The organism is Exiguobacterium sp. s149, from assembly GCF_018618395.1.
GTDB lineage: Bacteria > Bacillota > Bacilli > Exiguobacteriales > Exiguobacteriaceae > Exiguobacterium > Exiguobacterium chiriqhucha.
Map to the genome: position 1 here is coordinate 1 of NZ_JACSLZ010000014.1, position 47,655 is coordinate 47,655.

Below are 47,655 nucleotides of genomic sequence, written 5' to 3' on the forward strand. Positions count from 1 at the left end.
GCAAAAACACCTCCGATGCTAGCACTTTTTTTAAGTGTACCACTGCGAAGGTGTTTTTATATTGTCTCAAAAATTTAGGTTAGCCCAGTCCATTCTTCGGAATGGGCCCTTTTTTTGTCGTTGCATTCACTGGTCTGACCAGTTATAGTAGAGTAGAGATTAGTACCAGGTATAAACAGGGGGTTATTTCATGCAAATCGAACACATTAAAGAGCTGATCACATTACTCGATCAGACGTCCGTTCACGAGATGGAACTCGAGACGCCGGAGTTTAAACTTTCATTGAAAAAAGAAGCGGCTCCACAATTCGCCGCCACTCATACACCGATCGTGCACGCGGCCCCGGTCGCAGCACCTGCGCCAGTCGTCGAGACAGAACAAGAAGCGGCACCAACACCTGCGCCGAGCAACTTGCGCACGATCACGTCACCGATGGTCGGGACGTTCTATTCGCGTCCGGCACCGGACAAAGACGCTTACGTTCAAGTCGGCGACCGCGTCGAAGCCGGACAGGTCGTCTGTATTTTAGAAGCGATGAAACTGTTCAATGATGTCGAGACGGAAATCGGCGGGGAGATTGTCGAGATCCTCGTCGCGGATGGCGATTTAGTCGAATACGGCCAAGCGCTCTTCAGCGTGAAGTGAGGTATGTATGAAACTACTCATTGCTAACCGTGGAGAGATTGCGGTCCGTATCATCCGGGCCGCGAAAGAGTTAAATATCCCGACGGTCGCCGTATTCTCGGAAGCGGACCGCGAGGCGTTGCACGTCCGTCTTGCTGATGAGGCATACTGCATCGGACCGAACCCGTCGAAAGACTCATACTTGAATATCCCGAACATCTTGTCGGTCGCGTGCGCGGTCGATGCGACGATGATTCATCCAGGTTATGGCTTCTTAGCCGAGAACGCCGAGTTCGCCGAGATGAGCGAGGCGTGCGGCATTCAGTTCGTCGGACCGAGTAGCTATGCGATTCGGAAGATGGGCATCAAGGACGAGGCGAAACGAACGATGATTGAATCGGGCGTTCCGGTCGTCCCGGGGTCGAGCGGTGTCGTCACCGACGAGGAAGCGATCGAACTCGCCCGCGAGATTGGATATCCGGTCATCATCAAGGCGACGGCCGGGGGCGGAGGGCGTGGAATCCGTGTCGCCTTTGACGAGTCTGAGCTTTTGAAAGGGCTCACCGACACACGTAAAGAAGCGAAGCAGGCGTTCGGCAACGGCGACGTCTATTTGGAGAAATACATTGAGTCGTTCCGCCACGTCGAGGTGCAAGTGCTCGCCGATCAATACGGCAACGTCATCCACCTCGGGGAGCGGGACTGTACGATTCAGCGCCGGATGCAGAAGTTGGTCGAGGAAGCGCCATCCCCGGCAATCGATGAGACGACCCGTCAAGCGATGGGCGACGCAGCCGTGAAAGCGGCCAAAGCGATTCAGTATTCGGGTGCGGGTACGATCGAGTTCATTTACGTACCGGAATCGAACGAGTTTTATTTCATGGAGATGAACACGCGAATCCAAGTCGAACACCCGGTCACCGAAATGATTACCGGCTTCGACCTCGTCCAAGCACAACTCGAAGTCGCACTTGGCCATCCGCTTGCGATTAGCCAGGCGGACATCAAATTTAGTGGTCACTCGATCGAATGCCGCATCAATGCGGAAGACCCGTTTGCAGATTTCCGTCCGATGGCCGGGAAAATCGATCAGTATATCGTTCCTGGCGGCATGGGCGTCCGAGTCGACAGCGGTCTCTATGCCGGTGCTGTCATCCCGCCGTTCTATGATTCGATGGTGGCGAAGCTGATCGTCCATGCCCCGACTCGGGAAGAGGCAATCGCGAAGATGCTTCGCGCACTCCACGAGTTCACCGTATCGGGCATCCACACGACGATCCCGTTCCATCAACAAGTCATGGCCCATGAACGTTTTCGAACAGGGGCGTTCGACACGAAATTTGTCGAAAAAGAAATGACGCTCACGAAATGACCTTGACCAGGAAGCCCGAACATTATTTGGGCTTCCTGGTTTTTTGTACTGAATTTATGGAGGCTTTATGCTAAACTATCACAATGAAAGCATGCAAAAGGAGAGTATCTGAATGAAACGTCATGAAGCACGGGAAAAAGCGATCCAAACGCTTTTTCAAATCGAAGTATCAAAACTTGAGGTAGACGAGGCCATTGAATTTGCCCTCGATGGCATGGATTCAGATCCATTCTACGAACAACTCGTCGTTGAGACGTTAGAAAAGAAAGATGAGATTGACGAATTGCTCATCGAAAACTTGAAAAACTGGAGACTCGATCGTCTCGGAAATGTCGAGCGGACGATTCTCCGCATGGCGACGTACGAGTTGCTCTACGTCGAGACGATTCCGGACAAAGTGACGATCAACGAGGCGGTCGAACTCGCCAAATCGTTCGCCGATGAGGAAGCGGCCAAGCTCGTCAACGGCGTGCTCGGTAACATCATCAAAGCGTAAGCGAAGACAAGAATACGGTCTGTTAAACAAATAGAGAAGACACCACACCAACTACAGAGAAACCTAAGACAACGGGGGATGAGAGAGATGGCAGTAGTGATCGACGGGAAACAAATCGCAGCATCATATCGGGAGACGTTGAAAGAACGGGTCAGTGCGCTCCGTGCGCGCGGCATCGTACCGAAACTGAAAGTCATTTTAATCGGGGATGATCCGGCGAGCCACAGCTACGTCCGGGGGAAAGAGCGGGCAGCGGCTGACATCGGCATCGATTCGCAAGTAATTCGCTTCGATGACACGATTTCAGAACGTGAAGTGCTCGAACTGATTGATTCGATGAACGCGGACGACGAGTTGCACGGTATTCTCGTGCAGTTGCCGTTGCCGAAGCATATCGATGAGAATCGCGTCATCATGCGCATCTCACCGGACAAAGACGTGGATGGGTTCCATCCGACGAACGTCGGGAAGATGATGCTCGGTCTCGAGACGCTATTGCCATGTACACCGCACGGGATTCTACACCTCGTCAAGACGCAGACCGACTTGGTCGGCAAGCACGTCGTCGTCGTCGGTCGCAGCCAAATCGTCGGGAAACCGGTCGGGATGCTGTTCTTGAACGAATCCGCGACGGTGACCTACTGCCATTCGAAGACGAATGATCTCGGGGCGATGACACGGCAGGCCGATATTTTGATTGTCGCCGTCGGTCGGGCCGGTCTCGTCACAGCTGACATGGTCAAACCCGGGGCGATTGTCATCGATGTCGGTGTCAACCGCGTCGACAGCCGTCTCGTCGGGGACGTCGACTTTGCAGGTGTCCGTGATGTCGCGAGCGCAATCACCCCTGTTCCGGGTGGTGTCGGCCCCATGACGATTACGATGCTCATGCACAACACGGTCGAGGTCGCCTCTCGTGGATAATCCGATTCAAGTTTCCGAAGTCGTCCGTTACGTGAAGCGACAGCTCGACGATGACCCGATTTTGCAACAACTTGCCGTCATCGGCGAGATTTCGAACTTCAAACGGTACGCCTCCGGGCACTGTTATTTCACCCTCAAAGACGAATCGTCGCGGATGAAGGCGGTCATGTTCTCTCGTGACGCCCGGACGCTCAACTTCGAACCGAAAGACGGGATGAATGTGATCGTCGTCGCCCGCGTGACGATGTACGAATCGACAGGCGACATCCAGCTTTACGTGGAACTGATGCGACAGGACGGCATCGGGATGTTGTTCGAACGGTATGAGGCACGAAAACGTGAGCTTGAGGCGAAGGGATGGTTCGCAACGGAACGGAAACGTCCACTGCCGGCCTTCCCGGAGCGAATCGGGATTATCACTTCGCCGAAAGGAGCGGCCCTCCACGATATTGCCACGACACTCAGGCGTCGTGCGCCGCACGTGGCCATCACGTTTGCGCCCGTCGCCGTCCAAGGCGATCAATCCGCCCCGCAAGTGGCGAGCGCGATTCGATGGATGAACGAACGCACCGATTGCGACGTGTTAATCGTCGGCCGAGGTGGCGGGTCGATTGAAGAGTTATGGGCGTTCAACGAGGACGTCGTCGTCGAAGCGATTCACGAATCTAGGATTCCTGTCATCTCGGCCGTCGGGCACGAAACCGATTTCACGTTGGCTGACTTTGTCGCCGACGTGCGGGCCGCGACTCCGACGGCGGCGGCAGAGCTCGCGACAGCGACGATCGAGGCGCAACGAAAAGACGTCGAACGGTTGACGGCCCAGTTGACCCGGTCCGTCACGAATCAGATGTCGTCGATTCGGGAACGGCTCGGTCGGGCGACGAACAGTTACGGCTTAAAGTCGCCCCGCTTCACGCTCACACAAAAGCGGGAGCGGTTCGAACAAGCCGAGATTCGGCTCGAACAAGGTGTCACGAAACAAGTGACACATGCCAAACATCGCCTTGCCCAGTCCCGACAACAGCTCGATGTCCGAAAGCTGGCGCAGACGCTTCGTCGCAACGAGGAGACACACCGACAATTCGACGGTCGCCTCAAGCGCATCCGGCCACTCGAACGACCGACGGACCGCTTTGCAGCCCAAGTCGGTCGCTTGAACGCGGTCAGTCCTCTCGCCGTGCTCGCTCGAGGATATACGTTGATTGAGCAGGATGGGACGTACGTGAAAGATGTCAAACAACTACATGACGGCCTGGTGACAATCCGGTTTCGGGATGGCCAAGCCGTTGCGGAAGTGAAGGAGAGACATGATGGCGAAACAACAAGCAGAACAGACGTTTGAAGCGGCACTCGCCCGCCTCGAGGAAATCGTGACGCAACTCGAGACAGGAGAAGTCGCCCTTGAAGAAGCGATGACCCTCTATGAGGAAGGTGTCCGCTTGTCGGCACTCTGCCAGGCCAAACTGACGGCCGCGGAACAGAAGATGGACGAGATTCTCGAACTCGATGGGACGCTCCGTGAAAAGGGTGGCACCGTATGAGCGCGCAAGCCTATCTTCAAGAGTGGAAACAGGAAGTCGAGACGGCGACACGCCGTCTCATTGACGCGTCGTCGATGCCGGAACGTTTATTCCAATCGATGACGTACTCACTCGAGGCAGGGGGGAAGCGGATTCGTCCGGCTCTCCTTTATGCCGTCCTCGATACATATGGACGTCCGCGGGCGCTCGGTCATGAAGCGGCCGTCGCCCTCGAGATGGTTCACACGTACTCCCTCATCCACGACGACCTTCCGGCGATGGATGATGACGACGTAAGGCGTGGGCGTCCGACGAATCATCGTCGGTTCGATGAGGCGACCGCGATTCTCGCAGGCGACGCCCTATTGACGGACGCGTTTCGGATTCTGGCCCATGCGGAGCTCGAACCAGTGAAGAGCGTCGCACTCATCGCCCGCTTCAGTGAAGCGGCAGGTAGCGCCGGCATGGTCGGCGGTCAGCTCGATGACATGCTCGCTGAAAAACGGAGCGGTGTGACACTGTCGACTCTGCAATCAATCCATGAGCGGAAGACTGGGGCGCTTCTCGTGTATGCCCTTGAAGCGGGGGCCATCCTTTCGGACGCTTCCGAGACGGATCGTCAGGCGCTCGCACGGTTCGGAAAACATCTCGGGGTCGCCTTCCAAATCCAAGACGATATTTTAGACGTCGAAGGAGACGAGGCGCTCATCGGGAAACGAGTCGGTTCGGACGAAGGAAACGATAAAGCGACGTATCCGAAACTGCTCGGTCTCGATGGAGCGAAAAAAGCGCTGGAACAAGAAGTCACGGAAAGTGAGGCCGCACTGGCCGAACTTTCGGTCGAGGCCCCGCTTTTACGGGAGCTTCTCGACTTCGTCGTACGACGCAATCATTAATCTCGGTGACACGATGAGCACATCGTGTCACCTTTGTTTTTGTGAATGTATAGCATCTATGGACACATTCTTGTAAAATGTAAGGTACGAATCAGTAATAAGACAGGAGAAAGGATGGTCATCATGGACTTGACATCCATTCAAGACCCGTCATTCTTAAAAAAGATGTCGGTACCCGAGTTAGAAGCGCTCGGCGCAGACATCAGACGGTTTTTGATTGAAAAATTGGCTGAAACGGGAGGGCACTTGGGACCAAACCTAGGGGTTGTCGAATTGACGCTTGCCTTGCACCGTGTATTTGACAGTCCGAAAGACCAACTCGTATGGGACGTGGGGCATCAAGCGTACGTCCACAAAATCTTGACAGGACGAACGAGTCAGTTCGATACGCTGCGTCAATACAACGGCTTATGCGGATTCCCGAAGCGTTGTGAGAGCGATCATGACGTCTGGGAGACGGGGCACAGCTCGACGTCCTTATCGGCCGCGATGGGAATCGCCATCGCGAACGAGTTGAAAGGACGCTCGAACGACCGGGCCATCGCCATCATCGGGGACGGGGCGCTCACTGGGGGAATGGCGCTCGAAGCGCTCAACCATATCGGCGCCGAGAAACAAAATGTCATCGTCATCTTGAACGATAACGAGATGTCAATCGCGCCGAACGTCGGCGCGATGCACAACATGCTCGGCCGGATGCGGTCGTCACGTAAACTGAAACACGCCCGTGAGGAAGTCGAGACGCTCATCAAACATATCCCGATCGTCGGCAACTCGCTCGAACGGAGCGGCGAACGCGTGAAGGATATGCTGAAATCAGCGCTCATCCCAGGGACGTTCTTCGAAGAGCTCGGATTCACGTACTTCGGACCGACGGACGGTCACGATTTACGCGACCTGCTCGAGACGCTCGAGTACGCCAAGAAAATCGATGGACCGGTCATCGTTCACGTCATCACGAAAAAAGGCAAGGGCTATCGTCCGGCCGAACTCGATGGTGTCGGCACGTGGCACGGTCTCGGACCGTATAAAATCGAGTCGGGAGAAGTCATCAAAGGCAAGGTCAAAGGACCGAGCTATTCGAAGGTCGTCGCTGAGACGATCACGAAAGTCGCCGAGACGGACGAGCGCGTGACACTCATCACACCAGCGATGAGCGTCGGCTCGAAACTCGATTGCTTCAACAAGCAATTCCCGGAGCGGATGTTTGACGTCGGCATCGCCGAGCAACATGCGGTCACATTGGCCGGAGGACAGGCGACACAAGGCTTGAAGCCGGTCGTCTCGATTTATTCGACGTTCTTCCAACGCGCCTATGATCAGCTCGTGCACGACATTTGCCGTCAAAACTTGAACGTCGTCTTCACGATCGATCGTTCTGGTCTCGTCGGAGCGGACGGGGAGACGCACCAAGGCGTGTTCGATATCGCCTTTATGCGCCACGTGCCGAACATTCGCATCTTGATGGCGAAAGACGAAGAGGAATTGCAACATCTCGTCTATTCGGCGCTGAAGTATGATGACGGTCCAATCGCCGTCCGTTTCCCGCGCGGCGAAGGAATCGGGACACCGATGAGCGAGACGCTCCGCGAATTGCCGCTCGACGTCTGGGAGACGGTCGCGGACGGAACGGATGTCGCCATCTTGACGTTCGGTCCACAAGTGCAAGACGCGCTTGAAGTGCGTGCACTGCTTGAAGGGCAAGTGAGCGTCCGTGTCATCAACGCTCGGACAATCAAACCGCTCGACGACGTCATGCTCTCCGCTTTATACGCGGAAGGCATCCCGCTCGTCACGTTAGAGGAAGCGGCGCTCGCCGGAGGTTTCGGCAGCAGTGTGCTCGAACATGCGAGCGATGCCGGGCAGTTCCCGCGTGTGCTCCGACTTGGCATTCCGGACCGCTATATCGAACACGGCGGCGTCAATCAATTGCTCGAAGAAATCGGGCTCCGTCCGACGCAAATCGCTGACTCGGTTCAGCAGTTCGTTCAAGTGACAAATCGACAGAATGTGTGAGGAACTATGGAAAAACGAAAGAAAACTAGATTAGATGTACTCCTCGTCGACCGCGGCTTAGCGGAGACGAGAGAGAAAGCGAAACGGGCCGTCATGGCCGGTCTCGTCTATAGTGGGACCGAACGGCTTGATAAGGCGGGGGACAAAGTGTTTGACGACATCCCGCTCGAAGTGAAAGGCCAAGTGTTGCCATACGTCGGACGGGGGGGACTGAAGCTTGAAAAAGCGCTCCAAGTCTTCCCGTTCGATGTAGCTGGTAACATCGGCATCGATATCGGTTCATCGACAGGCGGGTTTACTGATTGCGCGCTCCAAAACGGCGCTGCGCAGATGTATGCCGTCGACGTCGGTTATAACCAATTGGCATGGAAGCTGCGGAGCGATGACCGTGTCGTCGTCATGGAGCGGATGAACTTCCGCCATGCGACCGCGGACCAGTTTCCGGTGGCGCCGGACTTTGCGACGATTGACGTCTCATTTATCTCGCTTCGGCTCATGATTCCGCCGTTGAAGACGATCTTGAAGCCTAACGGCATCGTCATGGCGCTCGTCAAACCGCAATTTGAGGCCGGGAAGGCCGATGTCGGCAAGAAAGGCATCGTCCGGGACCGTGCCATCCATGAACGGGTCGTCGACGACATGGTCCGTTACTTCGCCTCGGAAGGGTTCGAAGTTGCGGGACTCGACTTCTCGCCGATCACCGGTGGGGATGGGAATATCGAGTTCTTATTGTTCGCCCGTTTCATCGGCGTCGGCAGTGTCGACCCAGCCATCGACGTGGACGCGGTCATCGACGCCGCCCACGCGCAATTGAAGAAGAACGCTTGAGCTGCAGACGTCTTGTCTGCAGTTTTTTTGTGTCCGCTCGCCGATCCAGGGAATTCATCCCGCGAAAGCTAGACCTTTTTTCGACAATACTTTAGAATGATACTGAGTATGCGAAACATAAAATGAGGTGTCAGCGAGTATGAACAAAGGACAGCGCTTGATTAAAATTCGAGAAATCGTGACCAATCGTGAAATCGAGACACAAGACGAGCTCGTCGATGAGCTACATCGCTCTGGATATCCAGTGACGCAGGCAACTGTGTCACGAGACATTAAAGAGCTTCATCTCGTGAAAGTGCCGCTCAATGACGGCCGCTATAAGTATAGTCTGCCGGCCGATCAACGCTTCAATCCGTACGGCAAGATGAAACGAATCCTCGGAGACAGTTTCGTCTCGGTCGACTCGGCCCAAAACTTGGTCGTCATGAAAGTATTACCGGGCAATGCGGATGCGATTGGTGTCTTGATTGACCATTTGTCATGGGATGAATTGATTGGAACGGTGTGCGGGGACGACACAATCTTGATGATTGCCCGCGACGAAGACCAGGCGAAGCGAATCATCGAACGACTACTCGGAATGTTATGAGGTGAACTATCGTATGTTAGCAGAACTATCGATCAAACAATTTGCGATCATCGATGAACTGAATATCACGTTCAACCGTGGGATGACCGTATTGACGGGTGAGACCGGAGCCGGAAAATCAATCTTGCTCGATGCGATCGGCCTGCTCGTCGGGGGCCGAGGTTCGAGCGAGTTCGTCCGCTATGGCCAAGACAAGGCGGAGATCGAAGGGCTGTTCAACGTCGAACCAGACCATCCGATCATCGAGGCGGCGACCCAATACGGCATCGAGATTGAAGAAGGGACCGTCATTTTGCGCCGCGACCTACATAGCAGCGGAAAGAGCGTTTGCCGTGTCAACGGCAAGATGATGCCGCTGTCGACGCTTCGTGAGCTCGGACGGCTGCTCGTCGATATTCACGGCCAGCATGAACACCAGCACTTGATGGATGCCGAATACCATCTCGGCATTTTAGATAGTTTTGCCGAAACCGAGCTTGCCCCGCTCCTCGAACGTTATCGAGAGGCTTACGTCGATTGGAAGAACGTCGCCGACGAGTTGAAACGATTGAGTCAAAGCGAACAAGAGCTGGCCCAGCGCATGGACCTGCTCGCGTTCCAGACGAATGAGATTGAGGCGGCCGAACTGAAGGTCGGGGAAGAACAGGCGCTCACCGAGGAACGGAACGAGCTCGCCAACTTCGAGCGGATTCATCAGCACGTCCGGTTATCGTATGAGGCCGTCGCGGATGAGGCGAAAGGTCTCGATCAAATCGGAATCGCCATGCGCGAGATGGAGGAAGCTTCCTCATTGTCGACTTCGCTCGCGCCGATGTCCGAGACGATCTCGAACGCTTACTTCTTGCTCGAGGACGCCAAATTCCAGTTGCGTGACCAGCTCGATTCACTCGAATTTGACCCGATTCGACTTGATGAGATTGAGACGAGGCTCGCCTTGTTTCAACAGTTGAAACGGAAATACGGGGCCACGATCGACGAGGTCATCACGTATGGGGAGAAAATCGCCGACGAGTTAAAATCGATGACGAATCGGGAAGAACATTTGCAAGAACTATCGGACCGGCTCGCCCGGCTCGAACAAAAAGTGCGTACGACCGGACTGGCGTTATCGGCGGCACGCAAACAAGCGGCAACAGAGCTCGAGAAAGCGATTCAGCGTGAATTGAAGGAATTGTATATGGAGAAGACCCAGTTCGAAGTCCGGTTCAAAGAAGGGTCGTTCAAAGCGGACGGACTCGACCAAGTCGAGTTCTATATGATGACGAACGTCGGCGAACCGTTCAAGCCGCTCGCCAAAGTCGCTTCAGGCGGAGAACTGTCCCGTGTTATGCTCGCGTTGAAGTCGATTTTCTTGCGCACTGTCGGTGTCGCATCCATCATTTTCGACGAAGTCGACACTGGTGTGTCGGGACGTGTTGCCCAAGCGATGGGCGAGAAGATTTTCCGGTTATCGGTCGGATCGCAAGTGCTCTGCATCACCCATTTGGCCCAAGTGGCCGCCATGGCGGACCAGCATTTGTATATCACGAAGACGGAGACGGATGAGCGCACGAAGACGAACGTCTCGCCGCTCGGGCATGCCGAACGGATCGATGAGCTCGGACGGATGATTGCCGGGGCGCAGATGACGGAATTGACGAAACAACACGTGGAGGAACTGCTCACTATGTCTCTCCAATTAAAACGGAAGTTTATCGAAGGGGTGTCTTAATTGATCACATTATGCATCGCGGACGACAATCGAGAAATCGTCGATTTGTTGACCCGCCAACTCGAGTCCGAAGACGACTTAAAAGTCGTTGGGACCGCCTACGACGGCGAGGCATGCTTAGACGTCGTCAAGACACACCAGCCGGACGTGCTGCTGCTCGACATCATCATGCCTCACTTAGACGGCATCGGCGTCCTCGAACGGTTACAGACGGAATTGGCGCACGCTAAACCAGAAGTGATTATGCTCAGTGCGTTCGGGAAAGATGAAGTCACGAAGCAGGCAGTTCAACTCGGCGCTTCTTATTTTTTGGTCAAGCCGTTCAACATTCAACAATTGATCACGAAAATCCGCGAACTCGCCGCCGGATCGAGCCGTGAGTTCGAAGCGATGTCGCCGGAAGAACTCGACATCTCGCTCTTGCTGCAACAACTCGGCATCTCGCCGCGCATCAAAGGGTTCAAATATATCCGCCAAGCCGTCGTCTACGTCCGAGAGCGTCAGGAGCTGCTCGGATTGATCACGAAGGAGCTCTATCCGATGATTGCGAAAGAGCATGAGACGACCTCGTCCCGCGTCGAGCGGGCGATGCGCCACGCCATCAAGACGGCGTGGGAGAACGGGATGCGGGACCACGAGATGTTTAACGGTCGCCCTGAGCGCGAGCGCAGTCCGAAAAACTCGGAATTCATCTCGTATTTCGTCACGTATCAATCGTTTAAACAGCAATAATCGATCAGGAGGCCCTCCTCCTGATTTTCTTTTACTCTGTGAAAGAAAGCGCTTGCAAATCATGCGGAACTTGTTATAATAAAGGTGTACCAAGTTACTTGGACGAGCGTCAGATGAACGCTTTCTAACGCGTTCCGGAACGTGTTAGAGCAAGAAATCATCTCGGACCGCTATCCGTCAATAGCTCAGAGGTGGGAACGACATCTCAAATCGTCATCGTCCCGACGAGAGGTCGCGACGTACGCTCATTCGCGAGGCGATTCCGGCATCGAGTTCGAAGCTAGGGACCGTGTCCGGGGAAAACGAATCGTTCAGTTGACCAAAAGGAGTGTTGTCAACCGTTGAACAGTTTATGGCAAGCGTTCGACTTCACGATGGATGGTTCGACATGACCCGATGAATAATCGTTAGTAACTCGAATGGGTACGTTTCCGTTCACGCAAGACGGCAGTTACTACTTTCTTTCAAACTTCTTCATTAAGAAGACCATTGGAGCCTCATGTCACAAGATTGTAGCAAGTAGGAGAGGAGATCATCCGTAGTGATCACAATTCAATACGAATAAAAAGGTTCCGCACTTGAAATGAAGTCAAGTTAGGGAACCTTTTTTTGTGTTCAAGAATCTATTCGTGGGACTTTGCCTGTTTTCTTGTCACGATTGAAGATATAACCTGCCACGAAACCGATCCCGCCCATCGCGATCAACAGTCCAAACGTTCCTTGTAACATCGAGGCGGCTGCCACCGACTCGATCCAAGAGAACGGGACGCTCGTCTTGAGGAAGAAACTGTCGCGAAGTAACTTGATGCCATAGACACCGAAGAGGCCAGGGATGATTAAGATCAACAGTGCGATGATACGCATAAGATCTCCTCCTTAACACTCATAAGTTTACCAGAAAATATATAGCTCGACACGGCCTTTTTTGTGAGGTTGCGAAATCAGTTCAGGTTCAGTAGCATGAATGCAGAACGGTAAAAATGGGGGATGTCTGAATGAATAAACGATTGATGATTGTCGGTGCGGGGAAAGGCGGGACCGAGGTGCTGAAAATGTTGCTCGACTCGCCGCTCGTCACCGTCGTCGCCGTCATCGACCCGGAGCCGACGGCCGAAGGGATGCAACTCGCGCGGAACCAGGGGATTATGACGGCGGAGGATTGGCGGGCATGTGCCGACAAGCGTCTCGATTTCGTGATTGAGACGACGGGCCGCTCCGAGACGTTCGATGAGTTGAAAGGACATTTCGCCGACGCGGTCGTCTTGCCCGGCGAGTTCATCCGCATCGTCGTCGAACGGCTGAAGCAAAATCAACAGATGCTCGAGGCGATTATCGATTGTACGAGCGAGGCCATCTCGGTCGCCGATTACAACGGGAACACGATTTTAATCAATCCGTCCTATACGCGACTGACGGGATTCAAGAAAGAAGACGTCGTCGACAAGCCGGCGACGGCCGACATCGGCATGCAGGAGAGTGTCCACTTGAAAGTGCTGTCGACCGGGCAAGGAGTCCGCGATATCCGGATGCAAATCGGGGCGACTCGGCGCGACATTCTCGTCAATGCCGAACCGATTATCGTCGAAGGGAAGTTGCGCGGGTCGGTCGGTGTCATCCGGGACGTGTCTCAAATCCGAGCGCTCCGTGACGAGCTGCAAGAAGCGAAGACACGCATCCGCAACCTCGAGGCGAAATACCAGTTCGCCGACATCATCGCGTCGAGCGACGCGATGCGCTTCGTCATCGAACAGGCCCGCCTCGCCGCGGTCACGCCAGTCACCGTCCTTATTCGCGGGGAGTCGGGGACGGGCAAGGAACTGTTCGCCCACGCCATCCACGGTGAGTCCCCGCGCAAATACAAGAAATTCGTTCGCGTCAATTGCGCGGCCATCTCCCCGACGCTCCTCGAGAGTGAGTTGTTCGGCTACGAGGACGGCGCCTTCAGTGGGGCGAAACGTGGTGGGAAGGTCGGCTATTTCGAAGAGGCCGATGGCGGCTCACTCTTCTTAGACGAAATCGGCGAACTGCCGGTCGATGTCCAAGTCAAACTACTCCGTGTCCTGCAGGAGCATGAAATCGTGCGGGTCGGGGGTACGAATGCGATTCCGGTCGACGTCCGCATCATCGCGGCGACGAACGCCGACCTTGAACAAAAAGTGGCGGACGGCACGTTCCGTGAAGACTTATATTATCGAATCAACCGGATGCCGATCCACATCCCGCCGCTCCGGGATCGGCTCGAAGAAATCGAGCCTCTCTGCGAACGCATCGTCCGCAAGCTGAACCAAGAGTACGGCCGCAGCGTGCGCGGGGTGAACCGCGAGGCGACCGAGCTGTTGAAGAATCAATATTGGAAAGGCAACGTCCGAGAGCTCGAGAATGTCCTCGGGCGGGCGATCATCTATATGGCGAGTTCCGAGCAGTGGATCGCGCCGCACCACCTACAGCTGTCACCGCGCGTTGCATCGGCCCGACCGACCGACGCGCTGTCGTTACAGGATGCCGTGTCGCGTTATGAGCGTGATTTGATTGAACGGGCCATCGAAGAGGCGGACGGCAACAAATCAGAGGCCGCCCGGCGATTACACATTTCGATTCGGACACTGTATAATAAACTTGAACGTATGCAATAAATTGCCTGCACTTTTTTTCGTGCCATGCAAAAAAGTGCAGATTATACGACCTATTAAAGCGCTTTCAAAAGTGGAAACAAAATTGCTTGTTAGTAGATGAAGACAGGCAAGGGGGGACATGCATGAATTTTGAACGGATGCTCGAAAAGGCGAAGCAGTTAGACGGGCGAACCGTCTCGATTGCCGGGGCCGCCGATGTGGAGGTCATTCGCGCCGTCAAACTCGCGACCGATCACGGTCTATCTCGATTTAAATTGATTGGAGATGCCCGGGAGATTAAACGATTATGCGACGAGCACGGCATCGAAGATCACGCGGTCGATATCATCCACGTCAAAGGCGATAAAGAGATTGCCAAACGGGCGACGCTCGCGGTCAAGACAGGGGAAGCGGATGTGCTCATGAAAGGAATGGTCGCGACGTCGACGTTCATGAAAGCCGTGCTCAGCCGCGAGGCAGGACTCCGGACGAATCGGACGCTCAGCCATATCGCCTTATTTCAAATCCCGAACCGGGAACGATTAATCGGCGTGACCGACGCGGCCATCCATATCGCGCCGACGCTCGAAGAGAAAGTGGACATCATCGCCAACGCGGTCGATGCGATGACAGACATCGGGTACGAGCTACCGCGTGTCGCTGCCATCGCCGCCGTCGAAGTGGTCAATCCACAGATGGCCGCCACGACAGACGCGGCGCTGCTCGCCCAAATGAACCGTCGCGGCCAAATCAAAGGATGTGTCGTCGACGGACCGCTTGCGCTCGATAACGCCGTCGACATGGTCGCGGCCAAACAAAAAGGCATCGAGAGTGAGGTCGCCGGACAAGCCGACCTATTGCTCGTCCCATACATAGAGGTCGGCAACGTCCTTTATAAGTCGATGATGTACTTTGCCGGAGCGAGCGTGGCGGCGATCGTCGTCGGCGCAGCCGCACCGGTCGTTTTGACGAGCCGGGCCGATACGGCCGAGGCCAAACTGTACTCACTCGCATTCGCGCTCTTGCACGCTAAAAAATAAATTTTATGGAGGAATCATCAATGATGGAAACAAACATGGAACCACGCTTTCGAATTTTCGACGTCTTGCAGGCCGAGGACTATGAGCAAATCGTCTTTTGCCAAGACCAGGCGTCAGGACTGAAGGCGATTATCGCCATTCATGACACGACACTCGGACCGGCTCTCGGGGGGCTGCGGATGTGGAACTATGCATCGGAAGAAGAAGCGCTCACGGACGTCCTTCGTCTCGCAAAAGGGATGACGTACAAAAACGCGGCGGCGGGACTGAACCTTGGTGGCGGGAAGGCGGTCATCATCGGCAATGCGAAGACGGACAAATCAGAGGCGTTGTTCCGTGCATTCGGTCGTTACGTGCAATCGCTCAGCGGACGCTATATCACGGCCGAGGATGTCAATACGTCTGTCGCCGATATGGACTTCATCCACATGGAAACAGATTACGTGACCGGCGTCAGCCCGGCGTTCGGATCGAGCGGCAACCCATCGCCGGTGACGGCGTATGGCGTGTATCGCGGCATGAAGGCGGCAGCGAAATGGAAGTTCGGTTCGGATTCGCTCGCCGGCAAGACAGTCGCTGTCCAAGGGGTCGGCAACGTCGCCTACAACTTGTGCCGTCACTTACATGAAGAAGGGGCGCACTTGGTCGTCACCGACATCAACGAAGAGGCGCTCAAACGCGCTGAGACGGACTTCGGAGCGACGGTCGTCAAACCGGACGAGATTTATGCGGTCGATTGTGACATCTTCGCCCCGTGTGCGCTCGGTGCGATCATCAATGACAAGACGATTCCGATGCTCAAGGCTCAAATCGTCGCCGGTGCGGCCAACAACCAGCTCGCCGAGGATCGTCACGGGGATGTGCTCGAAGAGCGCGGCATTCTGTATGCGCCGGACTTCGTCATCAACGCGGGCGGTGTCATCAACGTGGCCGACGAGCTCGAAGGCTATAACCGTGAGCGGGCGATGAAGAAAGTCGAACTCATCTATGACAACATGCAGCGCGTCTTCGAGATCGCCGAGCGCGACGGGGTGCCGACACATGTCGCCGCCGAGAAGATGGCAGAGGAGCGGATTCAGATGATGTCGCGTTCGCGCAGCCAGTTCTTGAAAGTCGAAAAGAGCTTACTCGGTGGGCGCTGAGATGACACGACAGCTCATTCTCGCCATCAACCCGGGTTCGACTTCGACGAAGGTCGGCTTGTTTGACGGAGCGGACGAGATTTTATCTCGTACCGTCCGTCACGAGGCCGACGTCACAGGATTGTCACTTCCGGAGCAACTCCCGCATCGAGAACGTGAAGTGCGGGACTTATTGGCCGAAACGGGCATTGCGGGCGAGGACTTGTCCGCAATCGTCGGTCGCGGGGGATTGCTGGCCCCGATGACGTCGGGGACGTACGCCGTCAATCCGCTCATGCGTGAGGATTTGGCGAGCGGACGTTTCGGCATGCACGCCTCGAACTTGGGCGGTTTGCTCGCCCACAAGCTCGGTGAATTATTTCAGGTACCGAATTTCATCGTCGATCCAGTCGTCGTCGATGAGCTCAGCCCGCTCGCGCGTGCGACGGGAATGCCAGAGATCAATCGTCGCAGCATTTTTCACGCCTTGAATCAAAAGGCGGTCGCAAAACGTTTCGCAGCCGAAAATGGAAGCGATTACAAAAAACTCAACTTGATTATTGCCCACCTCGGAGGAGGTATCACAGTCGGTGCCCACGCCAAAGGGGCCGTCATCGATGTGAACAACGGACTCGACGGCGACGGGCCGCTCGCACCGGAACGGGCAGGCTCGATTCCTGTTGGACAGGTAGTAGAACTATGTTATAGTACCAGGTATAAAGAGCCGGAAATGAAACAAAAAATCGTCGGACGCGGCGGGCTGTTTGCCCACCTCGGAACGTTCGACGCGATCGAGATCGAACAGCGCATGGCAGATGGTGATGAACAGGCCGCTCTTCTTTATGAGACGATGGCATACCGCGTCGCCCAGGAAATCGCCAAACATGGCGCCACGCTACGCGGCGACGTCGACGCGATTCTGTTGACGGGTGGCATCGCCTATTCGACTTGGCTGACCGAGCAAATCAGTGCGCGCGTCGGCTATTTGGCGCCGGTCCACATCTATCCCGGCGAAGATGAGCTGAAGGCACTCGCCGAAGGCGCACTCCGGGCCATCCGACATGAAGAAGCAGTTCGAGAATATGAGGGGGATACACATGGCACGAGAATTTGAGATCGTCGTCATCGGCGGCGGTCCTGGCGGATATGTCGCAGCCATCAAGGCGGCCCAAGCCGGGAAAACTGTCGCAATCGTGGAGGCCGAGAAACTCGGCGGGACATGTCTACATAAAGGCTGCATCCCGACGAAGGCGTTGTTGAAAGCGGCCCACGTCTATCAGACGGCAAAACACGGGAGCACGTACGGTGTTGAGACGGGATCCGTTTCGTTCAACATGGAGCGGGCCCAGTCGTTCAAACGCAACTTGGTCGCGGGACTAGAAAAAGGTATTGAGCACTTGATGAAGCAAGGTAAAATCGAGGTGTTTCGCGGAAAGGCATCGATTTTGGGACCGAGCATCTTCTCGCCGCAGCCGGGAACGGTCGCGGTCGAAGACGAATCCGGGGAGTCCGAGCTCATCTTGCCGAACCAGCTCATCATCGCGACAGGATCGATTCCGCGCGAACTGCCAGGCCTGCCGTTTGACCATACACGCATCTTGAACTCGGACGACCTGCTCCAGTTCGAACAGTTGCCAGAATCCATCGCCATCGTCGGCGGTGGAGTCATCGGTGTCGAATGGGCCTCGATGCTCATCGACCTTGATGTCGCGGTCACGCTGATTGAAGTCGGGGAGCGTCTGTTGCCGCTCGAAGACAAGGCGGTGTCACGGGAAGTCGAGCGACTCCTGAAAAAACGGGGCGTCCGTGTGTTGAAGAACGTCACCGTCGACCCGGAGCGTACAGAAGTAGCAACCGATGCCGTCTCGCTCGCGGTCGGCGAAGAGATGATCTCGGTCGAGTGTGTGCTCGTCTCGGTCGGACGGGTCGCCAATACGGAGCATCTCGGGTTACAGAACACATCGATTGTCGTCGAGAACGGTGTCATCCAAGTCGATGAGCAGTATCGGACGAAAGAACGTCACATCTTCGCCATCGGAGACTGCATCGGCAAACTTCAACTCGCCCATGTCGCTTCGGCAGAAGGTGTGAAGGCGGTCGAGACGATTCTCGGTCACGAGCCGACTCCGCTCGATTACGCCTTGATCCCGCGTTGTGTCTATGGGGTCCCAGAAGTCGCATCGGTCGGCATGACCGAAGAAGGTGCCAAAGCAGCCGGGCATGAAGTCAAAACGGGCACGTATCGTTTCAACGGCCTCGGCAAGGCCCGCATCGAAGGACAAGCGGATGGATTCGTCAAACTCGTGTCGGACAAGACGACAGACGACCTGCTCGGTGTACACATCGTCGGGCCGAAAGCGACGGAATTAATCACAGAAGGCGGACTCGCTCTCGTCTTGAACGCCACGGCATGGGAAATGGGCCAACTCGTCCATCCTCACCCGGCGCTGAGCGAAGCGTTCCAAGAAGCGGCACTGGCCGTTGATGGATTACCGATTCACGCCTAAGGAGGAAACAGAATGGAACAGATGACTGTGAATTCATATGAGGAACTAGGATTGACGAAACAAGACCTCGGTGCGATGTACGAGACGATGGTCCGCGCCCGTAAAATCGATGAGCGCATGTGGAAATTGAACCGTGCCGGAAAAATCCCGTTCGTCGTCTCGTGTCAAGGACAAGAGGCGGCCCAAGTCGGGGCGGCGTTCGCGCTTGAAAAAGGAACGGACTACATTCTTCCGTATTACCGCGATGTCGCCGTTGTCCTCCACTTCGGACAGACGGCTCGCGATTTGATGTTGTCGGCGTTCGCCAAGGCGGAAGACCCGAACTCGGGCGGTCGTCAAATGCCGGGCCATTTCGGTTCGAAACAGCACCGCATCGTGACGGGCTCGTCTCCGGTGACGACACAAGTGCCTCATGCGGTCGGTGTGGCGCTCGCCGCCAAACTAAAAAAAGAAGAACTCGTCACGTTCGTCTCGTTCGGAGAAGGCTCATCGAACCAAGGTGACTTCCACGAAGGTGCAAACTTCGCGGGCGTGCATAAGTTGCCTGTGATTTTGTTCTGTGAGAACAACAAATACGCCATCTCGGTACCGCTCTCGAAGCAACTCGCTTGCGAGCGCGTATCGGACCGCGCCAAAGGTTACGGGATGCCAGGCGTCACGGTCGATGGGACAGATCCGATTGCTGTTTATGTCGCCGTGAAAGAAGCCCGTGCCCGCGCCCTTCGCGGCGAAGGCCCGACGCTCATCGAAGCCGAAGTCGAACGTCTCGTACCGCACTCGTCGGATGACGATGACAAAGCGTATCGCTCGGTCGAAGAGTTGGCCGACCTTAAGAATCGTGACGGGAATCAATTGTTCCGGAAGCGTTTGATTGAAGATGGCGTCATGACCGAGGAAGAACTCGCAGAGATCGAGGCGAACGTCGATCGTGAAGTCAATGAGGCGACTGCTTACGCCGATAAGGCACCATATGCGTCTTCTGAATCGACGATGGACCATGTGTACGAGGGGGAAATGTGATGAAAACGTTTATTGAAGCGATCAATGAAGCGATCCATGAAGAAATGGAACGCGATGAGAACGTCTTCGTGCTCGGGGAAGATGTCGGCGTCCGAGGCGGTGTGTTCCGCGCGACGCAAGGCTTGATTGAGAAGTACGGCGAGGACCGCGTCATCGATGCACCGCTCGCCGAGAGCGCAATCGCAGGTGTCGGGATCGGGGCGGCCATGTATGGCATGCGTCCGATCGCCGAAATGCAATTCGCCGACTTCATCATGCCAGCGGTCAACCAAATCGTCTCCGAAGCGGCAAAAATCCGCTACCGTTCAAATAACGATTGGACGTGCCCGATGGTCATCCGTGCACCGTTCGGCGGCGGGATTCATGGCGCACTCTATCACTCCCAATCGGTCGAGGCGATGTTCAACTCGACGCCTGGACTCAAAGTCGTCATCCCATCTGACCCGGTCGATGCGAAAGGGTTGCTCAAAGCAGCCATCCGTTCGAACGACCCGGTCCTCTTCTTCGAACATAAACGGGCGTACCGCCTCTTGAAAGCCGACCTTCCGACCGACGACTATACGGTCGAAATCGGCAAGGCCGCCGTCAAGCGGGAAGGTGACGATATCACAATCATCACGTACGGTCTTTGCGTCCACATGGCCCAGGAAGCGGCGAAGACGCTCGAAGCTGAAGGCATCAGCACGCACATCCTCGATTTGCGCACGATCTATCCGCTCGATCAAGAGGGAATCGTCGAAGCCGTCAAGAAGACCGGGAAAGTGCTCCTCGTCACCGAGGACAATAAGGAAGGCAGCATCATCGGGGAAGTCGCGGCCATCATCGCGGAGAAAGCGCTGTTCGAACTCGATGCGCCAATCGAGCGTTTGGCGGGACCGGACGTTCCGTCGATGCCGTATGCACCACCGATGGAGAAGTTCTTCATCGTATCCCCTGAAAAAATCGCGGAGCGGGCACGTCAGCTCGCCGCCTTTTAAGGAGGGGTCATATGGAACAGACAATTAAGATGCCACAGCTCGGGGAAAGTGTCACTGAGGGGACGATCACAACGTTTCTCGTCAAACCAGGTGACCGCGTCGAGGAGTATGAGCCGCTCGCCGAGGTCATGACCGATAAAGTAACCGCTGAGATTCCGGCGACGAGTGCCGGTGTCGTGAAACAGATTTTAATCAGTGAAGGCGACACGGTCGCCGTCGGCACACCGGTCCTCGTCATGGAAGTCGAAGGTGCCGATTCGGCGCCAGCGAAAGCAGAAGTGGTACCAGAACCGGCACAAGTCGAAGCGGCCCCAGTCGAGACGAAGCAAGCGGTCACTGTAGCGTCGGCCGCGCCACGAAAACAGAATAACGGCCGTTTCTCGCCGGCCGTCATCCGACTCGCCAATGAGAACGCGATTGACTTGAACGAACTCGACGGCAGTGGCCTCGGTGGTCGCATCACGCGCAAAGATGTCCTCCGTTACTTATCGGAAGGCCGTCCAGTCAAGCCGGAAGCGGCGACGCAAGTGCCGGTCCAAGAGACGATGACACAAACGAAGCTCGACGTACCTGAGACGGCCGCGGCACCTTCCGTGTCACCATCTGTGGCAGCAACCGGCGCGTCGTCGGACCGAGTCGAACTCATTCCGACGGCAGGTGTCCGTCAAGCGATTGCGAACAACATGGTCCGCTCGAAACATGAGGCCCCGCATGCGTGGCTCATGATCGAGGTCGATGTGACAAACCTCGTCACGGCTCGGGCCAAGTTGAAAGACGAGTTCTTCAAACGGGAAGGTGTCAAACTGACGTTCATGCCGTTCTTTATGAAAGCGGCGATCGAGGCGCTCAAAAAACATCCGATGATGAACTCGGAATGGGCGGGCGATCACATCAAAGTCCATCAAGACATTCATCTGTCGGTCGCCGTCGCGGCGAACGACGCCCTCTACGTCCCGGTCATCAAGAACGCGGACGAGAAGAACATCAAAGGTCTCGCCGTCGCACTTCAAGACGTCGCGGCCCGTGCCCGCGGCAACCGCTTGAAAGCGGACGAGATGCGGGGCGGCACGTTCACGATCAACAATACGGGTGCGTTCGGTTCGATTCAGTCGGCACCGATTCTGAATTACCCGCAAGCGGCGATCTTGTCGGTCGAGTCGATTGTGAAGCGCCCAGTTTGGGTGAACGGGATGTTCGCGGCGCGTGACATGGTCAACTTGTGCATGTCGGTCGACCACCGTGTCCTCGACGGTCTCGTCGCCGGTCAGTTCTTGCAGGCGATCAAACAGTCGCTCGAGTCCATCGACCCAGACACGTATACGCTCTATTGATTCACGTCCTGCCTTCGACCGAGGGCAGGATTTTTCATATGGAAAATAAAAAAGCCACGGAATTGTCCGTGGCAACATGGTTCAGATGGAACGTTCAATCAACGCTTCGATATCGCGGCGAATTCGTTCGGGCGAAGTGAGCTCGGCGTTCGTGTAGCTGAGGCGGTGTGTCGATTCGTCGGTCCCGGTCAAGTCGGCGAACAGGCTGCCGAGATTGTGGACGCTCTTGTCGACTTGAATCAATAAGTCTAACGACGATTCTGTTTGGAGCATGACGACTTCGAGCTCATCGAGTTTACGTCCGTAGCTCGTCCCGTTCGGCGAGTATTCGAGCTCTTGGGCAATCGGGAGACGGCCGGAACGATGGCGGGCCGGAAGCATCTCCGTATCGGCCTTCTTCAAGCGGAAGCCGATGTCGTCGAGCACGTCGAGGACGACTTGTTGGGCCTGGTTCGGTTTGACGAGAATCGAGTCCTCGTCTTTCGGGTCGACGGCCTGGGCGATATCGAGACCGGTCTCGATCCACGATTTCGATTGGCTGACCGAAATCGGCGTGTTGAACGGCACGTCAATTGTGAACGGGATTTCCTTCACTTCTTCGGGACCGATCATGAACGGCGCTTCGTTCAACAAAATCTTCTCGATCGTGAATGTCGAATACGTCGTCTTGTCGTTCACCTCATGCTTATAGAGCGTGTTGAAGAAGATGTAAATCCGGTCGACCGATTGCTCGGTGCTGCCTCCCTTGATATGGACGACACCATTCAGTGTCCCGCCTGGCACACAGGCACTCTCTTCGAGTCGCGTATCCACCGTAGCGGCGCCGATTCCAATCGATGATAATAACTTTTTAAACATACAATGATCCTCCTTTGACGTTTGCACGTGTTCGTGTAATAGTATGTACGAATACACGTGAACAAAAGTTTCGAAACTATTGAAAAAAGGATGAACGCAGTGGAATATACAGCATTAACCGAACGGCTGGCTGATGTGATTCGCCAGAACGAGCTCGTCACAGCGACAATCAGTCAACCGCGTCAAAAGTCGAACGATTTACGCCGGGTCAAATTGAAGCCGGTCCTGTTGAAAGGCGAGTACCATATACAATTCGAATACCAATTTGAACGGGTGATGAAACATAAAAATCTCACACCGGACGAGGCGGTCGTCGAACTCGATGAATTGCTCGAGACGTTCCGCCAAGGACAGTTCCAGTTAAAGGCGTCCGAGTTCCACTTTCAACTGTCTAAAAAGTTCAAAGTGACGTTCAAGGAGCGCGAGACGGCCGTCAAACAAGTGAAGCTGAGTCATAACCGGGAGAAGAAGTACCTGTTGCCGCTCGATGAGCCGGTACCGTTCCTCATCCGACTCGGCGTCCAGTCCGAGGATGGAAAAGTAAAGCGCCAAAAGTACGACAAGTTCAAGCAAATCAACCGTTTCCTCGAATTTATCGAAGACTCGATCAAACATTTACCGACCGACCGGACCATCCGGATTCTCGATTTCGGCTCAGGAAAGTCGTATTTGACGTTCGCCCTCTATCATTTCTTGCATGAGATGAAAGGTTATGACGTCCATATCACTGGACTCGATTTGAAGAAGGAAGTCATCGAGGAATGTGCCGGGATTGCGAGCGACCTCGGTTATGAACGTCTCGAATTCCTCGTCGGTGACATCAATGAGTTCGAAGGGGAGACGGCGGTCGATATGGTCGTCACGCTTCATGCGTGCGACGTTGCGACAGATATGGCGCTCGCTCGGGCCGTGCGTTGGGGGGCGAAAGTCATCTTGAGCGTGCCGTGTTGTCAAAAAGAATTGAACCGTCAACTTGAGGCACCGAGCCTTGACGTCATGTTGCAGCATGGACTCGTCAAAGAACGGTTCGCGGCGCTCGCCACCGATTCGATTCGGGCCGAATTACTTGGACTCGTCGGCTATGAGGCGCAACTCCTCGAGTTCATCGATATGGAGCACACGCCGAAGAACATCCTCATCCGGGCCTATTTGACGAACCGGGAAGCGACCGCTGAAGCGCGGGCCCGCTATGTGGCCTTCAAGACGCTGTTGAACGCGACACCGTTCCTCGAAGGACAATTGAGCGATAGACTTGTCCTAACCGATCCACTAGACGTAAAATAAGAAAGAACAGACGCAAGTCGAAAGGGGAAACAATATGGATTTTCAATTATACTTTCAAGATGTAGTCGAACAAGCTCGCAATGAGGTACGCTCTGCAGGGTACACTGAACTCACGACACCGGAAGAAGTCGACGCGGCGTTAACGAAAGAGGGCAAGACGCTCGTGCTCGTCAACTCGGTATGTGGCTGTGCCGGTGGCATCGCTCGTCCGGCAGCAGCGTACGTGAATAAGATGGATGGCGTCAAACCGGACCAGTTCGTGACTGTGTTCGCGGGTCAAGACCGTGAAGCGACTGACCGCGCTCGAGAATACTTCGAAGGTTACGCCCCGTCGTCACCATCGATCGCGCTGTTAGAAGACGGCAATATCGTCACGATGGTCGAACGGAGCACAATCGAGTCATCGACGGCCGAAGAGCTCGTCGAGCAGTTACAGACGTTGTTCGATATTTACTACGCCTAAGAAGTGAGCGCAGAGGCATTGCCTTTGCGCTTTTTCTTAAGAAGGGATCGATGAGATGGAACCAGTCGTCAAAATCATGAGCGAGGCCGAATATACGATTGCTTTGTCGCGCGGCGAGATCAACGAGCCGACCCTCCAAACGGAAGGGTACATTCGTTGTTGCACCCCGCAACAGATCGGGAAATTCGTGCGTCGACATTATCATGGGGAGCGAGTCGTGCTTGTCTCGTTCCATGTCGGACGTCTTGGCAGCCTGCTCCACTATGAGTTTGACGAGGACGGGGAACGCTATCCCCACGTGTATAGCGCCATTCCCATCGCTTCGGTCAAACGAGTGCAACCCTACGGCTCTCGGGACAATGGTACGGTCACTTATTTTGCTTACGAGCGAATGTGACCGTATTTTTTTTAGATTTTATGCATGAATATACTTTACAAGTAATAATTATGTGTATATAGTGGTTGAAGAACAAGTCGGACATATGATGAGTCAGAGAACAGTTGAGCAACATTCGCATATATGTCATAATTTTTTTAAAGTTCTGATAATTTCATCCTATTGAAGAAAGGGACGATGAACATGAAAAAAGGTTTTCTAGCATTATGTATCGCAAGCCTAGCCGCTTTTACTGTAGCCTGTGGGGCAGACGTGAACGAAGGAGGTTCGACGTCGACCGATGAAGATGACAAAGTCATCGTCATGGGGACGAGTGCGGACTACTTCCCATATGAATTCGTCGATACGGCGAACGGGGATGAGATTGTCGGATTCGATATCGATATCGCCAAGCAAGTGGCCGAGAACATGGGCTACGAATTGAAAATTGAAGACATGGACTTCGGGAGCCTGCTCGGGGCGCTCAACGCCGGTCGTGTCGATTTCGTCATGGCGGGTATGACACCGACAGAAGAACGGAAAGAGAACGCCGATTTCTCAGACATCTACTTCACGGCGAAGAACTTGATTTTGTCAAAAGGGGATGCCATTCAGTCGCTTGAGGACTTGGACGGGAAACAAGTCGGGGTCCAACTCGGATCGATTCAAGAAGGAATTGCCAAAGAGCAAATCCCGGGTGCTGAAATCGTCGCCTTGAACAAGATTCCAGAGATCATCCAAGAAATCAAGACCGGCCGCATCGATGCGATGGTCATCGAGGACACGGTCGCGAAGAAATATCTCGATCAAGACAGCGAACTCACGACGTTTGAAATCGTCGACGAGGAAGAGGCCGGTTCAGCCGCTGCCTTCCGTAAGGACGACGAGCTACGTGATCAGTTCAATGAAGAGTTGAACAAGATGATCGACTCAGGAGAGATCGAGAAGTTGGCTCAAAAATGGTTCGAACAAGAAGCTGCACCAGCTGAATAAAGATTGTAGAAGGCTGACTGAAAGCATCAGTCAGCCTTTTTTAGGAGGAACTCACAATGGATTTTAGTCGGATTTATGATTCTATCCCGTATATTCTCGAAGGGATCCCGGTCATGTTCCAAGTCGTGCTCGTCTCGGCCTTGTTCGGGATAACGCTTGGCGTCGTCGTCGCCACATTCAAAATCGTCCCGAACCGTCTCGTCAACTTCATCGGACACGCCTACACGGCCGTGTTCCGCGGGACACCGCTCATCTTGCAACTCGCGATCATCCACTTCGGGTTGCCACAATTGACCGGTTATATCACGACGCCGTACCAGTCGGCCGTCATCGCGTTCTCACTCAACTCGGCGGCCTATATCTCGGAAATCATTCGGGCCGGGATTCAAGCGGTCGATAAAGGCCAGTGGGAAGCGTCGGATGCCCTCGGCGTACCGTACGTCAAACAACTGCGGTCGATCATCTTGCCGCAGGCATTCAAAAACATCTTGCCGGCCCTCGTCAACGAGATGATCACGCTCACGAAAGAATCGGCGCTCGTCTCGACGGTCGGTGTGCTCGACATCATGCGCCGGGCGCAAATCGTCGGTGGGCAAAAGGCGATCTACTTTGAACCGCTCCTGTTTGCCGGTGTGATATACTTTACAATAGTGATGGTGTTGACGTATCTTGGTCAACGTCTAGAAAAACGGCTAAGAAAGAGTGATGGCAGATGATAGAAGTAAAAGATTTATACAAACAATTTGGCGACCTCGAGGTCCTCAAAGGCATTACGACATCGATTGAGAAAGGGGAAGTCGTCGCCGTCATCGGTCCTTCCGGTTCGGGGAAATCGACGTTCCTCCGTTGCTTGAACATGCTCGAGGTACCGACGTCTGGAACGGTCAGCGTCGACGGCTATGAGCTCACGAAAAAAGGGGCGAACGTCTCGAAGGCACGTCAAAACATCGGGATGGTGTTCCAACAGTTCAACTTGTTCCCGCATATGAATGTGCTTGACAATTTGACGTACGCACCAATCAACGTGTTGAAAGTGAGCAAGGCCGAGGCGATCGAACGGGCGAAAAAGCTCCTCGAACGCGTCGGATTATCCGAGAAAATCGACGCCTACCCGAGCCAACTGTCGGGTGGTCAGAAACAACGTGTCGCCATCGCCCGGGCGCTCGCCATGGAGCCGAACGTCATGTTGTTCGATGAGCCGACGTCAGCGCTCGATCCAGAGATGGTCAACGAAGTGCTCGACGTCATGAAAGGGCTTGCCGAGACTGGGATGACGATGGTCGTCGTCACGCACGAGATGGGCTTCGCCCGTGAAGTGGCTGACCGCGTCCTCTTCCTCGACGAAGGCATCTTGATGGAAGAAGGCAAACCGGCCGACTTGCTCCTTAACCCGCAGACCGACCGCGCAAAACGTTTCTTAGAAAAAGTCTTATAACTGAAACGATCCATCTGACACCAGAAAAGGAGGATTTCTATGAAGATTACCTACTATGGCCATGCGACCGTACAACTCGATATCGACGGGACGTCCGTCTTAATCGACCCGTTCCTGACGAGCAATCCGCATACGGATGTCGACCCGGCGAGCGTCAAAGCAGACTACATCCTGCTCACCCACGCTCATTTCGACCATATCGAAGACGTCGAATTGATTGCGAAACAGACGGGCGCGACGATCGTCGCGACGCACGAATTGGCGACATATTATGAGAAGAAGGGCTTCTCGGTCCACGGCATGAACATCGGGGGCGGCCATTCGTTCGCGTTCGGCCGAGTCACGATGACGCAGGCGTTTCATAGCTCGAGCCTCGACATGGGCGACGTTCCGGTCTACATGGGGATGCCGGGCGGATTCATCATTGAGACGAACGCGCTCACGGTGTATCACGCAGGGGACACGGCACTATTTTCGGATATGAAACTGTATGGCGAGCGCTTCGAGATCGACGTCGCCTTCCTCCCAATCGGAGACAACTTTACAATGGGACCGGTCGATGCCCTCGATGCGGCGCACTGGCTCCAAGCGAAACGAGTCGTGCCGATCCATTTCAATACGTTCCCGCCCATCAAACAAGACGCGCGGGCGTTCTGCGATCAATTGCATCAACGCGGTCTCTTGATTGAACCGAACACGACAATCGAGATTTGATGAGTCATCCAGCGGTGCTCGAGACCGAGCGGTACGTGACAAAGCTCCATGCCGGAGACCATACTGGGCATGACATGGCTCATCTCGACCGCGTCCGCCGTTTGGCGATGCATCTCGCGGAAGGCGAAGCGGTCGACGGTCTCGCTTTGACGCTCGCGGCGCTCTTGCATGATGTCGAGGATGAGAAGCTCGGACGTGACAAAGGTCTCGTCGCACGTCACCTTGACACGTTACCGATCGACCCCGAACAACGGGCACACGTCCTGAGGATGATTGAAGAGTCGTCCTTTTCAAAAGGACGGTCCCCGTCGTCACGTGAGAGCGCGATACTGCAAGACGCCGACCGGCTCGACGCGATTGGGGCAATCGGCATCGCCCGGACGTTCCAATTTGCCGGCGCACGAGGCAATAGCCTCCAAGGCGAGGGTGACCCGAAAAGCGCGATCGCTCATTTCGAGGAGAAGTTGCTCCGGCTCGCGAATCAGATGCATACGAAACGGGCGAGACGAATCGCCCGGGAACGCCATGCATTCATGGTTACTTTTTTAGACCGGTTCGAAGCGGAATGGACAGGGCAAGACATATGAAACGGCCGAGGAATCCCTCGGCCGTTTTTTGGTTAGAACGGATGTTTATTCAGCCAATGGCCACCGTCGAGGGAAATGCATTCCCCGTTCAAATAGCGCATCTCGTCCGACGCCATCCAATAGGCGAGGTCGGCAATCTCTTCCGGTGTCCCGAACCGGCCGAGCGGCACATTGCGGCGGATACGTTCGACCTCTTTGACGTGGACGGCGAGTTTGTCGGCTCCACCTGTCCGCTCAATCGGACCCGGGCTAATCGCGTTGACGCGCGCCCCGAACTGATATCCCCATTCGACGGCGAGTGTTCGCGTCAAATTGAGCACGCCAGCCTTGGCGGACGCGCTCGGTGCGACACCGGCGCCCGCTTGCCAGGCATACGACGCGACCATGTTGATGATGGAGCCGTCACGCAGTTGCTCCCGTTCCCAATGCTTGCCGAGCACGTGGGTGCAGTTGAACGTCCCGTTCAAGACGATGTCGATGACGCTCGTCCATCCGTTCGGCGTCAAGTCGAGTGTCGGGCAGACGAAGTTGCCGGCCGCGTTGTTGACGAGCGTGTGCACTGGACCGAACCGTTCAATGATTTGATCGAGAGCCACGGCACACGCCTCATAGTCACGCACATCGTGTTGCACGGCCATCGCTGCTCCGGCCCCGATGGCCTCCAGTTCGCCCATCGCCTCTTGTAGCCGCTCCTCGTTGCGACCGCTGATGGCGACGTTCCAGCCCTCGGTTTTGAATTTTAACGCCATCGCCTTGCCCATCCCCGATGAGCCACCTGTGATCCAAATCGTTTTCATACAAATCCCCCTTTGTAATGAATGGTCGTTCAGTTTATGTATTCGCTCAGCGAAGGGGCGATTCCTGCAAAAAAAAGTGACGGCCGTTGGGCCATCACTTCAGCTGCTCTAAATAGGTCAATCCGAGTTCACGGTCGATGCGATACATCGTCCCGGCGACTTTTTCGCCCCAATACGGGTCTGAGGCGTAATTGACGTTGACGCCTTCTTGTTTATTGCCAGGGAACGGCCCCCGGTCATAGGCGCCCGTCACGTACTTTTCGGCGAATAGTCGAGCCGCTGCGTCGATGCTCGCCTCGACAGATGGATAGGAGGCAGCATTTCCGCTCGGATCGTTGTCGGTCGCCTGGAAGCCGAACAAGTTATTCTTTTCCCGGGCGATGGCTGATGTACCGAACCCGGACTCGTGTCCGGCGACGGCCATGAGGAACAAGGCGTTAATGCCGAACTCTGCCTCGGCATCTTTGAAGGCGTCGCCTTTACCGGCGAGCGGGCTGTCGTCGAGTGTACCGAGAAATGCGTCGAGCTCGCGAGCCGAATTCGGTGCCTTCGACGCGATCGAAGCGAACTGGTATGGCGAATCGAACACGTCGCGCACGTCCTCCGTATAATAGCGGTCGGACGACTGTTGCGGCGCCGGTCCGACGAGGAACGTCCCGGCCAAGTTGCCGTTCGCCTCGACGGTATGGAACACTTGCCCGTCCCGCATTTGATAGAAGCCGCGACGCTCGACGACAGCGTCCGGATAAAGCGTCATGTCGGCCGGCTTCACGTAGACGTCGGCGCCGGAAATGTTCACCAACAAATGCTTGTCGGCCGTCTGCACGAGACGGAGTCGGGTCCCGCCGGCGACATACGACTGCCGTTTCTTAAACTCGGCGTCCTGATAGAGGTTTGTGATTCGGTCGGTCGGTGTGACGGCGATGCCAGTGCCAATGAAGTCGATGACGTCGCCTGACGCATCGAGCAGGGCACGGTTGCCCCCACGTTCCATATAGGCCCGCGCCTCGTCGAGTGACTCAAATGATCGGGTCGAGACGTCCCCGCTGTCATAGGTCTGAACGGTATACGACCCGCTCGGACGGTCTTGGAGCCAAAGGAAACCTAAAACGGCGAGGGCGAGCGTTAGCATCGTGGGAATCACGCCACGTTTTTTTCTTTTCAATACGATCACTTCCAAACATATGGATTGCCAAACGGAAGAAACTAGTGAACAATTTTGTGAGAGAGGAGGAGATATTATGAAAATCGGATCACGTACGCTTAAGACGGCGGCAGCAGCCGGGATCGCCATGCTCATCTCCGAGACGATTCATCTCGATTACTACGTCTTCGCAGCCATCATCGCCATCCTCAGTATTCAGGAGACACGGAAAAAGTCGTTTCGGGCATCCTATGAGCGGGTCATGGCCAGCCTGATTGCGATTGGCATGGGGGCATTGATGTTCACCTTGCTCGGTTATTCACCGGCGACGCTCACACTTTATTTTGTCATGTTCATCCCGCTCGTTCAACAGCTCAAACTGCAGGACGGCATGATCACGAGTGTCGTCATCTTGACCCATCTATATACGGAAGGGCAGTTCTCGTTCGATTTGTTCGTGAACGAGTTGTTATTGATTGCCATCGGTGTCGGGGTAGGACTCGTCGTCAACATGTATATGCCGACACTCGATAAAGAGATCGAGCGCATCAAGGACAATATCGACCGGGCTCTCGCCGTTCACTTTTATGATGTGGCCGCCTGTGTCGAGACGGGCGTCTATAACAACCATTCGATGATGCTCTTGAAGACACGGGATTATTTGAAACAAGGGAAAGACCTTGCGCTCCGTCGCATGGGGAACTCGATTGGGAAGCGGAACGAAGACATGGATTACCTGTACTTTCGGATGCGAGAACGGCAGTATGACATCTTGAAGCGCATCGCCGAGAACTCCCGGGAGATCACGATGGTCGTCAATGAAGCCAAACCTGTCGCGACGTTCCTCCGACGCGTCGGCGACAACGTCAATCAACGGGCCGACGCTTCGACGTTCCTGCGGGAGCTCGAAGAGACGATTGAGCATTATCGAAAAAACGTACCCCTCCCCACGTCGCGTGAGGAATTTGAGGTACGTTCATCGCTATTAAATATTTTGTCGGACGTGAAAAGCTACTTGATTTTAAAAGAGCGGTATATCCTTCTGTTACAGGAACATGGCCACCCCGGACAAAAACGTGCTCAATAAAAAGATGGATACGATGACGACGACACCGATTTGAATAATGCGTTGACGCTTTTTCTGTTTCTTACTCATGACGTTCCTCCAAATGTGTTTGTCCTCATTGTACAGAATGGAAAAGGTTCGTGCAAACGGCACGAGTTTGTTATAATAACCTAGAAATGTTTGGATGGAGGGATGTTTTCATGGTAAACGAGAAACGAGTGCTTGACACATTTTTACAACTGGTCGGGATCGACTCAGAGACGAAAGAAGAAGCAGTCATCTGCGAGCATTTAAAGGCGGTCTTCACAGAGCTCGGATGCGACGTCTATGAAGACGATGCGTCGACAAAAACGGCTCATTCAGGTAACAACTTGATTATTACGCTACCGGCGACTAAACAAGGCGTCGACCCGATTTATTTCACGGCGCATATGGATACGGTCACACCAGGTAAAGGGATCAAGACGAGTATTCAAGACGGTTACGTCGTGACGGATGGGACGACCATCCTCGGGGCGGATGATAAAACCGGATTGACGGCGATGATCGAACTCGTTCGCGTGTTGACGGAACAAGCGATTCCACACGGTCAAATCCAGTTCGTGATTACAGTCGGAGAAGAATCTGGGCTCGTCGGGGCAAAAGTGCTCGATCTTTCGAAAATTGATGCGAAGTTCGGATTCGCGCTCGATTCGGATGGCCCGGTCGGCGACATTATCGTCGCAGCACCGACTCAGGCGAAAGTGAACGCCAAAATCTATGGCAAGACGGCTCATGCCGGTGTAGCCCCGGAAAAAGGTGTATCGGCGATTCAAATCGCGGCGAAAGCAATCGCGAAGATGAAATTAGGCCGCATCGATGATGAGACGACGGCAAACATCGGACGCTTCGAAGGCGGCCGTGCCACGAACATCGTCTGCGACTACGTCGAAGTCCTCGCCGAGGCGCGTTCATTGATTCATGAAAAAATGGAAGCACAAGCCGAAGCGATGAAACAAGCGTATCTTGACGCAGCTGAAGAACATGGCGGACGTGCGGAAGTCGACATCGACATCATGTACCCAGGCTTTAAGTTCGAAGAAGGGGACGAAGTCGTCGAAGTGGCGAAAGCAGCCGCGACAGCGATTGGCCGTCCAATTCGAATCTTGCATTCGGGCGGCGGTTCTGACGCCAACGTGATTGCCGGCGGTGGGATTCCGACCGTCAACCTTGCTGTCGGATATGAAGAAATTCATACGACGAACGAGCGTATGCCACTCGTCGAACTGTACAAGTTGGTTGAATATGTCGTTCAAATTGTCGAGCTCGTCGCGACACCTAAAACGAAATGAAAAAGAGCCGACGTGATGTCGGCTCTTCCTATGTGTTCGAGCTATTATGCGGCGAACTCCAACGATTCTAAAACGAGTTCGTCTGAACAGTGAAGTTCCATCGCTATGTCGTGAATGAGGATTGAGGTGCCTAATTCTTGTTGGTGTTTGCGATTCATTGAAGTCGCCCGTTCCCGGATCTGTTGATAGATTGAGTCGGAATGTTCAACTTTCTTCATCACGGATCACATCCTTTTTCAACGATTGCCTACAGTATAGCATGGAATGGACGACAAGAAAGGACAATATTATTTATGAAGTTACAATTTTTAGGAACTGGATCCGGTATGCCGTCAAAACAACGGAACGTCTCGGGGTTGGCACTTACGCTTGCGAAACAGACGTGGCTTATCGATTGTGGCGAGGCGACCCAGCACCAAATGTTGCATACGAAAGTCAAGCCGCGCAAAGTCTCCGCCGTCTGGGTGACACACCTTCACGGAGATCACGTCTTCGGTCTGCCCGGGTTTCTGTCGACGCGCTCGGCGCTCGACGGGTCGAGCCCGCTCACCTTGTATGGACCGAAAGGCATCAAGAAATGGCTCGAGTTGACGATGAAAGTAACCGGTTCTTATCTCGGCTATGACTTGACGATTGTCGAGTACGAGGACGGCGATACGTTCGAACAGGACGGGCACATCGTCACGGTCAGACGGCTTGACCATCGCTTTCCGTCTTATGGATTCCGCATCGAAGCGCCGGAACGACCGGGCGCATTGCTCGTCGAAAAAGTGAAGGCGCTCGGCATCCCGAGCGGACCGATTTATCGGACGATCAAGCAGTCTGACACGTTCGAGTTTGAAGGGAAAACGTACGCCTCTAAAGAATACGTCACTGACGCGGTCCCAGGACCGGTCGTGGCGATTCTAGGCGATACGGTCCCTTGTCCGAACGCAGCCATCCTCGCCACTGGCGTCGACGTGCTCGTTCATGAAGCGACGTTCATGCAAGCAGAGGCGAAACTCGCCCGTCAATACGGCCACTCGACGACAGTCGAGGCGGCAACGCTCGCAAAAACGGCGCAAGTCGGCCGTTTGATTGTCACGCATATCTCGGCCCGCTATCAAGGTCGAGACGAGGCGTTTGTGGATGAAGTACGCACCGTGTTTCCAGATAGCCATGTAGCGACTGACTTCTTCGAGTTTACAGTGGGGGATTAACGTGACAGTACAACTATACGTATGGCTAGTCTTTTTCGTCATCAGTACGTTGCTAGGTTTACGCTTAAATCAACTGAAAGAACCGGAACCAAACTTTCTTATCAAATTTTTATTTTTTTCATTGCTCGGGATCGTTTCATTCCCGATTGGTGGCTTTCATATTCCAATCGGATTCCTGATGTCGTTCTTATTCTTCCCGAAACGCAATAGCCGCTATAAATGGTACGGGGCGCTCGTCGGGTTCTTTTTCTTCATCGTCCTGTTGTTCGTCCCGCTCTTTGATCAATCCGAATTCCGGGCCGAGTCACAACAGATTGGAACGGTGTCGATTAAAGACGAGACGTTTGACGAGATGACGGACAACATTCTGCGCCGGATCAACAGTGAGTCCATCAAACTCGACCGAAGCAAAATGATTTTCAGCGAGGACGGTGAACTCCGTTCGCTCGAATATTTGCTCATGGTCGAACGCGCAAATTCGTATCAACAGATTCGAATCAACTACGACGAATCGGGCGAGCTGACGTATCGTCAAGTCGATGAACTGAATAAGGACTCGGGAAGTGCGTTCTTCGAGAAACTCGTCGACTTTGAACATATGCTCGACGCGATCCGGAAACCGGCCTGGTCTGAATTCACGACCCAAGTCGATGCCCCGTTCCTCCAGTTCTCATTCGATGGGCTGTACGATATGTACACGTTCGAGAATGAGTCGATGCTCATGATCAATCGGGATAATCGCCTCGTCAAGTTCTGGTTGCAACGCGAGCCGGTGCTCGCCAACAGCATTCAATTGTCGGGATTGAGCCAGCAAGGGCGGACGACGGGTGAGAAATACACGATTCTATACAACTACTCTATCCATCAACGAGAGGATTTGACTGATTTATGAAAAAATTGCTTCTGATGAGTTTACTAGTCCCGCTTTTGACCGCATGCGGAGGGGATACGACATCGACCGAGGAAGCGGCTTGTGATGTCGAGCCGACGATTTCTGTTTACAATGCGGCGACCGAAGAGACGCTGTTCAATGAGAAGAGTGTGTGCTTAGAAGAAGGGGCGACGGTACTCGATGCCCTTGAAGCGACCGAGCTTGACATTGAATCGGTCGGCGACGGAGACATGACTTATGTCACGGCCGTTGACGGAATTGAAGAGAAGTCGGCCGGACAATCCTCAGGCTGGGTTTACGCCTTCAATGGTAGCCCGGGCGATGAAGGCGCCGGAGCCAAAGAAGTCGAATCGACCGACATCATTCAATGGCGGTTCGAAGAAGATGCGATTTCTTTCTTCGAATGAGGCAGATTGGGAGCGCAGACATCCGGTCACGCTCCTTTTCTTCTTACTCGTCCATTTGTACGTGTTGACATACTTGAATGACTCGATTTGGCTCCTCCTTGGTCTGTTCGGTTTGTTACTGATGGAACGACGGTTTCCACTGGCGATGCTCGGTGTTATCCTCGCGTTCTTATTGATTTCACTTGCCCCGTTCGTTCTCGGTTGGAGGATTTCGGTCGGTGGTGTCACAAATCAATTGATTCCACTCGCGACTTTTTTGTTCGGTATGATTTGGGTCAATCGATTCATGCGCCTCGAGCGTTTATTGCCGTTCTTGAACAAATGGCCTCGTTCGACAAGGTTGCTGTACGGCGGTTGGGCGCTCGTCCCGACGATGGAACGGGCGGTCCGTCTATCGTTGGCGAGTCATCCGCGACGTGACTGGCAAGAGGCGGTCGTCGTCGGCATCGACAGTCAACGCCTCGAGCCGGTGTATGTGACGAATCGGATGCGACGCTTTGAAAAACATGATTGGATTCAATGTCTCGTCCTTGCTGGATTCGGGTCGCTAGCGTTGCTGGTCACACCGGTTGTTTGGCTTCTATATCCATATTTGACGAAGGGAGGGGTACGAGATGCGTTGGTTATCCTTGGCAGACGGACATGAGGAATTGGAGCAATGGGTAGAGGCGGAACATGCGCGAGTCGTCCACCTCGATACCCCGCTCGCTGGGAAGGTCGCGTCGCTCATTTCTGGGAGTGACGCCCTGCGCGGAGCCGAGCTGGCAGCCATTCTTCAAATCGATCACCTGTTCCATAAACGATTCGACGAATGCTCGAGCGGGGAACGGCAACTTGTTCGAATCGCGCACGCGCTCGCGGATTCATCCGAGGCACTCGTCTTGATTGAGCCGTTCCGACATTTGGATCGGTTTCGGGTCGAGCATTTGACGATGTTACTCAGTAGGCTGACCGCACTCGGTGTTCGGGTCGCTTACACGGACAGGACGCGCGAACATACCCCGTCCGGCGCATTCCACGTCAATCCGACCGTGAACGAGCCCCGGCTCGTCGTCACGGACGTGTCTTATCGTCATCCGTTGCAGGCGTCCTATGCGGTCGAGCATGTATCGTATGAGGCGAAGCGAGCGGGACTGACCATCTGCATCGGGACGAACGGGAGCGGCAAATCGACATTGCTCGAATTGATCGCCAAAAGCGTCCGACCGTTGTATGGGAAGGTCAAATGGACCGAACGGCCGGTCTATTTACCGGCTGAACAAGAGTATGGCCCGTTCCCGCATGCAAAGAATCGTCGCGTCGCCCAACTGCAAGCCGTCTTCGCATCCGAAGCCTCGCTGTTCTTACTGGACGAGCCGAGCGTCGGCTTGACCGAGCAAGAGCGAGCTCAGTTTGAACGGGCGTTAATCGAGAAAGCCGCGACGGCACATATTTTATGTGCGACCCATGACGAACGATTGATTCAGGCGGCGGATCGAATCGTGTGCCTGTCGAACGGCACACTCGTCTTTGATGGAACTGTAGCCGAGTATACGGAACGGAGTGCGCTATGGTCACATACGTCGTCATCCTGTTGATTGCGGCGGGAGTCATGTCAAGATTTGAGCGGACGGATCTCCCAATCGCCGTTTTGACCCAGATTCTCACCCTGGCTGTCATCGGACGCTGGCTGTTCGTGGCCATCCCGAACGTGCAACCGTCGACGGCGTTGCTCATGTTGACGGCCTTGTATTTCGGGTTCACGAGCGCCGCCATGCTGGCGCTGTTCGTCCCGATTTTATCGGGACTGTTGCTCGGGCTCGGACCGTTCGTCTTGTTTCAATTTTTAGGATGGCTCCTCGTCGTACTCGTGGTCATCCTGCTCAAACCGTTGCTCCGACGCTCGCGCTGGCTACTTGCTGGCGTCGGTCTCTTGAGCGGTTTTCTCTATGGCTGGACGGCCAATCTATCGTTCGCGGAGGTCATCGGAGCCGACTTCGTCAAGCTGCTCGTACTCAGTCTGCCGTTCGATGCGGCCCACGGCATCGGGAACGCCGTCTTCCTCGTCTTGTTGCACGATCTATTCGTTCGCATATTTGTGCGGGAAGTCGGGTAAAAAAGGATATCACACCGAGTGAGGTGACACGTGCATGAGCGGATACGTCAATCTGGTTGAAATCGGTTGGTTTCTTTTCATCGGACTGTTGTTTATGGGACTCAATCTATTGTTGATGTCACGTCGGTTCTTACGGACGCGCTACGGGATGCTCAGCATCCTCGGGGCTAGCGTCTGGCCGGCACTCATGATCGTCTTATCCGTCCGAGGCGGAAGCGTCCTTGGCGGGCTGACGGAACGAACGCTCACGCTCGAAAGCGCGTTGGCTTGGTCGGTCGTCGTTGCGACGGCACTGATGGTCTGTATCCCGGGCGTGTCACTCATCCGGCGCATGATTCAGCTATCAAAGTCTTAAGTAAATGTCATCACGCAAGGAGGAGGCCCCACAACGGGGACCTCCTCCTTTTTTACATACAACATCACTTCAGACCGTTGACGCCTCTTCCGATCCGCCATCCGATGGTTTTTGGAAGCGGCGCAATATCTCCAGGCTGACCGCACGCGGCATCAGCTTGGCCGCGGCGACGAGCAGTTGGTTCGAGACGCCCGGCACGATGACACGTTTGTTGGTCATCACGCCTTTATAGCCGAAGAAGGCGACGAGATGAGACGGCATTTTCGACACCATCATCTCACTGCCGGCCCGATTGAAGAAACCGGTATCGGTCGGCCCCGGACAGAGGACGCTCACATGCACGCCAGTCCCTTTCATCTCGGCATGCAGCGCTTCGGTGAGTGATAATACGTACGCCTTCGTCGCATAGTAGACCGCCATATACGGACCTGGTTGGAAGGCGGCGACCGAGGCGACGTTCAACACGTAGCCATGGTTCCGTTCCACCATGCCCGGCAAATACGCTTTCGTCAATTCCGTCAAGGCGTTGACGTTCAAACGGACTTCTTCGGCCTCGGTCTCGGCATCGAGCTCGATGAACTCGCCGGCCGTCCCGAAACCGGCGTTGTTGATTAAAAAGTCGACCGTCAGCCCGGCGTCGGCAATCGCACTCGTCAGCCTTTTTACGGCCTGATGTTCAGACAAGTCGAGGGCGAAGACATGAACGCTGACACGGTAACGCTTCTCGAGTACTTTTTTTAATTCGTGTAACCGCGGCTCGTTGCGAGACACGAGGATGCAATCAAATCCATCCCGCGCCGCTAAGACGGCAAGGTCGAGTCCGATTCCGGTCGAGGATCCAGTGATTAAGGCTGTTTTTGTCAAAATCGTTCACTCCTTCGATGTAAAAAGTCATACATTGTTACTGATTTCTTCACGAGTTGTTAAATTCCTGCTCGGTCATCCCGTCAAAACATGTGCTAGAGTATAGCGAGAATATGTGATTAGGCTCACAAAGTGAGGAGAAGAAACCAGATGATGATTCAGCTAGTGACTACAGCACAGAGCGTCGAACAGGCCGAGGCACTAATGATGGCCGGTTCTGACCGCATCTATATCGGAGAAGCAACATACGGGTTACGCCACAAGGGGGATTGGTCGTTGGAGGCTGTGCGGGAAGTCACAGCCATCGCCCACCGTTATGGCAAAGAAGTGACCGTCGCCGTCAATAATTTGATGCACAATCATCAGATTGAGACGTTGCCTGATTATTTAACGGCATTGAAAGACATCGGAATCGATAGTGTGACGGCCGGTGACCCGGGCGCCATCCGCTTAATCCGTAATGCAAATATCCCCTATTGGTATGATGCTCAAACGCTCGTCACGTCGGCCCGACACATTCAATTTTGGGGAAAGCGCGATGCCATCGGGGCCATCGCGGCCCGGGAAGTGACGCTGGTCGAACTCGGACTGATTCAACAGCAAATCGGATTGCCGGTCGAAGTTCAAGTGTATGGCCCGACGTGCATCCACCACTCGAAGCGCCCGTTGTTGACGAACTATTTCAAAGAAATCGGTCGGCCGAGTGACCAGGCGGGCATGCGTGAATATTACGTCAGTGAACCATCCGATGCGACGAGCCGCTATCCGGTGTATGAAGACGAAAACGGGACGCATGTGTTCTCTCAGGATTTGACGCTCATGGGACAACTGCCCGTCCTATTGACGGGTGGATTGCATACGTGGAAGCTCGAGGGCTGGCACGCGGGTGACGCGTTCGTCGACATCGTCCGCCTGTTTGATAAGGCCCGCTCCGATTTGTTGAACGGTCGCTTCGACCGTCTCGGCATGGAACGGCGCCTCGCCGAACTGCAACCGGAACAATTCCGGCTCGGGACGGGATTATTGTTACGAAATCCAGAAGAGATCAAGTGAGGGATCGACATGAAAAAACGACCAGAATTATTAGCACCGGCCGGCAATTTAGAAAAATTGAAGATGGCGATTTTGTATGGGGCGGATGCGGTCTTTATCGGGGGGCAACAGTTCGGGCTCCGCTCGCGGGCCGGCAACTTCGGCTATGACGAGATGGCCGAGGGCGTCGCGTTCGCCCATGAACGTGGGGCGAAAGTATACGTCGCCGCGAATATGGTCACCCATGAAGGGGATATCGATGGCGCAGGAGCGTTTTTCTGTAAACTCCGTGATATCGGCATCGATGCCGTCATCGTCTCCGACCCGGCCATGATTGAGGTTTGTCTCACGGATGCTCCGGGGCTGCCGGTCCATCTGTCGACGCAGGCATCGGCGACGAACTATGAGACGCTTCGCTTTTGGCGAGAGGAAGGGTTGGAGCGAATCGTCCTCGCCCGAGAAGTATCGATGGAAGAGATTAGAGAAATGAAGCGCCAAGTCGATGTCGAGATTGAGACGTTCGTCCATGGGGCGATGTGCATTTCGTACTCGGGTCGTTGCACGCTGTCGAACCATATGGCACTTCGTGATGCGAACCGTGGCGGTTGCGCCCAGTCATGCCGTTGGAAATACGGCTTCTTTGAAGCGGATGAGCTATTGACTGATGAGATGGCGGCACGTGACGAAGAACCGTTCTCGATGAGCTCAGTCGATTTGGCGATGGTGCGCCATATCCCGGATTTGGTCGAGGCTGGTGTCGATAGCTTGAAAATCGAGGGCCGGATGAAATCGATTCATTACGTGGCGACGGTTTGTAACGTCTATCGGCAAGTCATCGATGCGTACTGTGACGATCCTGATGGCTTCGTGTTCGATCCGACCTGGGAAGAAGAGATTTGGAAAGCGGCGCAACGTGAACTCGCGACCGGATTCTATTACGGCGTCCCGACCGAGAACGAGCAACTGTTCGGCAAACCGCGCGCCATCCCGCAATATGCGTTCGCGGCCCGCGTCATCTCGTACGATGCGTCGACACAGCTGGCGACACTTGAGCAACGGAACCATTTCCGACGCGGGGAAGAAGTCGAGTTCTTCGGTCCCGGTTTCGTCCATTTCTCGCAACGAATCGAGGAACTGTACGATGAATCAGGGGAAAGACTTGAGACGGCGAACCAGGCGATGATGACGGTACGCGTCAAGGTCGAGCGACCGGTCGCGACCGACTTCATCATGCGCAAGCGAAAAGCCGGTGTCGTGAACACACACGAACCGAGTCACGTCTGACACATCCGGCAAGACAACATAGTCGACCGTTCCATCCAATCTTGCTACCCTGTTAACATAGACGACAAAGGGGATGGAAGCATGAATCAAAATACGGAGCAGCTCCGGACCGACCCGATTGGCCGCTTGCTGTTCAAGCTGTCGCTGCCGGCGATGATCGGGATGCTGGTGACGGCACTGTACAATATCATTGATACGATCTTCGTCGCCCGCGGCATCGGGGCAACTGCCGTGGCTGCTATCGGGATCGCGTTCCCGATTCAAATGATTCTCATGGCCGTCTCGAGTGCGGTCGGATTGGGCGGGGCGTCCATTAGTTCACGGAAACTCGGTAAAGGCGACGATGCCGGTGCCGCCGTCACGTTTTTGAACGTCCTCGTCCTCGTCGGCGTGTTCGCTGCCTTCGCGGTCAGTTCCGCCTTCTTCATGCTGGATGACATTTTGAAAGTGTTCGGGGCGACATCAGCCATCATGGAATTGAGCCGACAATACTTATCGGTCGTGTTGATCAGCTCGCCGTTCTTCATGTTCACGCTGGCGGCGAGCGCGATGGTGCGTGCCGAAGGGCAGGCGCCCTATCAGATGAAAGTGATGCTCACGACCGTCGTCGTCAACTTGGTGACGACGCCGTTGTTCATCTTCACGTTCGGGTGGGGCATATACGGGGCGGCTTGGTCGACGGCGCTCGCTCAAGTCGTCGGGTCGGTGCTCATGCTCCGTTTCTTTTTCGCAAAAAATCGCCGCACCGATCTCGATTTCCAATGGCGAAAGTTCCGATTACGGTTCGGCGAATTGAAGGAGATTATGGCGATCGGTTCGTCTTCGTTCATCATGATGGTGTCGCAGTCGATTTTGTTCGTCGCGGTCAACGTCATGCTCGGTACGTATGGGGGGACCGAGGAACTTGCCATCTTCGCGATCATCAATAAATTCATGGCGCTCGTCGGCATGCCGATTATGGGCATCGTCCAAGGCATGCAGCCGATCGTCGGCTACAATTTTGGGGCCAAACAATTCAATCGGATGCGGGAGACGATTTGGACGGCGATGCGGGCCGGGATTGCGATTGCCGTCATCATCTGGTTGACGCTCCAATTGATCCCGGAACAGTTGATGCGCATGTTCACGACCGACGCCAACTTGATCGCCGGCGGTGTGACGGCGATTCATGTGCTATTCGCCGTCTCGTTCCTCCCGAGTGTGCAAATGCTCGTCAACGGCATCTATCAATCACTCGGGAAGGCCAGGGTCGCAATGTTCTTGTCGCTGTCGCGTCAGACGCTCTATACGATTCCGCTCGTCTTCATCTTGCCGAACTTCCTCGGCGTGTTCGGCGTCTGGCTCGCATTCCCGATTGCCGACGCGATGACGTTCCTGACGGCGGTCGGCATGGCGGTGTGGGACCGCAAGCTCTTATTCCGCCCGTCGGAAGATGAAATCGAAGCGAAAGCAACCAATTTATGAAGTGACGTCCGTTCTGGTAGAGCGGGCGTCTTCTTTTAGGAACAAGTAGATTCCGCCGAGGAGGACGGCCGCGCCGATCCACTGCATGACGCCGAGGCGTTCCTCAAAGAAGACATAGCCGAACAGCATGCCCCATAGCGCTTCCCCAAGAATCGTGATGCTGACCACGGTCGCACTGACGCGGGCGAGCGCATAGTTGAACAAGTTATGCCCCAAAATCGTCGGGAAAAAGGCGAGCGCGAGGAAATACCACCAGTTGACCGATTCGAACGCGGTGAACGTCGTCCCCCGGACGAGAAGCATGAAGCAAAGGACGACCGTCGCGACGAAATAGACGCTGAACGAGTATGTATTCGTGTTCATCTCGGTCCGGACGTGTTGACCGACGAGCCAATAGCCGGCGATGAGCAGCGCCGCGATTAAGGCGAGCAGGTCCCCGAACAACGCTTCACGTCCGAGTTGAATATCGCCGGCCGCGACGAGCATGCCTCCTAAGACAGCGATGAGCGCGAAGGCCAAACCTTTCCGAGTCGGATTGCGTTTAAAGATCAAGGCGTTTCCGATTAAGACAAAAATCGGACTCGAGGTGACGAACAGTGTCGAGCTGGCGACCGTTGTATAATCGAGCGATAAAAACCAGAGCCAAAAATGGAACGCGAGCAACGTCCCGCTGAGCAGCAAGGCGTAACGCGTCATGAGCCGTGTCCGGAGGAGTGACTTGAAGTCGACGAAAGGCAATAACATCAGACAGGTGATGAGCATCCGGTAAAACGCGGCCGTCTCGGCCGGTGCGGACGTCCATTTGACGAACAAGACGCTCGTCGATAAGAAAAAGACGGCGGCGAATAAAATAAGATAAGACAAGAGACATCCCCCTTTATGTTGTGCATACTCTTCTAATGATATTATAGAATAGATAAGAAAATACATTCTTTCTCGAAAGTGTCGTTCCGACAAGAGATTTCGGATGACTTTGAAAGTAGGGATCCTATGAGATTAATCATTGCGGAGAAACCGTCGCAAGCTCAAAAGCTGGCTGCGCCGTATCCATCCAAAAAGAAAAAAGACGAGATTGAGATCGCTTCGTGTGCCCGTTTCCCGGAAGGTGCCATCGTCGTCTGGGCGGTCGGTCATTTATGTGAACTTCAAGAACCGTCCCATTATAAGCCGGAATGGAAATCGTGGAAATATGAGTCACTCCCGATTGTCCCGGACCGATTCGACTATCGCATCTCGAAAGGCAAGTCAAAACCGTTCCAGACGATCAAGAAGTGGTTGCATGACCGATCCATCACCGACGTCATCATCGCGTCCGATGCCGAGCGGGAAGGGGAGGCCATCGTCCGACTCATTTTACGACTCGCCGGCAATCAAAAACCGTTGTCGCGCCTGTGGATCTCGAGTTTGACCGAGCAGGCGGTCGACCGCGGCTTCGCCGCGCTCTTACCGGGCGATCAGACCGTCCCGTACTATCACGAGGCGATGAGTCGCGCCTGCGCCGACTGGCTCGTCGGCATGAACGCCTCCCGCGCGTATACGACGTTGTTGAAGACGATTGGCATCGAGGACGTATTCTCGCTCGGTCGTGTCCAAACACCGACGCTCGCCTTGATCGTCAATCGCGAAAGCGAGATTAAGCAGTTCGTGCCAGAACCGTATTTCGAGGTCGAAGCGACGCTCCAAAAAGGGCGCGGCACGTTCAAAGCGAAATACACGATCGGCAAGACGACGAAACTTAAGACACGCGCTCAAGCCGACGCGGTCGTCAACCGGGCGACCGGGACGGCGATCGTGCATTCCATTGACAAGGAAGAGAAGACGGAACAACCGCCGTTTTGGTTCAGCTTATCGGGTCTGCAGGCCGAGGCCGGCAAGCGGTTCGGCTTCGGGGCGAAGAAGACGCTCGATATCGCCCAAAAGCTATATACGAAAGGCTGGATCAGCTATCCTCGGACCGATTCGAGTTTCGTCACACCGGACGAGGCGACGTTGTTCCCGCAGACGAAAGCGCGCCTATTGAAGTCCACGGCCTATGCCGGACTGAAGGACGTGTTGACCGAGAACCCGTCCCGCAACAGCCGCTACGTCAATGCGAAAAAGGTCAGTGATCACTATGCGATCATCCCGACCGAGGCGTGCGGGGATGTCGCCCGACTCAGCGGGGACGAGGCGAAGCTATACGATTTGATCAATCGACGTTTTTTGGCGGCGTTCGCCCCGCCGGCCAAATTGGAGAAAACGACGGTCGATCTCATGGATGGGGACGACTTGTACCGGGCCAAAGGGACGGTCGTCGTCAGTCCCGGTTATCGTCAAGTCGTCGAGATGAAGTCCAAAGACGTCGAACTCCCGGCGCTCACACTCGGCGAACCGTTGACGGAAAAGAAAGTCGAAGTGCTGTCGAAACAGACGGAACCGCCGAAACGGTATACGGAAGGCGCGCTCATCATGGCGATGAAAGTGGCCGGGAAACAGCTCGACGACGAGGAATTGATTCACATCATGAAAGAAGTCGAAGGGCTCGGCACGGAGGCGACTCGAGCCAATATCATCGATGGTTTGAAGAAGCGGGGTTATGTCGACCTGCAAAAGAAAGAGCTCGTCCCGACCGACAAGGGACGTCTATTGATTGACGTGCTCGGCGACAGCATCCTCGCCTCGCCGGCCATGACCGCCAAATGGGAGAAGCGCCTCAACGAGATCGGGCAGGCCTCAGCCTCGGCCGCCGAATTCATCGACCAGGCGAAAAAGATGTCGATTCATATCGTCGAAGAGGCGAAAGCGCGCGTCGAGACGGCGAACCCGGAAGGCTACACGATCGAGGCCCGACGCTTCGGTAAAAAATCGGCGTCCCGGCCGAAAGCCTCGTTCGGCGTCTGTCCGAGTTGCGGAAAGGGGCTCGTCGAGCATCCGAAGTTCATCGGCTGCAGCGGCTACCGCGAAGGTTGCAAGTTCACGATGTCGAAGCAAGTGCTCGGTGTCGGGATTGCCAAAGATGAGCTGAAACAGATGATCAACGGTGGGCAATCGAACGTGCATACGTTCAAAAAAGGGGACAAAACGTTCGATGCTGCGCTTTATCTCGAGAAAGGGGCACTTCGCTTCGAATTCAAATAAAAAATAGAGCCATCGGCCGATGGCTCTATTTTTTCTGCTGTTCTTCTTCAGTGATACGGCGATTGATCTCATCATAATCGAGCACGATGTCGTCCTTGTTATCTTTATAGGCATATCCTTTTTGAATGACGACGATTGACGCGATCAAGACGAGCAAGATAATCAAACCGCTCACAGCGAATATCCATCCCATGCGGCATTCCTCGCTTTCGTACTTCTAGTATGCCAAAAACAAAAGAGAATCTCCATCTTTGAACCACTTCGAACTGTCACAGCATTGAAATACCTAATGAAGCGATTAGATATGATACAATAATGTATAGAAGAACACTGACAGAGAAAGTAGGGATGACTATGGCGATTCTGATTGTGGACGACGAACCGGTCAATACGATGGTTCTCGAACAATTATTGCATCAACATGATTATGAGACGATTTCGGTCTCGAGTGGTGAAGATGCGCTCGCGCTCCTGATGGACCCGCAAGCCCCGTCGCTATACGACCTTGTCCTGCTTGATGTTGAGATGCCAGGCATCTCTGGAATCGAGACGTGCAAACGGATTCGACAGATGAGCGGCTATGAAGAGCTTCCCGTCACTATGGTCTCGGGTCGCACCGAAGAAAAGCAAATCGCGGAAGGTCTCGACGCCGAAGCGTCCGACTATACGACCAAACCGATAAAAATCACAGAACTGCTCGCGCGAATCCGCTCCGCACTCCGGTATAAAGCGGCCGTCGACGAACGGAAAAAATATGAGGCGCGGTTGCAATACGACCTCGATCTCGCGCAAAAGATTCAACAGAGCGCGTTGACCCCGCCCATCAGTAACGATGAGATTGACGTCCGGGCGCTATACTTGCCGTCCAAAAAACTGGCTGGGGACATGTACGCCTGGTTCCAGGTCGCCCCTGACCGCTACGGCGTCATCATCTTCGATGTGATGGGGCACGGTGTCTCATCGGCGTTGATTACGATGGGCATCCGCTCGATTTTGCCCGGTCTCGTCAGCAACGTCCAATATCCGGTCGATGTGATGAGTGAGTTGAACCGTCAGATGACATTCTTGTTCTCGGGAGAGGACATGCAGAGCTATTTCACGGCGGTCTACTGTTATATCGACACGACGAAACGGCAAATCGAGTACGTCAACGCCGGTCACCCGCCGGTCATCGTGACGTCGGACTCGGGCGTGACTCGTCTTGAGACGACCGGTGTCCCGGTCGGCATGTTCGAGGAGCCGAATTTTGAGTCAAACGTCGTCGACATCGAACCGGGGATGACGATGCATATGTATACGGACGGATTGATGGAATGTTACAGCAAAGACATCGACGACGGCATCCGTTGGCTCGAGAAGGACGTCGTGTCATACGGGCTTGACTACGCCCGTCACGTCGCCGAACAGCTCGTCCCTAAAATCGAGATTGACGACGACTTGTGTCTCGTCACGGTCAAATTGATGTAAAAAGATGGTGTCGCCCCAACGGGAAACTGGGCTAACCTAAATTTTTGAGACAATATAAAAACACCTTCGCAGTGGTACACTTAAAAAAAGTGCTAGCATCGGAGGTGTTTTTGC

Annotated in this window: 50 protein-coding genes; 42 read left to right on the top strand and 8 right to left on the bottom strand. The window is 54.6% G+C overall.

The window, feature by feature from the left end:
* The first annotated feature begins 190 nt into the window (after positions 1-190).
* The 12 genes from accB to spo0A all read left to right on the top strand — a co-directional run bounded on the left by accB (position 191) and on the right by spo0A (position 11,709).
* Positions 191-646 (top strand): acetyl-CoA carboxylase biotin carboxyl carrier protein, encoded by a 456-nt coding sequence (gene accB / locus KNP81_RS13950; protein WP_214720368.1) that lies wholly within the window; start codon positions 191-193, stop codon positions 644-646.
* A 7-nt stretch (positions 647-653) separates the two neighbouring features.
* Complete coding sequence (gene accC, locus KNP81_RS13955; protein ID WP_214720369.1) at positions 654-1,997, top strand: acetyl-CoA carboxylase biotin carboxylase subunit; 1,344 nt, start codon at positions 654-656, stop codon at positions 1,995-1,997.
* A 112-nt stretch (positions 1,998-2,109) separates the two neighbouring features.
* Complete coding sequence (gene nusB / locus KNP81_RS13960; RefSeq protein WP_214720370.1) at positions 2,110-2,493, top strand: transcription antitermination factor NusB; 384 nt, start codon at positions 2,110-2,112, stop codon at positions 2,491-2,493.
* 87 nt (positions 2,494-2,580) lie between these two features.
* A complete protein-coding gene (gene folD, locus KNP81_RS13965; protein ID WP_021067702.1) occupies positions 2,581-3,417 on the top strand; it encodes a bifunctional methylenetetrahydrofolate dehydrogenase/methenyltetrahydrofolate cyclohydrolase FolD in 837 nt (278 codons plus the stop codon).
* A complete protein-coding gene (xseA, locus tag KNP81_RS13970; RefSeq protein WP_214720371.1) occupies positions 3,410-4,759 on the top strand; it encodes an exodeoxyribonuclease VII large subunit in 1,350 nt (449 codons plus the stop codon). Before folD ends, xseA begins: the two co-directional genes overlap by 8 nt.
* The gene (gene xseB / locus KNP81_RS13975) at positions 4,728-4,958 is read left to right on the top strand and encodes an exodeoxyribonuclease VII small subunit (RefSeq protein ID WP_029595272.1); all 231 of its coding nucleotides are present in this window, start codon (positions 4,728-4,730) and stop codon (positions 4,956-4,958) included. The genes xseA and xseB overlap by 32 nt, the downstream gene beginning before the upstream one ends.
* Positions 4,955-5,833 (top strand): polyprenyl synthetase family protein, encoded by an 879-nt coding sequence (locus KNP81_RS13980; protein WP_214720372.1) that lies wholly within the window; start codon positions 4,955-4,957, stop codon positions 5,831-5,833. Before xseB ends, KNP81_RS13980 begins: the two co-directional genes overlap by 4 nt.
* 123 nt (positions 5,834-5,956) lie before the next feature.
* Complete coding sequence (gene dxs / locus KNP81_RS13985; protein WP_214720373.1) at positions 5,957-7,849, top strand: 1-deoxy-D-xylulose-5-phosphate synthase; 1,893 nt, start codon at positions 5,957-5,959, stop codon at positions 7,847-7,849.
* A gap of 6 nt (positions 7,850-7,855) precedes the next feature.
* Entirely contained in the window at positions 7,856-8,677 is an 822-nt protein-coding gene (locus KNP81_RS13990; protein ID WP_214720374.1) for a TlyA family RNA methyltransferase, read from the top strand.
* A 139-nt stretch (positions 8,678-8,816) separates the two neighbouring features.
* Positions 8,817-9,266, top strand: coding sequence for a transcriptional regulator AhrC/ArgR (gene ahrC, locus KNP81_RS13995; protein WP_021067696.1), 450 nt, complete (start codon positions 8,817-8,819; stop codon positions 9,264-9,266).
* A 13-nt stretch (positions 9,267-9,279) separates the two neighbouring features.
* Positions 9,280-10,977 carry a DNA repair protein RecN gene (gene recN, locus KNP81_RS14000; RefSeq protein WP_214720375.1) on the top strand — a complete coding sequence of 566 codons (1,698 nt, stop codon included), beginning with the start codon at positions 9,280-9,282 and terminating at the stop codon, positions 10,975-10,977.
* Positions 10,978-11,709, top strand: a complete 732-nt coding sequence (gene spo0A / locus KNP81_RS14005) for a sporulation transcription factor Spo0A (RefSeq protein WP_021067694.1) — start codon at positions 10,978-10,980, stop codon at positions 11,707-11,709.
* Between the two features lie 615 nt (positions 11,710-12,324).
* Here spo0A and KNP81_RS14010 read toward each other — a convergent pair.
* Entirely contained in the window at positions 12,325-12,573 is a 249-nt protein-coding gene (locus tag KNP81_RS14010; RefSeq protein WP_021067693.1) for a DUF2627 family protein, read from the bottom strand.
* Between the two features lie 131 nt (positions 12,574-12,704).
* Here KNP81_RS14010 and KNP81_RS14015 point away from each other — a divergent pair, with 131 nt between their 5' ends.
* From KNP81_RS14015 to KNP81_RS14050, 8 genes are all read left to right on the top strand, one after another.
* On the top strand, positions 12,705-14,342 hold the full coding sequence (locus KNP81_RS14015; RefSeq protein ID WP_214720376.1) for a sigma 54-interacting transcriptional regulator: 1,638 nt from the start codon (positions 12,705-12,707) through the stop codon (positions 14,340-14,342).
* 122 nt (positions 14,343-14,464) lie between these two features.
* Positions 14,465-15,361 (top strand): phosphate butyryltransferase, encoded by an 897-nt coding sequence (gene yqiS, locus KNP81_RS14020; RefSeq protein WP_021067691.1) that lies wholly within the window; start codon positions 14,465-14,467, stop codon positions 15,359-15,361.
* A 20-nt stretch (positions 15,362-15,381) separates the two neighbouring features.
* The gene (locus tag KNP81_RS14025; RefSeq protein ID WP_214720377.1) at positions 15,382-16,503 is read left to right on the top strand and encodes a Glu/Leu/Phe/Val family dehydrogenase; all 1,122 of its coding nucleotides are present in this window, start codon (positions 15,382-15,384) and stop codon (positions 16,501-16,503) included.
* Between the two features lies 1 nt (position 16,504).
* A complete protein-coding gene (gene buk / locus KNP81_RS14030) occupies positions 16,505-17,596 on the top strand; it encodes a butyrate kinase (protein WP_214720378.1) in 1,092 nt (363 codons plus the stop codon).
* On the top strand, positions 17,580-18,989 hold the full coding sequence (lpdA, locus tag KNP81_RS14035) for a dihydrolipoyl dehydrogenase (RefSeq protein ID WP_214720379.1): 1,410 nt from the start codon (positions 17,580-17,582) through the stop codon (positions 18,987-18,989). Before buk ends, lpdA begins: the two co-directional genes overlap by 17 nt.
* 21 nt (positions 18,990-19,010) lie before the next feature.
* Complete coding sequence (locus KNP81_RS14040) at positions 19,011-20,009, top strand: thiamine pyrophosphate-dependent dehydrogenase E1 component subunit alpha (protein WP_214720401.1); 999 nt, start codon at positions 19,011-19,013, stop codon at positions 20,007-20,009.
* Entirely contained in the window at positions 20,009-20,986 is a 978-nt protein-coding gene (locus KNP81_RS14045; protein WP_029595281.1) for an alpha-ketoacid dehydrogenase subunit beta, read from the top strand. The genes KNP81_RS14040 and KNP81_RS14045 overlap by 1 nt, the downstream gene beginning before the upstream one ends.
* A gap of 11 nt (positions 20,987-20,997) precedes the next feature.
* Positions 20,998-22,317: a dihydrolipoamide acetyltransferase family protein gene (locus KNP81_RS14050; RefSeq protein WP_214720380.1), complete on the top strand. Its 1,320-nt coding sequence runs from the start codon at positions 20,998-21,000 to the stop codon at positions 22,315-22,317.
* Between the two features lie 81 nt (positions 22,318-22,398).
* Here the strand turns inward: KNP81_RS14050 and KNP81_RS14055 are convergent, their stop codons facing one another.
* Positions 22,399-23,175, bottom strand: a complete 777-nt coding sequence (locus KNP81_RS14055; RefSeq protein ID WP_021067684.1) for a sporulation protein — start codon at positions 23,173-23,175, stop codon at positions 22,399-22,401.
* A 99-nt stretch (positions 23,176-23,274) separates the two neighbouring features.
* Here KNP81_RS14055 and KNP81_RS14060 point away from each other — a divergent pair, with 99 nt between their 5' ends.
* The 8 genes from KNP81_RS14060 to KNP81_RS14095 all read left to right on the top strand — a co-directional run bounded on the left by KNP81_RS14060 (position 23,275) and on the right by KNP81_RS14095 (position 29,027).
* A complete protein-coding gene (locus KNP81_RS14060; RefSeq protein WP_353048096.1) occupies positions 23,275-24,459 on the top strand; it encodes a class I SAM-dependent methyltransferase in 1,185 nt (394 codons plus the stop codon).
* Positions 24,460-24,493: 34 nt separating this feature from the next.
* A complete protein-coding gene (locus tag KNP81_RS14065) occupies positions 24,494-24,922 on the top strand; it encodes a BrxA/BrxB family bacilliredoxin (protein ID WP_214720382.1) in 429 nt (142 codons plus the stop codon).
* A 55-nt stretch (positions 24,923-24,977) separates the two neighbouring features.
* A complete protein-coding gene (locus tag KNP81_RS14070; RefSeq protein WP_021067681.1) occupies positions 24,978-25,319 on the top strand; it encodes a DUF952 domain-containing protein in 342 nt (113 codons plus the stop codon).
* Positions 25,320-25,502: 183 nt separating this feature from the next.
* On the top strand, positions 25,503-26,291 hold the full coding sequence (locus KNP81_RS14075; protein WP_029595285.1) for a transporter substrate-binding domain-containing protein: 789 nt from the start codon (positions 25,503-25,505) through the stop codon (positions 26,289-26,291).
* Positions 26,292-26,347: 56 nt separating this feature from the next.
* Positions 26,348-27,007, top strand: a complete 660-nt coding sequence (locus tag KNP81_RS14080) for an amino acid ABC transporter permease (RefSeq protein ID WP_021067679.1) — start codon at positions 26,348-26,350, stop codon at positions 27,005-27,007.
* Positions 27,004-27,726, top strand: a complete 723-nt coding sequence (locus KNP81_RS14085; protein ID WP_214720383.1) for an amino acid ABC transporter ATP-binding protein — start codon at positions 27,004-27,006, stop codon at positions 27,724-27,726. Before KNP81_RS14080 ends, KNP81_RS14085 begins: the two co-directional genes overlap by 4 nt.
* A 39-nt stretch (positions 27,727-27,765) precedes the next feature.
* A complete protein-coding gene (locus KNP81_RS14090; protein WP_214720384.1) occupies positions 27,766-28,440 on the top strand; it encodes a metal-dependent hydrolase in 675 nt (224 codons plus the stop codon).
* The gene (locus KNP81_RS14095; protein WP_214720385.1) at positions 28,440-29,027 is read left to right on the top strand and encodes an HD domain-containing protein; all 588 of its coding nucleotides are present in this window, start codon (positions 28,440-28,442) and stop codon (positions 29,025-29,027) included. Before KNP81_RS14090 ends, KNP81_RS14095 begins: the two co-directional genes overlap by 1 nt.
* Positions 29,028-29,059: 32 nt before the next feature.
* Here KNP81_RS14095 and fadH read toward each other — a convergent pair whose 3' ends face one another.
* Complete coding sequence (gene fadH / locus KNP81_RS14100) at positions 29,060-29,824, bottom strand: 2,4-dienoyl-CoA reductase (RefSeq protein WP_214720386.1); 765 nt, start codon at positions 29,822-29,824, stop codon at positions 29,060-29,062.
* A 94-nt stretch (positions 29,825-29,918) separates the two neighbouring features.
* Positions 29,919-30,998, bottom strand: coding sequence for an N-acetylglucosaminidase (locus tag KNP81_RS14105; protein WP_353048097.1), 1,080 nt, complete (start codon positions 30,996-30,998; stop codon positions 29,919-29,921).
* A gap of 67 nt (positions 30,999-31,065) precedes the next feature.
* Between KNP81_RS14105 and KNP81_RS14110 the strand changes: the two genes are divergently transcribed.
* Together KNP81_RS14110 and KNP81_RS14115 are read left to right on the top strand one after the other, a co-directional pair.
* Positions 31,066-32,055, top strand: coding sequence for an aromatic acid exporter family protein (locus tag KNP81_RS14110; RefSeq protein WP_214720388.1), 990 nt, complete (start codon positions 31,066-31,068; stop codon positions 32,053-32,055).
* A gap of 179 nt (positions 32,056-32,234) precedes the next feature.
* Positions 32,235-33,365: a M20/M25/M40 family metallo-hydrolase gene (locus KNP81_RS14115; RefSeq protein WP_029595289.1), complete on the top strand. Its 1,131-nt coding sequence runs from the start codon at positions 32,235-32,237 to the stop codon at positions 33,363-33,365.
* 44 nt (positions 33,366-33,409) lie between these two features.
* Here the strand turns inward: KNP81_RS14115 and KNP81_RS14120 are convergent, their stop codons facing one another.
* On the bottom strand, positions 33,410-33,583 hold the full coding sequence (locus KNP81_RS14120) for a hypothetical protein (protein ID WP_021067671.1): 174 nt from the start codon (positions 33,581-33,583) through the stop codon (positions 33,410-33,412).
* Positions 33,584-33,658: 75 nt separating this feature from the next.
* Between KNP81_RS14120 and rnz the strand changes: the two genes are divergently transcribed.
* The 7 genes from rnz to KNP81_RS14155 are packed head-to-tail and all read left to right on the top strand — an operon-like array spanning position 33,659 to position 38,313.
* Positions 33,659-34,564, top strand: a complete 906-nt coding sequence (gene rnz, locus KNP81_RS14125) for a ribonuclease Z (RefSeq protein WP_214720389.1) — start codon at positions 33,659-33,661, stop codon at positions 34,562-34,564.
* A 1-nt stretch (position 34,565) separates the two neighbouring features.
* Positions 34,566-35,456, top strand: coding sequence for a hypothetical protein (locus KNP81_RS14130; RefSeq protein ID WP_214720390.1), 891 nt, complete (start codon positions 34,566-34,568; stop codon positions 35,454-35,456).
* Positions 35,453-35,863 carry a DUF4430 domain-containing protein gene (locus KNP81_RS14135; protein WP_021067668.1) on the top strand — a complete coding sequence of 137 codons (411 nt, stop codon included), beginning with the start codon at positions 35,453-35,455 and terminating at the stop codon, positions 35,861-35,863. The genes KNP81_RS14130 and KNP81_RS14135 overlap by 4 nt, the downstream gene beginning before the upstream one ends.
* Positions 35,841-36,509: a hypothetical protein gene (locus KNP81_RS14140; RefSeq protein ID WP_214720391.1), complete on the top strand. Its 669-nt coding sequence runs from the start codon at positions 35,841-35,843 to the stop codon at positions 36,507-36,509. The genes KNP81_RS14135 and KNP81_RS14140 overlap by 23 nt, the downstream gene beginning before the upstream one ends.
* The gene (locus tag KNP81_RS14145) at positions 36,478-37,440 is read left to right on the top strand and encodes an ATP-binding cassette domain-containing protein (RefSeq protein WP_214720392.1); all 963 of its coding nucleotides are present in this window, start codon (positions 36,478-36,480) and stop codon (positions 37,438-37,440) included. Before KNP81_RS14140 ends, KNP81_RS14145 begins: the two co-directional genes overlap by 32 nt.
* Positions 37,413-37,958 (top strand): hypothetical protein, encoded by a 546-nt coding sequence (locus KNP81_RS14150; protein ID WP_214720393.1) that lies wholly within the window; start codon positions 37,413-37,415, stop codon positions 37,956-37,958. The genes KNP81_RS14145 and KNP81_RS14150 overlap by 28 nt, the downstream gene beginning before the upstream one ends.
* A gap of 34 nt (positions 37,959-37,992) precedes the next feature.
* Positions 37,993-38,313 (top strand): hypothetical protein, encoded by a 321-nt coding sequence (locus KNP81_RS14155; RefSeq protein ID WP_214720394.1) that lies wholly within the window; start codon positions 37,993-37,995, stop codon positions 38,311-38,313.
* 69 nt (positions 38,314-38,382) lie between these two features.
* Here KNP81_RS14155 and KNP81_RS14160 read toward each other — a convergent pair whose 3' ends face one another.
* Positions 38,383-39,177: an SDR family NAD(P)-dependent oxidoreductase gene (locus KNP81_RS14160; protein ID WP_251130370.1), complete on the bottom strand. Its 795-nt coding sequence runs from the start codon at positions 39,175-39,177 to the stop codon at positions 38,383-38,385.
* 150 nt (positions 39,178-39,327) lie between these two features.
* On the opposite strand from KNP81_RS14160, the gene KNP81_RS14165 reads away from it, so the two are divergent.
* The 3 genes from KNP81_RS14165 to KNP81_RS14175 all read left to right on the top strand — a co-directional run bounded on the left by KNP81_RS14165 (position 39,328) and on the right by KNP81_RS14175 (position 42,957).
* Positions 39,328-40,230, top strand: a complete 903-nt coding sequence (locus tag KNP81_RS14165; protein WP_214720395.1) for a peptidase U32 family protein — start codon at positions 39,328-39,330, stop codon at positions 40,228-40,230.
* 9 nt (positions 40,231-40,239) lie between these two features.
* Positions 40,240-41,493, top strand: coding sequence for a peptidase U32 family protein (locus tag KNP81_RS14170; RefSeq protein WP_214720396.1), 1,254 nt, complete (start codon positions 40,240-40,242; stop codon positions 41,491-41,493).
* Between the two features lie 81 nt (positions 41,494-41,574).
* Positions 41,575-42,957 (top strand): MATE family efflux transporter, encoded by a 1,383-nt coding sequence (locus KNP81_RS14175; protein ID WP_214720397.1) that lies wholly within the window; start codon positions 41,575-41,577, stop codon positions 42,955-42,957.
* Here KNP81_RS14175 and KNP81_RS14180 read toward each other — a convergent pair.
* The gene (locus KNP81_RS14180; protein ID WP_214720398.1) at positions 42,952-43,821 is read right to left on the bottom strand and encodes a DMT family transporter; all 870 of its coding nucleotides are present in this window, start codon (positions 43,819-43,821) and stop codon (positions 42,952-42,954) included. The two genes, KNP81_RS14175 and KNP81_RS14180, sit on opposite strands and share 6 nt — an antisense overlap.
* A 126-nt stretch (positions 43,822-43,947) precedes the next feature.
* Between KNP81_RS14180 and KNP81_RS14185 the strand changes: the two genes are divergently transcribed.
* A complete protein-coding gene (locus KNP81_RS14185) occupies positions 43,948-46,074 on the top strand; it encodes a DNA topoisomerase III (RefSeq protein WP_214720399.1) in 2,127 nt (708 codons plus the stop codon).
* 25 nt (positions 46,075-46,099) lie between these two features.
* Here the strand turns inward: KNP81_RS14185 and ytzI are convergent, their stop codons facing one another.
* Complete coding sequence (gene ytzI / locus KNP81_RS14190) at positions 46,100-46,267, bottom strand: YtzI protein (protein ID WP_021067657.1); 168 nt, start codon at positions 46,265-46,267, stop codon at positions 46,100-46,102.
* Positions 46,268-46,428: 161 nt separating this feature from the next.
* Between ytzI and KNP81_RS14195 the strand changes: the two genes are divergently transcribed.
* A complete protein-coding gene (locus tag KNP81_RS14195; RefSeq protein WP_214720400.1) occupies positions 46,429-47,541 on the top strand; it encodes a PP2C family protein-serine/threonine phosphatase in 1,113 nt (370 codons plus the stop codon).
* The last annotated feature ends 114 nt before the right edge of the window (positions 47,542-47,655 follow it).

Coding starts and splice junctions, on each gene's coding strand:
- accB (WP_214720368.1), top strand. CDS start 191: ATGCAAATCGAACACATTAAAGAGCTGATCACATTACTCGATCAGACG.
- accC (WP_214720369.1), top strand. CDS start 654: ATGAAACTACTCATTGCTAACCGTGGAGAGATTGCGGTCCGTATCATC.
- nusB (WP_214720370.1), top strand. CDS start 2,110: ATGAAACGTCATGAAGCACGGGAAAAAGCGATCCAAACGCTTTTTCAA.
- folD (WP_021067702.1), top strand. CDS start 2,581: ATGGCAGTAGTGATCGACGGGAAACAAATCGCAGCATCATATCGGGAG.
- xseB (WP_029595272.1), top strand. CDS start 4,728: ATGGCGAAACAACAAGCAGAACAGACGTTTGAAGCGGCACTCGCCCGC.
- KNP81_RS13980 (WP_214720372.1), top strand. CDS start 4,955: ATGAGCGCGCAAGCCTATCTTCAAGAGTGGAAACAGGAAGTCGAGACG.
- dxs (WP_214720373.1), top strand. CDS start 5,957: ATGGACTTGACATCCATTCAAGACCCGTCATTCTTAAAAAAGATGTCG.
- KNP81_RS13990 (WP_214720374.1), top strand. CDS start 7,856: ATGGAAAAACGAAAGAAAACTAGATTAGATGTACTCCTCGTCGACCGC.
- ahrC (WP_021067696.1), top strand. CDS start 8,817: ATGAACAAAGGACAGCGCTTGATTAAAATTCGAGAAATCGTGACCAAT.
- recN (WP_214720375.1), top strand. CDS start 9,280: ATGTTAGCAGAACTATCGATCAAACAATTTGCGATCATCGATGAACTG.
- KNP81_RS14010 (WP_021067693.1), bottom strand. CDS start 12,573: ATGCGTATCATCGCACTGTTGATCTTAATCATCCCTGGCCTCTTCGGT.
- KNP81_RS14015 (WP_214720376.1), top strand. CDS start 12,705: ATGAATAAACGATTGATGATTGTCGGTGCGGGGAAAGGCGGGACCGAG.
- yqiS (WP_021067691.1), top strand. CDS start 14,465: ATGAATTTTGAACGGATGCTCGAAAAGGCGAAGCAGTTAGACGGGCGA.
- KNP81_RS14025 (WP_214720377.1), top strand. CDS start 15,382: ATGATGGAAACAAACATGGAACCACGCTTTCGAATTTTCGACGTCTTG.
- buk (WP_214720378.1), top strand. CDS start 16,505: ATGACACGACAGCTCATTCTCGCCATCAACCCGGGTTCGACTTCGACG.
- lpdA (WP_214720379.1), top strand. CDS start 17,580: ATGGCACGAGAATTTGAGATCGTCGTCATCGGCGGCGGTCCTGGCGGA.
- KNP81_RS14040 (WP_214720401.1), top strand. CDS start 19,011: ATGACTGTGAATTCATATGAGGAACTAGGATTGACGAAACAAGACCTC.
- KNP81_RS14045 (WP_029595281.1), top strand. CDS start 20,009: ATGAAAACGTTTATTGAAGCGATCAATGAAGCGATCCATGAAGAAATG.
- KNP81_RS14050 (WP_214720380.1), top strand. CDS start 20,998: ATGGAACAGACAATTAAGATGCCACAGCTCGGGGAAAGTGTCACTGAG.
- KNP81_RS14055 (WP_021067684.1), bottom strand. CDS start 23,175: ATGTTTAAAAAGTTATTATCATCGATTGGAATCGGCGCCGCTACGGTG.
- KNP81_RS14065 (WP_214720382.1), top strand. CDS start 24,494: ATGGATTTTCAATTATACTTTCAAGATGTAGTCGAACAAGCTCGCAAT.
- KNP81_RS14070 (WP_021067681.1), top strand. CDS start 24,978: ATGGAACCAGTCGTCAAAATCATGAGCGAGGCCGAATATACGATTGCT.
- KNP81_RS14075 (WP_029595285.1), top strand. CDS start 25,503: ATGAAAAAAGGTTTTCTAGCATTATGTATCGCAAGCCTAGCCGCTTTT.
- KNP81_RS14080 (WP_021067679.1), top strand. CDS start 26,348: ATGGATTTTAGTCGGATTTATGATTCTATCCCGTATATTCTCGAAGGG.
- KNP81_RS14085 (WP_214720383.1), top strand. CDS start 27,004: ATGATAGAAGTAAAAGATTTATACAAACAATTTGGCGACCTCGAGGTC.
- KNP81_RS14090 (WP_214720384.1), top strand. CDS start 27,766: ATGAAGATTACCTACTATGGCCATGCGACCGTACAACTCGATATCGAC.
- KNP81_RS14095 (WP_214720385.1), top strand. CDS start 28,440: ATGAGTCATCCAGCGGTGCTCGAGACCGAGCGGTACGTGACAAAGCTC.
- fadH (WP_214720386.1), bottom strand. CDS start 29,824: ATGAAAACGATTTGGATCACAGGTGGCTCATCGGGGATGGGCAAGGCG.
- KNP81_RS14110 (WP_214720388.1), top strand. CDS start 31,066: ATGAAAATCGGATCACGTACGCTTAAGACGGCGGCAGCAGCCGGGATC.
- KNP81_RS14115 (WP_029595289.1), top strand. CDS start 32,235: ATGGTAAACGAGAAACGAGTGCTTGACACATTTTTACAACTGGTCGGG.
- KNP81_RS14120 (WP_021067671.1), bottom strand. CDS start 33,583: ATGAAGAAAGTTGAACATTCCGACTCAATCTATCAACAGATCCGGGAA.
- rnz (WP_214720389.1), top strand. CDS start 33,659: ATGAAGTTACAATTTTTAGGAACTGGATCCGGTATGCCGTCAAAACAA.
- KNP81_RS14135 (WP_021067668.1), top strand. CDS start 35,453: ATGAAAAAATTGCTTCTGATGAGTTTACTAGTCCCGCTTTTGACCGCA.
- KNP81_RS14140 (WP_214720391.1), top strand. CDS start 35,841: ATGCGATTTCTTTCTTCGAATGAGGCAGATTGGGAGCGCAGACATCCG.
- KNP81_RS14145 (WP_214720392.1), top strand. CDS start 36,478: ATGCGTTGGTTATCCTTGGCAGACGGACATGAGGAATTGGAGCAATGG.
- KNP81_RS14150 (WP_214720393.1), top strand. CDS start 37,413: ATGGTCACATACGTCGTCATCCTGTTGATTGCGGCGGGAGTCATGTCA.
- KNP81_RS14155 (WP_214720394.1), top strand. CDS start 37,993: ATGAGCGGATACGTCAATCTGGTTGAAATCGGTTGGTTTCTTTTCATC.
- KNP81_RS14165 (WP_214720395.1), top strand. CDS start 39,328: ATGATGATTCAGCTAGTGACTACAGCACAGAGCGTCGAACAGGCCGAG.
- KNP81_RS14170 (WP_214720396.1), top strand. CDS start 40,240: ATGAAAAAACGACCAGAATTATTAGCACCGGCCGGCAATTTAGAAAAA.
- KNP81_RS14175 (WP_214720397.1), top strand. CDS start 41,575: ATGAATCAAAATACGGAGCAGCTCCGGACCGACCCGATTGGCCGCTTG.
- KNP81_RS14185 (WP_214720399.1), top strand. CDS start 43,948: ATGAGATTAATCATTGCGGAGAAACCGTCGCAAGCTCAAAAGCTGGCT.
- ytzI (WP_021067657.1), bottom strand. CDS start 46,267: ATGGGATGGATATTCGCTGTGAGCGGTTTGATTATCTTGCTCGTCTTG.
- KNP81_RS14195 (WP_214720400.1), top strand. CDS start 46,429: ATGGCGATTCTGATTGTGGACGACGAACCGGTCAATACGATGGTTCTC.